Genomic DNA, 55474 nt, shown 5'->3' on the forward strand with positions numbered 1-55474 from the left:
GGCCGCCGTGGCCGGGGCGCTGGTGGCCGCCGCGCCGCCCGCGGCCGCCGTGGTGCTGCTCGACCGGGGCACCCTGCGGCCCGGGCCTGGTCCCGGGAGGCGGGCGCGGAGCCGCGGCCGTGACCGGCCGGCGCGGGCCGGCGCCTGGGCGATACTGGGTCGCCGAACGAGGGAGGACGAGCATGCGGGTGCTGCAGCTGACCGGGTCGAGCGCGGGCGGGGTGGCCCGCCACGCGCGGGAGATCAGCGCCCTGCTGGCCGCCGACGGCGACGACGTCGTCCTCGCCGGGCCCGCCGACGTCGTGCACGCCGCCGCGCCGGCCGGCTACCGCCCGGTCGTCGTCGACATCGCCGACCGCCCCCGCCCCGCCGACGTCGCCGCGGCACGGGCCGTCCGGCGCCTCGCCGCGGGCGCCGACGTCGTCCACGCCCATGGGCTGCGCGCCGGGGCGATCGCCGTGCTCGCGGTGCGCACCCTGGCGCGCCGGCCGCGCCTGGTGGTCACGGTGCACAACCTGCCCGTGGGCGGGGGGAGGGTGCGCGGCGTGGCCGCGGTGCTCGAGACGCTCGTGGCCCGCGGCGCCGACGCGGTCCTGGCCGTCAGCGGCGACCTCGTCGCCCGCATGCGCGGCCGGGGGGCCCGCGCCGTCGCCCGTGCCCTCGTCCCGGCCCCCGAGCGGCCCGCCGCGACCGTCCCGCCCGCCCGGGTGCGCGCCGACCTGGGGCTCGCCCCCGACGAGCGGCTGCTGCTGACGGTCGCGCGGCTGGCCCCGCAGAAGGGCCTGGACGTGCTCGCCGATGCCGCCGCCCGGCTCGCCGGCGCCGGGTCGGCGGCCGCGGCCGGGCCCTGGCGCTGGGTCGTCGTCGGCGACGGGCCGCTGCGGGCCACGCTGGCCGGGCGCACCGCCGGCCTGCCGGTGCTGGTGGCCGGCCGCCGCGACGACGTGCCCGACCTGCTCGCCGCCGCGGACGTCGTGGTCTCCACCGCCGCCTGGGAGGGCCAGCCCATCGCCGTCCAGGAGGCGCTGCGCGCCGGGGCCGCGCTGGTTGCCACCGACGTCGGCGGCACCCGGGAGGTCACCGGGGAGGCCGCGGTGCTCGTCCCCGGCGGGGACGCGGGCGCCGTCGCCGACGCCGTGGCCGGCCTGCTCGCCGACCCCGCCCGGCGCGACGCCCTGCGCGAAGCCGCCCGGGCCCGGGCCGCCGAGCTGCCCGGCCCGGCGGACGTCCTGGCGCAGCTGCGCGGGGCGTACGCGCGCCGGTAGGGCGGTGCCCGGGGCGGCGGCGACGGTGGGTGACGGCACACCGCGACCTCCGCGGCGGCCCTGGGCGAGTCGCGAGGAGCGATGCTAGGGTCGAAGTCCGTGGTCAACCAACCGAGCCGGCTTCCCGGCAACCAGGCCAGCATCCCTCGCCAGATCTTCGTCACCGGCGGGGTCGTCAGCTCCCTGGGGAAGGGGTTGACAGCGTCCAGCCTCGGCCACCTCCTCCGCGCCCGCGGGCTGCGGGTGGTGATGCAGAAGCTCGACCCGTACATCAACGTCGATCCCGGCACGATGAACCCGTTCCAGCACGGCGAGGTGTTCGTCACCGACGACGGCACCGAGACCGACCTGGACATCGGCCACTACGAGCGCTTCCTCGACGTCGAGCTGTCCGGCAAGGCCAACGCCACCACCGGGCAGGTCTACTCCACGGTCATCGCCAAGGAGCGCCGCGGGGAGTACCTCGGCGACACCGTCCAGGTGATCCCGCACATCACCGACGAGATCAAGGCGCGCATGCGCGCCCAGGCCGAGCCGGTCGACGGCGAGGAGCCGCCGGACGTCATCATCACCGAGATCGGTGGCACGGTCGGCGACATCGAGTCCCTGCCGTTCCTCGAGGCGGCCCGCCAGGTGCGCCAGGACCTCGGTCGCGACAACGTCTTCTTCCTGCACGTCTCGCTGGTGCCCTACATCGCGGCCAGCGGCGAGCTGAAGACCAAGCCCACGCAGCACTCCGTCGCCGAGCTGCGCTCCATCGGCATCCAGCCCGACGCCATCGTGTGCCGCTCCGAGCGCGAGCTGCCCGAGAGCGTCAAGGCCAAGATCGCCTCCATGTGCGACGTCGACCGCGAGGCCGTCGTCATGTGCCAGGACGCGCCGAGCATCTACGAGATCCCGGCCGTGCTGCACGCCGAGGGCCTGGACGCCTACGTGGTGCGCCGCCTGTCCCTGAGCTTCCGCGACGTCGACTGGACGGTGTGGGACCGGCTCCTGGAGCGGGTGCGCCACCCCAAGGACTTCGTCGAGGTCGCCATGGTGGGCAAGTACATCGACCTGCCCGACGCCTACCTCTCGGTCACCGAGGCGCTGCGCGCCGGCGGCTTCCACCACCGCGCCCGGGTGAAGATCCGGTGGGTGGCCTCCGACACCTGCCAGACCGCCGAGGGGGCCCGCAAGGCGCTCGAGGGCGTCGACGCCGTCCTCGTGCCCGGCGGCTTCGGCGTGCGCGGCATCGAGGGCAAGCTCGGCGCGCTGCGCCACGCCCGCGAGAACCAGATCCCCACGCTGGGCATCTGCCTGGGCCTGCAGTGCATGGTCATCGAGGCCGCCCGGAACCTGCTCGGCCTGGACAAGGCCAGCTCCACCGAGTTCGACCCCGGCACCCCCGACCCCGTGGTGGCCACCATGGAGGAGCAGCTCGCCATCGTCGGCGGCGAGGGCGACCTGGGCGGCACCATGCGCCTGGGCCGCTACGAGGCCGTCCTCGAGCCCGGCTCTCTGGCGGCGGAGGTCTACGGCACCGAGCGGGTCACCGAGCGGCACAGGCACCGCTACGAGGTCAACAACGCCTACCGCGACGCCCTGGACAAGGTGGGGCTGAAGATCTCCGGCCGTTCCCCGGACTCCTCCCTGGTGGAGTTCGTCGAGCTCGACCGGGCCGTGCACCCGTACTACATCGCCACCCAGGCCCACCCGGAGTTCAAGTCCCGGCCCACCCGGGCCCACCCGCTCTTCGCCGGCCTCATCGGCGCCGCGCTGCAGCGCCAGCGCGACAGCCGGCTGCTGGAGATCGAGGAGCCGGAGACCGTCGGCCTCGAGCACGAGGCCCCGGTGCCCGCGGCCGCCGGCGAGGGCGAGAAGGCGTGAGCCCGGCCAGAGAGCTGGCGGACGCCAAGGACACCGGCCGGGAGGTCGTCGCGCACCGGACCATCCACGCCGGGCGGGTCTTCGACCTTGTCGGCGACGAGGTCCGGCTGCAGCCCGACGACGAGAAGGCGGTGGTCCGCGAGTACCTGGACCACCCCGGCGCCGTCGCCGTCGTCGCCCTGCGCGAGGGTGAGGCGGGGGAGGAGGTGCTGCTCATCCGGCAGTACCGCCACCCCGTGCGCGCCCAGCTGTGGGAGGTGCCCGCGGGCCTGCTCGACGTCGAGGGCGAGGACTACCGCGCCGCCGCCGAGCGGGAGCTCTACGAGGAGGCCGACCTGCGCGCGGCCCGCTGGGACGTGCTGGTGGACTACTTCACCAGCCCCGGCGGGTCCGACGAGTCCCTGCGCGTCTACCTCGCCCGCGACGTCACCGAGGTCGACGGCGACGAGCGCCACGAGCGCGAGGACGAGGAGCGGGACATGGCCACCGTGTGGGTGCCGCTGGACGAGGCGGTCGCCGCCGTCCACGCCGGGCGGATCCACAACCCCAGCGCCGTCGTCGGCGTCCTCGCGGCCGCCTCGGCGCGGGCCCAGGGCTGGGCGCCGCTGCGCCCGGCGGACGCGGAGTGGATGCGCTGAGCCGCCGCCCGCCCGCCCGCGAGACGTCAAGTAGTGCGTGAGACGTCACATAGCGCGTGAGAGGTCAAGTTGTGCACGGGGACTGCCGTGCACAACTTGACCTCTCGTGACCGAGTTGACGTCTCGTGACCGCGTTGACGTCTCGCGACCGAGTTGACGTCTCGCCGGGAACGGGGGAGGGGCGTCAGTCGCGGCGCGTGTAGAACGCGCTGCAGGCGAACGTCACGGCCGCCGTGAGCAGCCCGGCGCCGAGCATGTGCAGGCCGACGAGGACCTCGGGCAGCCCGAGGAAGTGCTGGGTGTAGCCGATGACGCCCTCGACCACGAGGACGCCGAGCAGCCACGGCCACACCCGCCGCGCCCGGTCCAGGCGGGCGTCGTCGCGTCGGCGGCGCAGCAGCACCGCGCCGGTGACGGTCGCGATGACGAACAGCCACACCGAGCCCGAGTGCATCCGGGTGATGGTCAGCGGGTCGAGGGCGTAGCGGGAGGCCGCCTCCAGGTCACCGGAGTGCGGCCCGGAGCCGGTGACCACCGTGCCGAGCGCGACGACGAGCGCGGCGAGGGCCGCCAGCACCCACGGCAGCGCGCGCAGGCGCCCGTCGGCCAGGCGGACGACGGGTCCGTCGCCCTGGCGCAGGCGCACCAGCAGGTAGGACGAGACGGCCACGAGGGTCAGCGAGATGAGCATGTGCGAGCCGACGATGGCCGGGTGCAGGTCCACCAGGACCGTCACGCCGCCCACGACGGCCTGCAGGGCGATGCCGGCCAGGGGCAGCCAGGCCAGGCGCTTGAGCACCGGCGGCCGCGAGGCGGTGGGCTGGCGGCGGTAGACGGCCCACAGCAGCGCCACCGCGATGACGCTGAGCACGCCGGTGAGGGTGCGGTTGCCGAACTCGATGTACGGGTGGATCGAGGTGGCCTCGTGGAAGACGGGCGTGAAGTTGCCCGGCTCGCACATCGGCCAGGTCGAGCAGCCCAGTCCCGAGCCGGTCAGCCGCACGGCGCCGCCGGTGACGATGATCCCGATCTGCGCGACGAGGTTCGCCACGGCCAGCGCCCAGGTCAGGCGGTCGACCCGGCTTGCGGCGGGGGTGCGGGTGGCCCCGGCGGCGTCGTCGGGCCGGCGGGGACGGATCGCGGTGCTCACCGCACCAGGGTACGTGGGCCGCGGCGGGCGTCAGGGCCCCGAAGGGCCGCCCGGGCGGGGTTCCGGCGTGGGGCTGCTCACGCTGCTCGCGCCCCGGTGCCTCCCCGTGACAGCCGGGGCCGGGCGTGCCGAGGCGCGGGCGGCGCGCGGGCTCAGTCCCAGCGGAAGTAGCGGGCGGCGAGCCAGGAGCCGGCCGCCGTCCACACCGCGAGCACGGCGAGGGCCGCGAGGTCGAGCCGGCCGGTCGTGGCCAGCAGGCGCAGCCCCTCGCCGAGCGCCCCGGAGGGCAGCAGGACGACCACCTGGGCGAGGGGGCCAGGCAGGGTGTCGGCGGGCAGGAGCAGCCCGCCAGCGCCGGCCATGAGCACCCACAGCAGGTTCGCGACGGCGAGCACCGCCTCGGGCCGCAGCGTCCCGCCGATCAGCAGCGCCAGGGAGACGAACGCGGCGGCCCCGAGCAGCACGAACAGCGCCCCGCCGAGCAGGGCGACGACGCCGAGGCCCTCCCCGCGCCAGCCCAGGCCGGCGGCCACGAGCATGAGCACCACGGCCTGGACGGCCAGCACGCACACCACCGCGCCGAGCTTGCCGGCGAGCAGGCCGCGGCGGCCCAGCGGCGTCGTCGCCAGCATGCGCAGCACCCCCCAGCGCCGGTCGAACGCCACGGCGATGGCCTGGGAGGTGAACGCCGTGGAGGCCACCGCCAGGGCGAGGACCCCGGCCAGCGCGGCCGGCGTGCGGGTCGCGCCGGGCAGGGCCACGAGGTCGGTGCGCACCAGCACCACCAGCGCGATGACCGGGAGGATGAAGGTCAGCAGCAGCTGCTCGCCGTTGCGCAGCACCGCGGCGGTCTCGAAACGGGTCTGGGCGAGCACCCGCCGGGCGCGGGTCCCCGCGTCGGCGCCGGCGGCCGGGAGGGTCTGGGTGGTCATGTCCTGCTCCTTCACGCGCTCGTCCCCTCCCGCAGCGCCCGCCCGGTGAGGTCGAGGAAGGTGTCCTCGAGGGTGCGGCGGTGGACGGCGACGTGCGCGCCGGGGTGACCGGCCTCCGCCACCGCGGTGGACACCGCGGCCAGGGTGCCGGCGTCGATCTGGCCGTCGGGGGCGACCTCCACGCCCTCGGCGACCGCGTGGACCTCCAGGTCCGCCCGGCCGGCGCGGGCCAGGGCGGCGCGCAGCGCGGCCGCGAGCCCGGCGACCTCCGCGGCGGGGGCGCGGTCGAGGCCGATGCGCACCCGGGCGCCGCCGGTGAGCTGGGCCGGGGTGCCCTCGGCGATGACCTGGCCGCCGTCGATGATGACCACGTGGTCGGCCAGCTCCTCGGCCTCGGTCATGAGGTGGGTGGTCAGCACGAGGGAGGTCCCGCCGGCGCGCAGCTCGCGCAGCAGGTCCCACACCGCCAGCCGCGACTGCGGGTCCAGCCCGGCGGAGGGCTCGTCGAGGAAGACCAGCTCGGGGCGCCCGACGATGGCCCCGGCCAGCGCCAGGCGCTGGCGCTGCCCGCCGGACAGGCGGCGCACGGAGGTGCGGGCGACCTCGGCCAGCCCGAGCCGCTCGAGCAGGGCGGCGGGGTCCAGCGGCCGGGCGTGCAGCCGGGCGAGATGGGCGAGCACCGCGCCGGCCTTCGGCGCCATCGGCAGCCCGCAGTCCTGCAGCATCACCCCGACGCGCTCGCGCAGCGCCGCGTCGGACCCCCTCGCGGCGCGGTCGCGGCCGAGCACCTCGATGGCGCCGGCGTCGGGCCGGCGCAGCCCCTCGCAGCACTCGATGGTCGTCGTCTTGCCGGCGCCGTTGGGGCCCAGCACCGCCGTCAGCCGGCCCCGCTCGGCGGTGAGGGACAGGCCCCGGACCACCTCGCGGCCCCCGTAGGACTTGCGCAGCCCGCGCACCGCGAGGGCGGGGGTGGCCGGGGCGGGCGAGGAGCCGGGGGACGCCGACGGCGGCCCGGAGAGGTCGGGGCGGGAAGGCGCACGCACCCGCACAGCGTAGGCACGCGCGCGGCGACCCCGGACATCGGCCCGGGGGAGGGGGCCCCGGCGCGCCGTCGCCGGTGCCAGGTCTCACAGCCCGGTGAGGCTGACCTTCCTTGCGGGGAAGGATTTTGGGAACAACAATGTTTTCTAATCGTGCCGGGCGGAGGCTGCCCGGCGGAGGCGGGCCCGGCCCGCACGGACGGCCTGCAGGGGAAGGACGAGGGGAGGCGCACGCTGTGACCACGCCCAGCCAGCCCGCGACGCCCCGGCGCGGCGTCCCGGCCGACGAGGCCGGCACCCGGGAGCGCGTGCTCGAGCTCATCGTCGAGCGCGGCCCGGTCTCGGCGGCGACCCTGGCACGGGTCCTCGACCTCACCCCGGCCGCGGTGCGCCGGCACACCACCCACCTCGAGGACCTCGGCCAGATCCGCGTCCACGAGCCCACCGGCACCGGCCAGCGCGGCCGCGGCCGCCCGGCCCGCCACTACGTGGCCACCGACGCCGGCCGGTCGGTGCTCACCGACGCCTACTCGGACCTGGCCACCCAGGCCCTGCAGTTCCTGCGCGACGCCGCCGGCGAGGGCGCCCTCGACGCCTTCGCCGAGGCCCGCGTCTCGGAGCTGGAGCGGCGCTACGCCCCGCTGCTCGAGCAGGCCGGCCCGGTGCCGGCGGCCCGCGCCAACGCCCTCGCCGCCGCCCTGACGGCGGACGGGTACGCGGCCACCACCCGCGCCGTCGGCCCCAAGGGCTTCGCCCTGCAGCTGTGCCAGGGCCACTGCCCCGTGCAGGACGTGGCGGAGGTCTTCCCCCAGCTGTGCGAGGCTGAGACCCAGGCGTTCTCGCGCCTGCTCGGCGTGCACGTGCAGCGCCTCGCCACCCTCGCCGGCGGCGGGCACGTGTGCACCACCCATGTGCCCCTCTCCGCGGTCCCCACCCCGCTCACCACGCGTGACGCCGGGGCCGCCCGTTCCCGGACCAAGTCGCCCAGCGGCGTCACGGAAGGAAACTGATGACAAGTCCCACCCAGCAGGAGGTCACGGCGCCCGACGCGCCGATGACCGAGGACGAGAAGATCATTGCCTCGATCGGCAGCTACGCCTACGGCTGGTCCGACGCCGACGACGCGGGCGCCAACGCCCGGCGTGGTCTGGACGAGGACGTCGTGCGCAACATCTCGGCGCTGAAGAACGAGCCGGAGTGGATGCTCAAGCGCCGGCTCAAGGCGCTGAAGCTCTTCGACAAGAAGCCCATGCCGCACTGGGGCGCCGACCTGTCGGACATCGACTTCGACAACATCAAGTACTTCGTGCGGTCCACGGAGAAGCAGGCCACCAGCTGGGAGGACCTGCCCGAGGACATCAAGAACACCTACGACCGCCTGGGCATCCCGGAGGCCGAGAAGCAGCGCCTCGTCGCCGGCGTCGCCGCCCAGTACGAGTCCGAGGTGGTCTACCACCAGATCCGTGAGGACCTCGAGGCCCAGGGCGTCATCTTCCTCGACACCGACACGGGCCTGAAGGAGCACCCGGAGATCTTCGAGGAGTACTTCGGCTCGGTCATCCCGGCCGGGGACAACAAGTTCGCCTCGCTCAACACCGCGGTGTGGTCCGGCGGGTCGTTCGTCTACGTCCCCAAGGGCGTCCACGTCGAGATCCCGCTGCAGGCCTACTTCCGCATCAACACCGAGAACATGGGCCAGTTCGAGCGGACGCTGATCATCGCCGACGAGGGCTCCTACGTGCACTACGTCGAGGGCTGCACCGCCCCGATCTACCAGTCCGACTCGCTGCACTCGGCGGTCGTGGAGATCATCGTCAAGAAGGACGCCCGCGTCCGGTACACGACGATCCAGAACTGGTCGAACAACGTGTACAACCTGGTGACCAAGCGCGCCACGGTCGAGACCGGCGGCACCATGGAGTGGATCGACGGCAACATCGGCTCCAAGGTCACCATGAAGTACCCGGCCGTGTACCTCATGGGCGAGCACGCCCGCGGCGAGACCCTGTCGATCGCCTTTGCCGGCGAGGGGCAGCACCAGGACACCGGCTCGAAGATGGTGCACCTGGCCCCGCACACGTCCTCCTCGATCGTGTCGAAGTCCGTGGCCCGCTCCGGCGGCCGCGCCTCCTACCGCGGGCTGGTGCAGGTGCTCGAGGGCGCCGCGCACTCCAAGTCCAACGTGCTGTGCGACGCGCTGCTGGTGGACCAGATCTCCCGGTCCGACACCTACCCCTACGTCGACGTGCGCGTCGACGACGTCGAGATGGGGCACGAGGCCACCGTCTCGAAGGTGAGCGAGGACCAGCTGTTCTACCTCATGTCCCGCGGGATGCCCGAGACCGAGGCCATGGCGATGATCGTCCGCGGCTTCGTCGAGCCCATCGCGCGCGAGCTGCCGATGGAGTACGCCCTCGAGCTCAACCGCCTGATCGAGCTGCAGATGGAAGGATCCGTCGGCTGATGACCGCCACCACCAACATGTCCACCGACCACTCCCGCGCCACCGCGGACGCCGCCCACACCCACGGCGGCGGCACGGTGCCCGAGGCCTCCCGCGCCGACCGCGCGACGTCCTTCGAGCTCTCCGCCTTCCCGGTCCCCACGGGCCGGGAGGAGGACTGGCGCTTCTCCCCGGTGGACCGGCTCCAGCGGCTCTTCGCCGGCGACCTCACCGGCACCGGCCCGGTGGTGACCGTCGAGTCCGACGACGACGTGCGCGTCGAGCGGGTCGGCCGCGACGACGCCCGCCTCGGGAAGGTCGGCGCCCCCGGCGACCGGGTCGCGGCCGCCGCGTGGCAGTCCTTCGGCGAGGCCCTGGTGGTCACGCTGCCGAAGAACCACGTCGACACCCGCCACACGATGGTCGCCATCAACGGCGACGCCGAGACCGCCGCCGCCCCGGCCGCCGAGCACGTGCTCGTCCTGGCCGAGGAGCTCTCCGAGTCCCTCGTCGTCCTCGACCACCGCGGCAGCGCCGAGCTCGCCCAGACGGTCGAGATCGACGTGCGCGACGGCGCCCACCTCACCGTCGTGTCCATCCAGGACTGGGACGAGGACGCCATCCACGTGGGCAACCACCGGGTGCGCCTGGGCCGCGACGCGCGCCTGAAGCACATCGTCGTCACCCTCGGCGGCGGCATCGTCCGCCTCACCCCGGACGTGTCCTTCACCGCCCCCGGCGGCGACGTCGAGCTGCTCGGCCTGTACTTCACCGACGCCGGCCAGCACCAGGAGCACCGCCTCTTCGTCGACCACGCCGTGCCCAGCTGCAAGTCGCGGGCCACCTACAAGGGCGCCCTGCAGGGCGAGGGCGCGCACTCGGTGTGGGTCGGGGACGTGCTCATCCGCCACGAGGCCGAGGGCACCGACACCTACGAGCTCAACCGCAACCTCGTCCTCACCGAGGGCGCGCGGGCGGACTCGGTGCCGAACCTCGAGATCGAGACCGGCGAGATCGAGGGCGCGGGCCACGCCAGCGCCACCGGCCGGTTCGACGACGAGCAGCTGTTCTACCTGCGCTCGCGCGGCATCCCCGAGGAGGAGGCCCGCCGCCTGGTGGTCCGCGGCTTCTTCGCCGAGCTCATCAACCAGATCGGCATCCCGATGGTGCAGGAGCGCCTGATGGCGGCCATCGAGGAGGAGCTCTCCCGGACCATGGGGGCCGCGGCCCGATGACCGCCCAGCACGCGTGCGACACCGCGGACCTCGAGCCGGGCGAGGCCATGCGCCTGGACCTCGAGGCCGCGGACGGAACGCCCCTGCCCGTCGCGCTGGTGCGCGACGAGGACGGGGAGTTCCACGCCATCTCGGACATCTGCTCCCACGGGCAGGTGAACCTCTCCGACGGCGAGGTCGACGGCTGCACCATCGAGTGCTGGCTGCACGGGTCGACCTTCGACCTGCGCACCGGCAAGCCGCTGAGCCTCCCCGCCACCCAGCCCGTCCCCGTCTACCCCGTGACCGTGGAGGGGGAGCGCGTCCTGGTCGACGTCGACACCACCGCCGACGTCGCGCGCTGACGCCCCCCGCCGCCCCCAGCTGAGAAAGAAGACGAATGTCCACCCTTGAGATCAAGAACCTCCACGTCAGCGTCGAGACGAACGACGGCCCCAAGCCGATCCTGCGCGGCGTGGACCTGACCATCCGCTCCGGCGAGGTCCACGCGATCATGGGCCCCAACGGCTCGGGCAAGTCGACCCTGGCCTACTCCATCGCCGGCCACCCCAAGTACACCGTGACCGAGGGCGAGGTCCTCCTCGACGGCGAGAACGTCCTGGAGATGAGCGTGGACGAGCGCGCCCGCGCCGGGCTGTTCCTCGCCATGCAGTACCCCGTCGAGGTGCCCGGCGTGACGGTGTCGAACTTCCTGCGCACCGCCAAGACCGCCATCACCGGCGAGGCCCCGGCCCTGCGCAAGTGGGTCGGCGACGTCAAGGACGCCATGCACAAGCTGCGCATGGACCCCGAGTTCGCCCAGCGCGACGTCAACCACGGCTTCTCCGGCGGCGAGAAGAAGCGCCACGAGATCCTCCAGATGGAGCTGCTCCAGCCGAAGTTCGCCGTCCTGGACGAGACCGACTCCGGCCTCGACGTCGACGCGCTGCGCGTCGTCTCCGAGGGCGTCAACCGGGTGCACGAGGCCACCGGCCTGGGCGTCATGCTCATCACCCACTACACGCGGATCCTGCAGTACATCAAGCCCGACTTCGTCCACGTCTTCGTCGACGGCCGCGTCGCCGACCAGGGCGGCCCCGAGCTCGCCGACCGGCTCGAGGACGAGGGCTACGACCGCTACCTCACCGCCACCGTCTGAGGAAGAGGACGCGCATGACTGCTGCCGGGACCTCGGTGACCGGCGCCGCCGCGGCGGCCGCCGGCCCCGCCCGCTCCCTGAGCGCGGCGGAGCTGGCGGCCGTGCGCGCGGACTTCCCGCTGCTTACCCGCACCGTGCGCGGGGACCGCCCGCTGGTCTACCTCGACACGGCCGCCACGTCGCAGAAGCCCCGGTGCGTCATCGACGCCGAGAGCGAGTTCTACGAGCGCACCAACTCCGCGGTGCACCGCGGCGCCCACGCGCTGGCCGAGGAGGCCACCGAGGCCTACGAGGCCGCCCGCGCCGCCGTCGCCCGCTTCGTCGGGGCCGGCGAGGACGAGATCGTCTGGACCAAGAACGCCACCGAGGCGATCAACCTCGTCACGTACGCGATGTCCAACGCGGCGCTGGGCCGCGGCGGGGACCGGGCGCGCGAGCTGTTCGGGGTGGGCCCGGGCGACGAGATCGTCGTCACCGAGGCCGAGCACCACGCCAACATCGTGCCTTGGCAGGAGCTGTGCGCGCGCACCGGCGCCACCCTGCGCTGGATCGGCGTGACCGACGAGGGCCGGCTGGACCCGGCCACCTTCGACGTCATCACCGACCGCACCCGGGTCGTGGCCCTGGCCCACGCCTCCAACGTCACCGGCGCCGTCGCCCCGCTCGGCGACGTCGTCGCCCGGGCCCGGGCGGCCGGCGCGCTGGTCGTGCTCGACGCGTGCCAGTCCGTCCCGCACCTGCCGGTCGACGTCAAGGCGCTGGACGTGGACTTCGCCGCCTTCTCGGGCCACAAGATGCTCGGCCCCACCGGCATCGGCGTGCTCTACGGCAGGGCCGAGCTGCTCGAGGCCATGCCGCCGTTCCTCACCGGCGGGTCGATGGTGCAGGTGGTGACCATGGAGTCCACCACCTACGCCGCGCCGCCGAGCCGGTTCGAGGCCGGCACGCAGATGGTCGCCCAGGCCGTGGGCCTGCACGCGGCGGTGGACTACCTCGCCGAGCTGGGCATGGACGCCGTCGCCGAGCACGAGGCGGAGCTGACCCGGCTGCTGCTCGACGGCGTCGCCTCGGTGCCCGGTGTGCGCGTCCTCGGCCCCGCCGACCCGGCGGACCGGCTCGCCGTCGTCGCCTTCGACGTGGCGGGGGTCCACCCGCACGACGTGGGCCAGGTCCTCGACAGCCACGGCATCGCCGTGCGGGTGGGCCACCACTGCGCCCAGCCGATCCACCGGCGCCTGGGCGTGCACGCCTCCGCGCGCGCCTCCGCCGGGGTGTACACGACCGCGGAGGAGATCGAGGCCTTCGTCGACAAGCTCGGCGAGGTCCGGCAGTTCTTCGGGGTGGACCATGGCTGACCCGCTGCAGCAGATGTACCAGCAGGTGATCCTCGACCACGCGCGGGCGAAGCACGGCGCGGGGGAGATCGACCCGTTCGACGGCGAGTCCTTCCAGGTCAACCCCACCTGCGGGGACCAGGTGACCCTGCGCGTGCGGGTCGACCACTCCACGGGCGCGCCGCGGGTGGCGGCGGTGGGCTGGCAGGGGGAGGGCTGCTCGATCTCGCAGGCCTCCCTGTCCGTGCTCACCGACCTGGTCACCGGCAAGGACATCCCCACCGTCGACCACCTCAACGAGACCTTCCGCGAGCTCATGCACGGCCGCGGCAAGGAGCTCGAGCCGGCGAAGTCCGACGAGCTCGAGGACGCCACCGCCTTCGTCGGCGTGGCCCAGTTCCCGGCCCGGATCAAGTGCGCGCTGCTCGGCTGGATGGCCCTGCGCGACGCCCTCGCGCACGCCCTGACGGGCGAGCCGACCCCCGACGCCCCCACCAAGGAGACCGCATGAGCGAGACCACGAACCCGTCGCCGACGACCGCGGCCGACGTCGAGGAGGCGATGCGCGACGTCATCGACCCCGAGCTCGGCATCAACGTCGTCGACCTCGGCCTCGTCTACGGCATCACCGTGGACCAGAACAACGAGGCCGTCATCGACATGACCCTCACCTCCGCGGCCTGCCCGCTGACCGACGTCATCGAGGACCAGTCCTCGATCGCGCTGGAGGGGCTCGTCAACGGCGTCCGGATCAACTGGGTCTGGATGCCGCCGTGGGGCCCGGAGAAGATCACCCCCGAGGGCCGCGAGCAGCTGCGGGCGCTCGGATTCAACGTGTAGCCAGCTCCTCGGCCGTCATCGGCCGTCGACCCTGCCAGAGGCCCGGAGCCGCGCAAACGCGCGGATCCGGGCCTCTGCGTGATGCCCACGGTGACCTCGGTGCTGCGATCCTGCTGGATGACGGCGGTGAGACCAGCCGGGGACACGCTCACCTGAACCATCCCAGGTAAAGTCATGCGGCATCGTCATGCCGAAGGAAGAAGTGCACGTCCTGATGCCGCACCGCACCGGATTCGATCGTGAACGCTATATCGCTCTGCAGTCGCGTCAGATCAAGGAGCGGCGCGCATCCATCGGCGGCAAGCTCTACCTGGAGATGGGCGGCAAGCTCTTCGATGACATGCACGCCTCGCGCGTCCTGCCCGGCTTCACCCCGGACAACAAGATCGCGATGCTCGAGAGCCTCAAGGACGAGCTGGAGATCCTCGTCTGCCTCAACGCCAAGGACCTGGAGCGCCAGAAGGTGCGCGCGGACCTCGGCATCCCGTACGAGGAGGACGCCCTCCGGCTGATCGACATCTTCCGCGAGCGCGGCTTCCTCGTGGAGCACGTCGTCCTCACCCAGTTCGAGGACAGCAACACCATGGCCCATGCCCTGAAGGACCGCATGGAGCGGCTGGGACTCAAGGTCGCCCGCCACCGCGTCATCCCGGGCTACCCCAGCAACACCGCACGGATCGTCTCCGACGAGGGCTTCGGCCGTAACGAGTATTCCGAGACGAGCCGTGACCTCATCGTGGTCACCGCCCCGGGCCCGGGCTCCGGCAAGCTCGCCACGTGCCTGTCGCAGGTGTACCACGACCACCAGCGTGGTCTGGTAGCCGGTTACGCCAAGTTCGAGACCTTTCCTATCTGGGACCTCTCGCTGGAGCACCCGGTGAACCTGGCCTATGAGGCTGCCACCGTCGACCTCGACGACATCAACGTCATCGACCCCTTCCATCTCGCCGCCTACGGCGAGCAGGCCACCAGCTACAACCGTGACGTCGAGGTCTTCCCGCTGCTGAAGACCATGCTGGAGAAGCTCGATGGCACCTCTCCCTACAGGTCCCCGACCGACATGGGCGTGAACATGGTCGGCTCCTGCATCAGTGACGACGAGGTCTGCCGGGAGGCTGCCTACCAGGAGATCATCCGCCGTTACTACAAGGCCCTGGTGGCGGAGCGTCGCGACGAGCTCGACGACACCCTCTCGCAGCGGGTGGCCATGGTGATGAGCAAGGCCGGCACGTCCATCGCGCAACGCCGCGTGGTCGCCGCCGCCCTGGAGGTCGAGGCGGAGACCGGGGCCCCGGCCTCCGCCCTGGAGCTCGCCGACGGCACCATCATCACCGGCAAGACGTCGGAGCTGCTGGGCTGCTCCGCCGCGATGCTGCTCAACGCCCTCAAGCACCTGGCGGGCATCGACCGGGAGATCGACCTGCTCTCGCCGTCCTCGATCGAGCCGATCCAGACCCTGAAGACCGAGCACCTGGGTTCCCGCAACCCGCGGCTGCACACCGACGAGGTGCTCATCGCCCTGTCGGTCTCCGGCGCCTCCAGCCAGGACGCCCGCACGGCGCTACGGGAGCTGAAGAACCTGCGGCGCTGCGACGCCCACACCACCACGATCCTCGGCTCGGTGGACGAGGGCATCTTCCGCAACCTCGGCATCCTGGTGACCTCGGAGCCGAAGTACCAGCGCAAGGCGCTCTACCGGAAGCGCTGAGCTCCCGGGTTGCCGACGAGCCGCAGGTCGGCAAGATCGCTTCTCCCGCGGCCTCGTCCCTATCCGGAGAGCACCCGGTGCACCGAGGCGACGGCACTCGACCCCTCACCGACGGCGGCGGCGACCCGCTTCATCGACCCGCGCCGCACGTCGCCGGCGGCGAAGACCCGCGGGACCGACGTCTCGAACGGCAACGGCTCCCGGCCGAGACGCTGCCACCTCTCGAGCGCCAGGGCGACGTCGGTCCCGGTGCGGATGAACCCCGACTCGTCGCGATCGATGCCGTCGAGCCAGGACGTCGCCGGCTCCGCGCCGATGAAGCAGAACAGGGCCCGCGCCTCGACGTCGCCCGCGGTGTCGATGCGCACGGCCTCGAGATCGTGGTCGCCCGCGAGCGCGGTGACGTTCGACCCGGCGTGCAGATGGATGCGGGGCTCCTCGAAGATGCGGTCGACCAGGTAGGAGGACATGCGAGCGCGCAGGTCTGTCCCTCGCACGACCAGGTGCACGGGGCAGCCGCTCGCCGAGAGGAACAGCGCTGCCTGGCCTGCCGAGTTCGCGCCCCCGACCACGACGACCGGGGACCCGCGCACCTGCTTCAGCTCGAGCGGGGTGGCGGCGTAGTAGATGCCGGTGCGTTCGAAGTCGTCCCACCGCTCGAGGCCGAGGCGACGGTAGGCGGCACCGGACGTCACCATCGCCGACCGGGCGCGGATCGAGCGGCCGTCAGAGAGCCTGACCTCGATCTCGGTCTCCTCGGCCGTCAGGCTCACCGCCTCGCACGGGGCGTACACCCGCACGCCGAACTTGATGGCCTGCAGGACGGCTTGCCCGATCAGGTCACCGCCGCTGACCCCGAAGGGGAACCCGAGGAAATTCTCGATCCGTGACGTCGCCGCGGCCTGACCGCCGGGTGCCACGGCTTCCAGCAAGACGGTGCTCAGCCCTTCGGAGGCCCCGTAGATCGCCGCCGCGAGGCCTGCCGGCCCGCCGCCGACCACCACGAGGTCGACGAACCCCTCGTCGCCTGGCTCGTAGCTCAGTCCCAGGCGCTCGGCGACGGCCCCGGGCGTGGCGCGGAGGATGGGCTCGCCCTGGATGAAGGCGATGGGCAGATCCGAGACGGCGTAGTCGTGCGCACGGGACAGCGACTGACCCGGCTCGAGCGGCAGCGCGGTGTGCACGAGGTCGAAACGCTCGGCGAAGCGGCGCAGCGCGAGGAACTCCCGAGAGCTCCCCGCCCCCACGAACTTCAGGGTGAGGGCCGCCGGTCCACGTCGCATCCACTCGCGCCGTGCCCACAGCGCGTGCAGGACGAGATCACCGAGCTCGTCGTCCTCGGCGAGGATGCGCCGCAGGTCGGCTCGTGAGAGGACCCGGACCCGGCTCGGCACCGTCGCGCGCGCCGACAGGAAGGCGCGCTGACCGTTGAGCAGACCGAGGTCGCCGGTGAAGGAGCGCGGGCCGAACGTCACGACGACCTGTTCGCCCATCCAGTACATGGCGTCACGGACGAGCTCGACCTCGCCCTCCTCCACGAGCGCCATCGGGTAGAGGTCACCGGCGCGGACCAGGTACTCCCCGGCGGGGATCTCCCGAGGCTCGGCACGGGAGGTCAGCCGCTCCCACTGCGCATCGGTCAGAGAGGGGGCGATCGCGCCGCCGTCGTCCTGCACCGGTGTCTCCCTCCTGCTGCCGCGATTCTGGGCAGGTGGGTGGGTGATTCTCGGCAAGGCGGCCGCCGGTGGGTCCGGGCGAGCACCTGAGCCGTCCGACGGCGCCGACACTACTCCGCGCGCGCATGGCGGCTGAAGGCCCCACCGGCATGGCCTGCCGGTCGGACATCGCTGCCTACAGCCGCTGCGCGGCGAACGTGTCGCAGGCGGCGAGGGTGCCCTGCTCGTAACCCGTGGTGAACCACCGCACCCGCTGCTCCGACGACCCGTGCGTCCACGACTCCGGGTTGACCTGCTGGCCCGCCCCGGCCTGGATCCGGTCGTCGCCGACGGCGGCCGCGGCGTCGAGGGCGTCGCCGATCTGCTCCTGCGTCGGCGGCTTGAGGAAGGTCTGGCCGGAGTCGGGGTCGACGACGCTCGCGGCATGGCCCACCCACAGCCCGGCGTAGCAGTCGGCCTGGAGCTCCAGGCGCACGCCGTCGGACTCCGGACCCGTGGACCGCTGGTCGATGGTCGCCATGGTGCCCAGCTGGTTCTGGATGTGGTGGCCCCACTCGTGGGCCACGATGTACTCCTGCGCCAGCGGCGCGTTCTCCGCCCCCAGCTGGGTCTCGAGCTGGTCGAAGAAGCCCAGGTCGAGGTAGACGCTCTGGTCCGGCGGGCAGTAGAAGGGCCCGACGGCGGAGGTCGCGTTGCCGCACCCGGTCGCCACCTCCCCCTCGAAGAGGTTGAAGCCAGGCTGGCGGTACTGGACCCCGCCCTGCTCCGGCAGCGCGGTCTCCCAGTACACGTCGAGCGCGTCGGCCGTGTAGACCATGCGGCAGTCCGTGTACTTGTTGGCGTCAGCCCCAGTCACGCAGTGCGCGAAGTCCTCGCTCGAGCCGGTCGTCGGCTGCTGCTCGCCGCCCAGGATGTTGGTGCCTGTGAACAGGTACACGAGCAGCGCGACCAGCCCGATCCCGCCGCCGCCCACTGCGATGCCGCGGCCACCGCCGCCCCGGCGCACCCGGCTGGTGTCCGCGCGGACGTCGTTGTTGAAGGTCATGGACCGACGGTAATCGGGACGGACCTGGCCCGCCCCGCGGGAAGCCCGGGAACGCCGGCGGCGGAGAGGAGCGGCGGGGCCGGTAGCGAGCGCGAGACCGCCAGCGGGGGGAGGGGAGCGCCGGGGGCCGCGCGGGAGTCCGCGCCGACGGCGACGTGAGATGCTGCCGCTCGCGCTTCGCCGGGAGCGTCACGGTCCAGGGAGGAGCGCCAGCGTGGCCGACAAGCCCGCCGCCGAGGTCGCCGTCGACGCCGGCCTGGTGCGCCGCCTGCTCGCGGCGCAGCACCCCGACCTCGCCGACCTGCCGCTCCGCCTGGTCGCCAGCGGCTGGGACAACGTCATCTACCGGCTCGGCGACGACATTGCCGTCCGGCTGCCGCGCCGCGCGGCCGCCGCCGGTCTCATCGAGCACGAGCAGCGCTGGCTCCCGGTGCTCGCCCCGCGCCTGCCGGTCGCCGTCCCGGCCCCCGTCCGCCGCGGCGTGCCCGGCCACGGCTACCCGTGGGCGTGGACGGTGACCCGGTGGATGGCCGGGACGACGGCGGCCGAGGCGCCGCCGGGGGAGCGGCGGGCGCTGGCCGAGCCGCTGGCCGCGTTCGTCACCGCGCTGCACCGGCCCGCCCCCGCCGACGCGCCGCTCAACCCGGTCCGCGGGGTGCCGCTGCCCACGCGCCACGATGCCGTCGTCGGTCGGCTCACGGGCGGGCTCGTCCCGCAGGCGGAGCGCGCCGCCGCGCTGTGGGCCGAGCTCAGCGCCACGCCCGCGTGGGCCGGGCCGGCGCTGTGGCTCCACGGCGACCTGCACCCGGCGAACCTCGTGGTGGCGGACGGCGCCCTGGCGGCGGTCCTCGACTTCGGCGACCTCACCGCCGGCGACCCGGCCACCGACCTCGCCGCCGCCTGGCTGACCTTCGACGCCGCCGGGCGCGAACGATTCGTGCGGGCGCTGGGCGACGCCTACGACGCCGCCACGTGGCGCCGCGCCCGCGGCTGGGCCCTGGCCCTCGCCACGGCCCTGATCGCCCACTCCGACGACGCGCCCGTGCTGCGCGCGGTGGGCGACCACGCCCTGCGCGAGGTCCTGGCCGGCTGAGCCGATCGACGGCACCCGACCGCCGCCGTCGGACGTGGCGAAATTGGCAGGAACGCGCGAAGCGGACCGCCGTACACTGGAACGGCGCCCGCTGCGGCTTCACCCTTCCCCCATGACATGTCTTGAGGTCTGCCTGTGATCACCGCCCATGACGTCTCCGTACGCATCGGCGCCCGTGAGCTCTTGCACGAGGCGTCGTTCCGCGTCGACGCGGGCATGCGCATCGGGCTCGTGGGCCGCAACGGCGCCGGCAAGACCACCCTGACCAAGCTGCTCTCCGGCCAGGAGGAGACCGCCTCCGTCATCGAGCACACCGGCCAGATCGTCCGCACCGGGGAGATCGGCTACCTGCCGCAGGACCCGCGCACCGGCGACCTGCACGTCCTGGCCCGCGACCGGGTGCTCTCCGCCCGCGGCATCGACGCCATCCTGCGCCGCATCCGCAAGGCCGAGCAGACCATGGCCACCGCCACCGGCGACGCCCAGGTCAAGGCGATGGAGCGCTACGCCCGCCTCGACGCCGAGTTCACCGCCCAGGGCGGCTTCGCCGCGGAGGCCGAGGCCGCGCGCATCACCTCCAACCTCGGCCTGCCCCAGCGGGTGCTCGAGCAGCCGCTGGAGACCCTCTCCGGCGGCCAGCGCCGCCGGGTGGAGCTCGCGCGCATCCTCTTCTCCGGCGTCGACACCCTGCTCCTGGACGAGCCGACCAACCACCTCGACCACGACTCGATCGTCTGGCTGCGCGACTACCTCAAGACCTACAACGGCGGGTTCATCGTCATCAGCCACGACGTCGAGCTGCTGCGCGAGACGGTCAACCACGTCTTCTTCCTCGACGCCAACCGCGGCGTCCTCGACGTGTACAACATGGGCTGGGACGCCTACGTCAAGCAGCGCGAGGCCGACGAGCGGCGCCGGCGCCGCGAGCGGGCCAACGCCGAGAAGAAGGCCGGCGCCCTCATGGCCCAGGCCGACAAGATGCGCGCCAAGGCGACCAAGACCGTCGCCGCGCAGAACATGGCCCGGCGCGCCGAGCGGCTCATGTCCGGGCTGGAGGAGACCCGCCGGGCGGACAAGGTCGCGCACCTGCGCTTCCCCGACCCCGCCCCCTGCGGCAAGACGCCCCTGACGGCCGAGGGGCTGAGCAAGTCCTACGGCTCCCTCGAGGTCTTCACCGACGTCAACCTCGCCATCGACCGCGGCTCCAAGGTCGTCATCCTCGGCATGAACGGCGCCGGCAAGACGACGCTGCTGCGGATCCTCGGCGGGGTGGAGGAGCCCGACACCGGCGAGGTCATCCCCGGGCACGGCCTCAAGGTCGGCTACTACGCCCAGGAGCACGAGACGCTCGACGTCGAGCGCACCGTGGTGGAAAACCTCCGCTCGGCGGCCCCGGACCTGGACGAGACCGGCGTGCGCAGCGTGCTCGGCTCCTTCCTCTTCTCGGGGGAGGACGCCGACAAGCCGGCCAAGGTGCTCTCCGGCGGGGAGAAGACCCGGCTCGCGCTCGCGGTCCTCGTCGTCTCCTCCGCCAACGTGCTGCTGCTCGACGAGCCGACGAACAACCTCGACCCGGCCAGCCGGGAGGAGATCCTCGCCGCGCTGCGGACCTTCACCGGCGCCGTCGTGCTCGTCACCCACGACGAGGGCGCCGTCGAGGCCCTCCAGCCCGAGCGGGTCCTCCTGCTGCCCGACGCCGACGAGGACCTCTGGAACGACAGCTACCTCGACCTGGTCACGCTCGCCTGACCTGCGTCAGCGCTGCTCGTCCGCGTCGTCCGCCGACGGCAGCTCGGCCGGCGTGGGCATGACGAGGAGCTCCGGGCGCCCGCCGCCGGCGCCCCCGCGCGGCGGCGCCGCGGGCAGGCCCCGCGCGGCCGCGCGCAGCTGCTCGGAGACCTCCAGGTCCTCCTCGAGCTCGGCCCGGGTGACCCGCCGCACCGGGCCCCGGCCGGCGCGCTCGGCGGCCTCCCGCCGGGCGAGGACGACGACCGCGCCCAGCGCCGCCACCCCGAACAGCCCCCACTGGATGGTGTAGGAGAGGTTCAGGCCCCAGTTGTAGCTCGGCCGGGAGTACGTGCCGAGCGCGACGTCCGCCGGCGGCTGCTCCGCCGCCCCCAGGACGTAGCCGTCCATCAGGGGCAGCCCGGCCACGTCCGACACGTCCGTGACCTCCGCGGCGGAGGCGAGGACCTCCGGCGGGGTGATCGTGTAGATCTGCCCGTGGGGCCGCTGCCGGTCCACCGGCGCCTCGGGCGCGCGGAGCCGACCGGTCACCGTCACCTCGCCGCCGGGCGGCTGGGGCAGGGCGCTGCCGGTCTCCTCCACCTGGCCGGCGGGCAGCCAGCCGCGGTCCACGACGACGACGACCTCCCGCCCGTCGCCGAGCCCGGCGACGAACGGTGTCACGAGGTGCCCGGCCGCCTGCCCGTCGGCGGGGCGGTTCCGCAGCACCACCGTGCCGCCGGGGACGTAGTGGCCGGTCATCGTCACCGGCCGCCACTGGTCGCCGGGCGGCACGCCGGTCCCGGTGAGGACGTCGGCGAGGGGGACGGGCGCCGCGTCGTAGACGGCGCCGACCTGGAGGGACTCGGCGTGGCGGGACTCGTAGCGGTGCCACTGCCACCGGCCGAGGAACACGCAGGCGACGGCGAAGGCGACCATCACGGCGATGAGGCCGAGCCAGCGGGGGGTCCTGAGAAAGTCGTAGCGCCGGGCCGGGGGCGTCGGCGCGCTCACCCGTGCGACTCGTCGAGCTCGTCGACGCCGACGACGTCGCGGAGGAAGGAGCGCGCGGCGAGGAACTGGGAGAGGTGCTCGCGGTGCGCGTCGCAGGCCAGCCAGACCTTGCGCCGTCCGGTGGTGTGCAGGCGCGGGTTGTTCCACAGCAGCGCGTGCACGGCCGGCTCCCCGCAGCCCTTGGCGCTGCAGACCAGCTGCCCGACATCCTCGACGTAGGGCAGCGCGGCGTCGGGGCTCATGCGAGGTACTCCGTGTCGGGGTCGTAGGGCAGGCGGGGCAGCTGCTTCGGCTCGTCGGGCGGGGGCAGCAGCGCCTCGGGCTCCTGGGGGCGCTCGCGCCCGGCGTTGGCGAAGAGGACGGCGAGCATGGGCAGGAAGATCGCGCCCGCGCCGCACACCCACTTCCACCACCCGGGCACGACCAGCAGCAGGATCATGCAGGAGGTGCGGATGCCCATCGACGTGAGGTACCGCACGGTGCGGGCGTGCACGTCCTCGGCCAGGGCGCGCGGGGCCGAGGTGATCGCGTACACCGGCGGCCGGTCGTGGCCCTTTCGTCCCCTCACCCCTCCAGGCTACGCCGCGGGCGGCCGGTCGGCGGAGCCGGGTCGTCGTCACCTGTCACCGGCCCGCCGGTGCGGCCCGCAGGCGGCCGGACGCCGTCGCCGACCCGGCCGGAACCACCGGTCGCGGGCCGTCCGCGCGGGGACGGCTTCGCCCGGGCCGCTCGCCGTCGGCTACGGTTTCCCCGCAGCGACAGCCAGACGAACGGGAGACGACGGGTGAGCGAGCAGGGCGGGCGCAGTGTGCTGGTGACCGGGGCGAACCGGGGCATCGGCCGCGCCATCGCGGAGCGGTTCGTGGCCGCCGGGGACAAGGTGGCGACGATCTACCGGTCCGGGGAGCTGCCCGAGGGCGTGCTCGGCGTCGTCGGTGACGTGCGCGACACCGCCTCCATCGACGCCGCCTTCACCGAGGTCGAGGCGCAGCACGGCCCGGTCGAGGTGGTCGTCGCCAACGCCGGGGTCACCCGCGACCAGCTCCTCATGCGCATGAGCGACGAGGACTTCGACACCGTGCTCGACACCAACCTCGCCGGCGCCTTCCGGGTGGCCCGCCGCGCCAGCAAGGGCATGATCCGCCTGCGTCGCGGGCGGGTGGTGCTGATCTCCTCCGTCGTCGCCATGTACGGCGGGCCGGGCCAGGTCAACTACTCCGCGTCCAAGGCGGGGCTGATCGGCATGGCCCGCTCGATCACCCGCGAGCTGGGCGGGCGCGGCATCACCGCCAACGTCGTCGCCCCCGGCTTCATCGACACCGCGATGACGCAGGCGCTGCCCGAGAAGCAGCAGCAGGCCTACCTCGCCGCCATCCCGGCCGGCCGCTTCGGCGCGGTCGACGACGTCGCCGCCGCCGTGCACTTCCTCGCCAGCGACGCCGCGGCCTACATCTCCGGCGCCGTCATCCCCGTGGACGGCGGCCTGGGCATGGGCCACTGACCCACCCCGCACCTCACCGACAACCACCCGCGGCACCCCGGCGTGCCGAGAAGAAGGAGACAACGCACATGGGCCTGCTCGAGGGCAAGACGATCCTGGTCACCGGGGTCCTGAAGGACAACTCCATCGCCTTCCACGTGGCGCGCCTCGCCCAGGAGCAGGGCGCCGACGTGATCCTGTCCTCCTTCGGCCGCCAGTTCCGCCTCACCGAGATCACCGCCCGCCGCCTGCCGCAGCCCGCGCCGGTGGTCCAGCTGGACGTCCAGAGCGAGGAGGACCTCGCCAACCTCGCCGACGCCGTCCGTGAGCACGCCGACCACCTCGACGCCGTGGTGCACTCCATCGGGTTCGCGCCCCAGTCGGTCATGGGCGGCAACTTCCTCGCCGCCGAGTGGAAGGACGTCGCCACCGCCGTGGAGATCTCCGCCTTCTCGCTCAAGTCCCTGGCCGCGGCGGCCAAGCCGCTGATGGGCCCGGGCTCCGCCGTCGTCGGCCTGACCTTCGACGCCTCCTTCGCCTGGCCGGTCTACGACTGGATGGGCGTGGCCAAGGCCGCGTTCGAGGCCACCTCCCGCTACCTCGCCCGGGACCTGGGCAAGGAGGGCATCCGGGTCAACCTCGTCTCCGCCGGCCCCATCCGCACGACGGCGGCGACCTCCATCCCCGGCTTCGACCAGGTCGAGGGCGGCTGGGGCGACCGCGCCCCGCTGGGCTGGGACGTCACCGACGCCGAGCCGACGGCCCGCACCGTCGTGGCGCTGTGCTCGGACTGGCTGCCCGCCACCACCGGGGAGATCGTGCACGCCGACGGCGGCGTGCACGCGATGGGGATCTGATGGCGCACACCCTGGTGCTCCTCCGGCACGCCAAGGCGGAGCCGGAGGGGGATCTCGGTGACGTGATGCGGCCGCTGGCCGCCACCGGCCGGCGGCAGGCCACCGCGCTGGGGCCGCAGCTGGCCGAGGCGGCCGGGGCCGTCGACCTCGCGCTCGTCTCCTCGGCGCTGCGCACCACCGAGACGCTCAAGCTGGTGGCCGCCGGGGTCACCGTGCGCGAGCAGAGCGTGGTCGAGGACCTCTACCAGGGCGGCCCGCGCACCGTGCTGGGCCTGCTGCAGGAGGTCGCCGAGGCGGCCCGCACGGTGCTCGTCGTCGGGCACGAGCCGACCATCTCGGGACTGGCCTACCTCCTGCACGACACCCGCGACGACCTGGCCCGGCAGGTCAGCCTCGGGGTGCCCACCGCCACCGCCTGCGTGCTGAGCGTGCCGGGCCCCTGGCGCGAGCTCGACCGGAGCACCGCCCACCTCGACCGGCTGGTCCGCTCGCCGCACTGACGGCCCTGAGGTGGCGACCGCACTGACGGCCCTGAGGCCGCCGGCGCCACGGCTTCCTGACCGGCGCCCGTTTCCGTGCCCCCACCCCTGGTCGTGCGTCCGCACCGGAGGGACAATCGTGGGGTCGGAGGGAGGAGCCGATATGTGTTACGGAAGCTACCGCGAGTACTACCGGGCAGAGCAGGAGCGCCGCCGCCGCCAGGAGGAGACGACGACCCCGAAGGCCGAGCCGGAGAAGGAGACCGTCGCCCCGGTCGAGGCCGAGGTGCCCACCGAGTTCGTCGCTGAAGAGCTCGAACCCACCCTGCGCTGACTCAGCGCCCCACCAGGCCGAGGACGGCGTCCAGCCGCGGGAACCCCACGGCGGCGTCGGCCTCGGTCTTCACGATGGGCTTGGCGCAGAACGCCACGCCGAGCCCGGCCGCCGCGAGCATGCTCAGGTCGTTGGCGCCGTCGCCGACCGCCACCACCCGCTCCAGCGGGACCCCGTCCGCCCGGGCCCAGGCGCGCAGGTGCGCCGCCTTCGCGGCGCGGTCGATGACCGGGCCGACCGTGCGGCCGGTGAGCCGGCCGCCGTCGACCTCCAGGCGGTTGGCCACGACGTGGTCGATGCCGAGGGACCGGGCCAGCGGGTCCACGATCTCGGCGAAGCCGCCCGAGACCAGGCCCACCCGGCCGCCGCCGGCGTGGACGGCCTCGACGAGCTCGCGCGCCCCCGGCGTCAGCGTCACGGCCGCCCGCACCTCCTCCAGCACGGCGGCGTCGAGGCCGGCGAGGGTGGCCACCCGCTCGCGCAGGCTGGCGGCGAAGTCGAGCTCGCCGCGCATGGCCCGCTCGGTCACCTCCGCGACCTGCTCGCGGGTGCCCGCGTGCTCGGCGATCAGCTCGATGACCTCGGCGGTGATGAAGGTCGAGTCGACGTCCGTGACGAGCAGGCCCACGCCGTCGGCCGCCAGGGGCCCGGTGGTCAGCGCCGCGTCCACGCCGAGCGCGATGGCCGGGGTGCGCAGCTCCGCCCGCGCCTCCTCCACCGCGGCGCCCGGGCGCAGCCGGCCGGTGACGGCGACGCCGAACCAGCCGCCGCGGGAGGTGTCGGTGACCGTCACGCCGTCGCCGACCCGCTCCACCAGCGCCACGGCGTGGCGCACCAGCGTCGCCGGGATCGGCCGCGGGGCGACCAGCCCGGCGCGCACGGGGGACGACGGGACGGCGGCGGTGGGCGCGGGGCTCGCGGCGGGATCGAGGCTCACCCGATCAGGGTAGGTGGGCCCGAGGACGCCGCGGCGGGCCTGCCCATCAGGCAGGCGCCCTGCCGGGCGCGGGCCCTCAGCGGCGGACGACCCCGCCCTTGGGGACCACGGTGATCCCACTCTCGGTGACGGTGAAGCCGCGCTCGAGGTCGCGCTCGCGGTCGAGCCCCAGCTGGGCGCCGGGCTCGACGACGACGTTCTTGTCCAGGATGGCCCGGTTGACGGTGGCGTTGCGGCCGATGCTGACGCCGTCGAAGAGGACGGAGTCGCGCACCGAGGACCACGAGTTCACCCGGGTGCCGGGCGAGAGCACCGAGCCGACCACCTCGCCGCCGGAGATGATGACGCCGGGGGAGATCAGCGAGTCCAGCGCGTGGCCCAGCCGCTCGCGGTGGCCGTAGACGAACTTCGCCGGCGGCAGCCCGGTGTACCCCGTGAACAGCGGCCACTGGTCGTTGTAGAGGTTGAACACCGGGAAGACCGAGATGAGGTCCTGGTTGGCCTCGTAGAAGGCCTCCACCGTCCCCACGTCGCGCCAGTAGTTGCGGTCCCGGTCGGTCGAGCCCGGCACGTCGTTGAAGGTGAAGTCGTACAGGCCCGCGGCGCCGTCCTTGACGAAGGCGGGCACGATCGACCCGCCCATGTCGTGCTTCGAGCTGTCGTCGCGGGCGTCGGCGGTGACCGCCTCGACCAGGGCGTCGGCGTCCATGACGTAGTTGCCCATGGAAGCGAGGATCTCGGTGGGGGAGTCCGCCAGGCCGCGCGCCTCGGTCGGCTTCTCGAGGAACTCGCCGATCTTGTGCGGGTTGTCCTCGTCGGCCTGGATGACGCCGAACTGGTCGGCCAGCGACAGCGGCTGCCGGATGCCCGCCACCGTGAGCGGGAAACCGGAGTCGATGTGCTGCTCGACCATCTGGGAGAAGTCCATGCGGTAGATGTTGTCCGCGCCGACGATGACGACGATGTCCGGCCGCTCGTCGTCGATGAGGTTGAGCGACTGGTAGATCGCGTCCGCGCTGCCGAGGTACCAGTGCTTGCCCACCCGCTGCTGCGCCGGGACGGGCGCGACGTAGTTGCCCAGCAGCGTCGACATCCGCCACGTCTTGGCGACGTGGCGGTCCAGGCTGTGCGACTTGTACTGCGTCAGCACGACGATGCGCAGGTAGCCGGAGTTGACGAGGTTGGACAGGGCGAAGTCGATGAGCCGGTAGATGCCACCGAAGGGCACCGCGGGCTTGGCCCGGTCCGCCGTGAGCGGCATCAGCCGCTTGCCCTCGCCGCCCGCCAGGACGATGGCCAGTACGCGTGGAGATGCCGCCATGGCACAGACGATATGGCCGCACCCGAGGATCGGCAGAAGAACGACAACAAATTGCCTCGTGTTGTCCGCATCACGTCCGGTGTGGGCATCCTTAGGTGCCGCCGCAAGGCCGCGACGGCCGGGGGACGAGGGAAGGAACTGGCATGAGGGTCGACATGCTCACCCGGGAGTACCCGCCGCACGTGTACGGCGGCGCCGGCGTGCACGTGACCGAGCTCGCCCGGGTGCTGGCCAAGAGCATCGACGTGCGCGTGCACGCCTTCGACGGGCCGCGCCTCAACGGCGACACCCACCACGACGCCGAGGTCCCGGTCACCGGCTACGACGAGCTGCCCGAGCTGGAGCAGGCCAACGCGGCCCTGCGGACGTTCGGCGTCGATCTCCAGATCGCCGGCAACCTCGCCGGGACGGACCTCGTCCACTCCCACACCTGGTACGCCAACCTCGCCGGCACGCTCGGCTCGCTGCTCAACGACGTCCCGCACGTGCTCTCCGCCCACTCCCTGGAGCCGCTGCGGCCGTGGAAGGCCGAGCAGCTCGGCGGCGGGTACGCCCTGTCGAGCTGGGCCGAGCGCACCGCCTACGAGCAGGCGGCGGGCGTCATCGCCGTCTCCGGCGGCATGCGCGAGGACATCCTGCGCGCCTACCCCCAGGTCGACCCGGCCAAGGTGCACGTCGTCCACAACGGCATCGACCTGTCCGGCTGGCACCGTCCGGAGGGCGACGGCGAGCTGGAGGCGGCCCGGGCCACCCTGGCCCGGCTCGGCGTCGAGCCCGACCGGCCCACGGTCGTCTTCGTCGGGCGCATCACCCGGCAGAAGGGCCTGCCGTACCTGCTGCGCGCCGTCGAGCAGCTGCCGGCGGAGGTCCAGCTCGTGCTTTGCGCCGGCGCCCCGGACACCAAGGAGATCGCCGCGGAGGTCACCGGGCTGGTCGAGGACCTCCAGGACCGCCGCGCCGGGGTGGTCTGGATCGAGGAGATGCTGCCCCGCCCCGAGCTCACCGCCGTCCTGGCCGCCAGCACGGTGTTCGTCTGCCCGTCGATCTACGAGCCCCTCGGCATCGTCAACCTCGAGGCGATGGCCGTCGGGCTGCCGGTGGTCGGCACCGCGACCGGCGGGATCCCCGAGGTCATCGACGACGGCGTCACGGGCACCCTGGTGCCGATCGAGCAGGCGACCGACGGCACCGGCACGCCGCTGGACCCCGAGAAGTTCCAGCACGACCTGGCCGCGGCGCTGACGGACATGGTCAGCGACCGGGAGCGGGCGGCCCAGATGGGCGTCGCGGCCCGGCGGCGGGTCGAGGAGCACTTCTCCTGGGACGCGATCGCCCAGCGCACCATCGAGGTCTACGAGGCGGTCCTGGCCGGGTACCGGCGCCGCTCCGCCTGAGCGCGTCGGGGCGCCGCCGGCGTCAGAGGCGCCGGGCCGGCCGGGTCGCGCTCGCCGCGCACAGCGCGTGCCGGGCGGCCCGCTCGACCGACGCCAGCGCCGCGGCCCGCTGGGAGATCTGCGCCGCCGTCACCGCGCCACCGTCGTCGTCCAGGGCGAGGTCGACGATGGCGAGCAGCCGCGCGGCCCGCTCGAGCACGTCGAGCTGGCGCGGGTCCAGCCCCGGGGGCAGCAGGCGGTCGGGGATGGTGGCGAGGGAGAGGTCGAGCAGGTGCTCGGCCAGGTCCGGGCGGTCCCGGGCGACGTCGAGGTCCTCGAGCGCCTCGACGGCCTCGGTCAGCGCGAGCTGGATCTCCCGCCGCGCCTGGGAGATGGAGTCCACCCCGGCGAGCAGGAGGCTGGGGGCGGGCAGGAGGTCGGTGATGTCCTGCTCGACGGTCCACGTCACCAGCTCGCCGCGCTCGAAGACGCTGCCGTAGGTGCTGCGCACCGGGACGACGACGCTGCACACCTCGGCGGCGCCGTCCGCCCGGCGCAGCAGGAGCCCCTCGCCGGCGTCGAGCAGGTCGGCCGACCGCGCGGCCGGCGCGCCCATCGGGTCGCCGGCCCGGGGCAGCAGCGCCGCGACCTCGATCACCGGGGTCAGGCCGGTGAACAGCTCGTGCAGGGCGGCCAGCCAGGCGGACGCCGTCACGTCGGGCCGGCGCCGGGCGACCGGGGAGGGGATCGGGTCGGCGGCGGCCCGCGGGCGCACGTGGACCTCGTGGTGCTCGCCGGAGCGGGCGACGGCCCGCGCGGCCCGGAAGGCGGAGTCGCGGTCGGTGACGGTGGGGAGCCACAGCGCGAGCGTGACCGAGGCGGGAAGCTCGAGGATCGCCGGGCCGGACATGGGTACCACGATACGAACCTGCGCCAGCCCCGGGTGGTCCCACCGCCCCGACCCGCCGGGCCACGTCCGGAACTGCCCGGCGGTGCGATGCGTCTCGCGCGGCGTGCGCGCGCGGGGTGGTGGCTTCGAGTGTTCTAGGGTCGAGGCATGGGTGATGTGCTCGAGCTGGCCGGGGTCTCCGTGCGCCGCGGGACGAAGACGATCCTCGATCGCGTCGACTGGTCGGTGAACGAGGGCGAGCGCTGGGTGGTGCTCGGCCCCAACGGCGCCGGCAAGACGACGGTCATCCAGATGGTCGCGGGCCGGCTGCACCCGACGTCGGGCACCGTGACGATCATCGGCGAGCAGCTCGGCAAGGTGGACGTCAACGAGCTGCGCCCGCTGGTCGGGCTCGCCTCGGCGGCGCTGGACCAGCGCCTGCCCATGGGGGAGCGGGTGCTCGACGTCGTCGTCACCGCCTCCTACGGCATCACCGGCCGCTGGCGCGAGCAGTACGAGAGCCTCGACACCGACCGCGCCCAGGCGCTCCTCGACGTCTTCGGCGTCGGGCACCTGGCCGAGCGCGCCTACGGCACCCTCAGCTCCGGCGAGCGCAAGCGCGTCCAGATCGCCCGGGCCCTCATGCCCGACCCGGAGGTGCTCCTCCTCGACGAGCCGGCCGCCGGCCTCGACCTGGGCGGGCGCGAGGAGCTGATGGCCGCCCTCGCCGAGCTCGCCGGCGACAACCGGGCGCCGGTCATCGTGATGGTCACCCACCACGTCGAGGAGATCCCGCCGGGCTTCACCCACGCCCTGCTGCTGCGCGAGGGCGTGGTGGAGGCCGCCGGCCCGATCGACGACGTCCTCACCCCGCAGAACCTCTCCCGCGCCTTCGGGCTCGAGCTCGAGGTCGAGCGCCACCGCGACCGGTTCAGCGCCCGGGCCGCGGGCGCCGGCGCGCGGGCCGGGGCGCACGTCTCCTGACGCCGCCCCGCACCACCCGCGCCAGAAACCACGCCTCTCCGTCCGCAAACTCGGCGGTTCTCGTCCGGCCTCTCGCGGTGCCGGGTAGGATCTGAATCACACAGATGTGCGATCGCGCACGTCAGGACGGGTGAGGGGAGCGCACATGGCCTGGCTCTGGTGGCTCGGGGCCGCGCTGGTCCTCGGCGTCGTGGAGCTGGTCACGGTCGACCTCATCTTCCTCATGTTCGCCGGCGGCGCGCTCGCGGGCGCCCTCGCCGCCCTGCTCGGCGCCCCGCTGTGGGGGCAGGTGCTCGTCTTCGCCGTCGTCTCGGTCGTCCTGCTCTTCGGCGTGCGGCCGTGGGCCAAGCGGCTGCTGGCGCGCTCGACGCCCGACACCCTGACCAACGTCGCCGCCCACGTCGGTCGCGAGGCCACCGTCCTCATCGACGTCACCGAGCGGGCCGGGCGCATCAAGCTCATGGGCGAGGTCTGGACGGCGCGGGCCGCGCGGTCCGGCACCGTCCTCCCCGCCGGCACCACGGTGCGCGTGGTGCGCATCGACGGCGCGATCGCGGTCGTCGAGGCGACCGCCGACACCACGCTGCACCCCTGACCCCCACCAAGGAGCGCCATGACCGAGAGCCTGGGCAGCCTCTTCCTGACCGCCATCCTCGTCCTGCTCGCGATCGTGGTGATCGTCGCGATCTGGCGGGCCGTCCGCATCGTGCCGCAGGCCGTGGCGCTGATCGTCGAGCGGCTGGGCAAGTACCAGACGACGATGCACGCGGGGCTGCACTTCCTCATCCCCTTCGTCGACCGCGTCCGCTCCACCGTGGACCTGCGCGAGCAGGTCGTCTCCTTCCCGCCGCAGCCGGTGATCACCTCCGACAACCTCGTGGTCAGCATCGACACGGTCATCTACTTCCAGGTCACCGACCCGAAGTCGGCCACCTACGAGATCGCCAACTTCATCACCGGCATCGAGCAGCTGACCGTCACCACGCTGCGCAACGTCATCGGCTCGATGGACCTCGAGCAGACCCTGACCAGCCGCGACCAGATCAACGGCCAGCTGCGCGGGGTGCTGGACGAGGCCACCAGCCGGTGGGGCATCCGCGTCAACCGCGTCGAGCTCAAGGCGATCGACCCGCCCGCCTCGGTCCAGGGCGCGATGGAGCAGCAGATGCGCGCCGAGCGGGACCGGCGCGCCACCATCCTCACCGCCGAGGGCGTCAAGCAGTCCCAGATCCTCACGGCCGAGGGCGAGAAGCAGTCGGCGATCCTGCGGGCCGAGGGCCAGGCCCAGTCCGCGATCCTCAAGGCCCAGGGCGAGTCCCGGGCGATCCTGCAGGTCTTCGACGCCATCCACCGCGGCAACGCCGACCCCAAGCTGCTGGCCTACCAGTACCTGCAGACCCTGCCCAAGATCGCGGAGGGCAGCTCCTCGAAGATGTGGGTCATCCCCACCGAGTTCACCGCCGCGCTGAGCTCGATCACCGGTGCCTTCGGCGGCAACGGCCAGGTCGGTGGTGGTGGCGACGGCGGGGAGCAGGTCCCGCCGGTCGACTTCGGCCCTCAGGGCGGCGCGCTGGCCGGGGACCTGCAGGAGACCAGCCTGCAGGACCCCAACGAGGCCCTCGCCGAGGCGCGCAGCTCCGCCGAGCGGGCCACGACGGAGGCGACGACGGCGGGCACGGCCTCGGGCATGCCGTTCTCCTCCAGCGCCGAGCGCGGGCAGCGCCCGGCCGAGGACACCCCCGGCCGCGCGGAGCGCCGCCGCGCCGAGGAGCTCAGCGGCGACGACGCCCGCTTCGCCCCGCCGCCGCAGGAGCTCGACGACGACGGCGCCCAGCCGCCGCGCCCCTGATCCTCGGCGCGGTCCCGGCCCCGCCGCGGCCGGGACCGCGCGCGGCGACTCCGGGGCGCGCCGAGCACAGGAGGCGGCATGGCCGTGCTGGCCCTCGCGGGTGACACGATGCTCGGCCGGCGCGTCGCCGACGTCCTGCTCGAGGACCCGCGGGCGCCGCTCGTGGGGCCGCGGCTGCGCGCCGAGCTGGCCGCGGCCGACGCCGTCGTCCTCAACCTCGAGTGCTGCATCTCCGCCCGCGGTGAGCGGTGGCCGGCGCCGGGCAAGCCGTTCTTCTTCCGGGCCCCGCCCCTCGCCGCCCACCGCCTCGCCGAGCTGGGCGTGCGGGCGGTGACGCTGGCCAACAACCACGCTCTCGACTACGGCCCCGACGCGCTGCTCGACACCCTCGCCCACCTCGCCGCCGCCGGGGTCGCGGCGGTCGGCGCCGGGCCCGACGAGGCCGCCGCCCGCCGTCCCGCCGCCCTCGAGGTGGCCGGGGAGCCGCTGGTGCTGCTGGGCCTGACCGACCACCCGGCCGACTTCGCCGCGGCACCCGACCGGCCCGGCGTCGCCTTCGCCGACCTGCGCTCCGGCGTGCCGGGCTGGGTCACCGCGGCGATCGGCGCGGCCCGCGCGCCGGTGCTGGCCAGCCCGCACTGGGGGCCGAACATGGCGACCGAGCCGCTGCCGTACGTCCGCCGCGCCGCCGACGAGCTGGTCCGCGCCGGCGCCGCGCTGGTGGCCGGGCACTCGGCGCACGTCCTCCAAGGGGTGGCCGGGCGGGTGCTGTTCGACCTCGGGGACTTCCTCGACGACTACGCGGTGCACCCGACGCTGCGCAACGACCTCGGCGCCCTGTGGCTCGTGCACCTGACGGGCGGGGCCGTGCGCGCGGTGGAGGCGGTGCCGGTGCGGCTGCGCCTGGCGCTGAGCGAGCTCGCCGACGGCGACGACGCGGCCTGGGTGCGCCGGCGCCTGCAAGCGGCCTGCGCCGCGCTCGGCACCGACACCCGCGAGGACGGCGACCGGGTCCGTATCGCCGTCGGGTGACGCGGGGACGGCCGGCTCCGGTTTCGCCCTGCGCGGAGAAGGCCCGCCGCCGGCGCCGGCGCGCGGCAGGCTGTCGGTGCCATCACTTACTGTGGGCTCGCCGCGGCCTCGCGGTACCGCACCCGAAGGGGTCCGATGCTCGTCCGAGTCCTCGGGCGCTTCCTGCGCCCCTACCGCCGCGACGTCGCGCTGGTGGTCGTGCTCCAGCTCGTGCAGACGCTGGCGGCGCTGTCCCTGCCCACCCTCAACGCCGACATCATCGACGACGGCGTCGTCCGCGGCGACACCGGCTACATCCTGCGCACCGGCGCCGTCATGCTCGGCATCACCGCCGTGCAGGTGACGTGCGCGATCCTCGCCGTCTACGTCGGCGCCCGCACCGCCATGGCGGTCGGGCGGGACCTGCGCTCGGCCGTCTTCGACCGGGTGCAGCGCTTCTCGCTGGCCGAGATGGGCCGGTTCGGGGCGCCGTCGCTGATCACCCGCACGACCAACGACGTCCAGCAGGTGCAGATGGTGACGCTGCTGACGTTCACCATCATGGTGATGGCCCCGATCATGATGGTGGGCGGCGTGTTCATGGCGCTGCACCAGGACGTGGGTCTCTCGGCGCTGCTCCTGGTCGTCGTGCCGCTGCTCGTGACGGTCATGGGCCTGGCGATCTGGCGGATGGGGCCGCTGTTCCGGCAGATGCAGAAGCGGCTGGACCGGATCAACCTGGTGCTGCGCGAGCAGATCGCCGGCGTCCGGGTCGTCCGGTCGTTCAACCGCCAGCCCACCGAGCGCGAACGCTTCGAGGGCGCCAGCACGGAGCTGTTCCGGACGGCGCTCGGGGTCGGCCGGCTCATGGCGCTCGTCTTCCCCGCGGTCATGCTCATCATGAACGCCTCGTCGGCGGCGGTGATCTGGTTCGGCGCGGGGCGGATCGAGGACGGCGCCATGCCGGTCGGCTCCCTCGTGGCCTTCCTCAACTACCTCATGCAGATCCTCATGTCCGTCCTCATGGCGGTCATGATGTTCATGATGGTGCCGCGTGCCCAGGTCTCCGCCGAGCGCATCGGCGCGGTGCTGGCCACCGAGCCGGAGATCGTCGCCCCCGCCGAGCCGGTGCGCCTGGCCACGGTAGGCGCGGTGCCCGCCGGCGGCGCCGGTGCGCCCGGCGACGGGTGGCGCGGCGGCAACGGCTTCCACGGCGGCGACGGGGCTGACGTGAGCCGGCTGCGCGCCGGGGACGGCGCGCTCGGCCGGCATGACGGGGCCGGCGGGCGCGCCGGGCGCCTCGCCGTCGAGCTCGACGGCGCCACCTTCGGCTACGCCGGCGCCCAGGCCCCCGTGCTCCGCGACGTCACCCTGCGCCTGGAGCCCGGGCGCACCACCGCCGTCATCGGCTCCACCGGCGCGGGCAAGACCACCCTGGTCAACCTCGTCCCGCGCCTCATCGACGTCACCGCCGGCGCGGTGCGGCTGGGCGGGGTGGACGTGCGCGACCTGGACCCGCACGACCTGCGCGAGCACGTCGCGCTCGTGCCCCAGAAGGCGTACCTCTTCTCGGGCACGGTCGCCTCCACGCTGCGCCACGGCCGGCCCGACGCCACCGACGCCGAGCTGTGGGAGGCCCTCGAGGTCGCCCAGGCCCGCGACTTCGTCGAGGCGCTGCCCGGGGGCCTCGACGCCCCGGTCGAGCAGGGCGGCACGAACTTCTCCGGCGGGCAGCGCCAACGCCTGGCCATCGCCCGGGCGCTGGTGCGCCGGGCGGACATCTACCTGTTCGACGACTCCTTCTCCGCCCTCGACTACGCCACCGACGCCCGGCTGCGCGCCGCGCTGCCGCGGGCCACGCGCGGGGCGGCCGTGCTCGTGGTCGCCCAGCGCGTGGCGACCATCCGCGACGCGGAGACCATCGTCGTGCTCGACGCCGGCCAGGTGGTCGGCACGGGCACCCACCACGAGCTCATGGACACCAACGCGACCTACCAGGAGATCGTCCTGTCGCAGCTCAGCGCGGAGGAGGCGGCATGAGCGGGCACGGACCTGGTGGGGGCATGGGTGGGCGCCCCGGCGTGGCGCCCGGGCAGAAGTCCCTGCACTTCCGTGCCTCGCTGCGCCGGCTCGTGGGCACCCTGCGCCCCGAGCGCCCGCGGCTCGTCGCCGTCGGCGTCCTGGGGTCGGTGTCGGTCGCGCTGGCGGTGCTCGGGCCGAAGATCCTCGGTGACGCCACCAACATCGTGTTCAACGGTGTCGTCGGGCGCATGCTGCCCGCCGGCGTCACCCAGCAGCAGGCGGTCGAGGGGCTGCGGGCCACCGGCCACGGCCAGGTCGCCGACATGGTCGCCGGCATGGACAACCTCGTGCCCGGGCAGGGCATCGACTTCGACGCGCTGGGCCGCACCATCCTCCTGGTGCTCGGCATCTACGTGCTCTCCGCGGTGTTCCTGTGGCTGCAGGGGCGCATCCTCGCCGGGGTCGTCCAGCGCACCGGCTACCGGCTGCGCGAGGACGTCCAGGCCAAGATCGACCGGCTGTCCCTGGCCCACCTCGACGCCCAGCCCCGCGGCGACGTCCTGTCGCGGGTGACCAACGACATCGACAACGTCACCCAGAGCCTGCAGCAGACCCTCTCGCAGCTCGTCACCAGCGTGCTGACCGTCATCGGCGTGCTGGTCATGATGTTCTACCTGTCCTGGCAGCTCGCCCTCATCGCCCTGGTCACCGTGCCGCTCTCCGCGCTGCTCACCGTCGCGATCGCCAAGCGGGCCCAGGGCCACTTCGTCGCGCAGTGGAAGTCCACCGGCGACCTCGGCGGCCGGGTGGAGGAGGCCTTCACCGGGCACGAGCTCGTCACCGCGTTCAACGCCCAGGACGCCTTCACGACGAGCTTCGAGGCCGAGAACGACCGGCTGTACCGCGCGAGCTTCAGGGCCCAGTTCATCTCCGGGACGATCATGCCGGTGATGAGCTTCGTCTCGAACCTCAACTACGTCCTGGTCGCGGTGGTCGGCGGGCTGCGCGTCGCGTCCGGCGCGCTGACCCTGGGCGAGGTGCAGGCGTTCATCCAGTACTCCCGCCAGTTCAGCCAGCCGCTGGCCCAGATCGCCTCCATGTCCAACCTCGTCCAGTCCGGGGTCGCCTCGGCCGAGCGGATCTTCGAGCTCCTGGACGCCGAGGAGGAGTCCCCCGACCCGGTGCCGTCCGAGCGGCCCGAGCAGGTCCGCGGCCGGGTGGAGTTCGCCCACGTCAGCTTCCGGTACAAGCCGGACACCCCGCTCATCGAGGACCTCGACCTCGTCGTCGAGCCCGGCCAGACCATCGCCGTCGTCGGCCCCACCGGCGCGGGCAAGACCACCCTGGTCAACCTCATCATGCGGTTCTACGAGATCGACGCCGGCACCATCAGCCTCGACGGCGTCGACACCCGCCGCATGAGCCGCCAGGACCTGCGCGACCAGGTCGGGATGGTGCTCCAGGACACGTGGCTGTTCAAGGGCACGATCGCCGAGAACATCGCCTTCGGCCGCGCCGGGGCCAGCCCCGAGGAGGTCCTCGCGGCCGCCCGGGCCACCAGCGTGGACCGCTTCGTCCACGCGCTGCCCGACGGGTACGAGACGGTCATCGACGAGGAGGGCGGCGGCGTCTCCGCCGGGGAGAAGCAGCTGATCACCATCGCGCGCGCGTTCCTGGCCGACCCGCAGATCCTCATCCTCGACGAGGCGACGAGCTCGGTGGACACCCGCACCGAGGTCCTCGTGCAGCAGGCCATGGCCGAGCTGCGCCGCGGGCGCACGAGCTTCGTCATCGCGCACCGGCTCTCCACCATCCGCGACGCCGACCTCATCCTCGTCATGGAGCACGGCCGCATCGTCGAGCAGGGCACCCATGCCGGCCTGCTGGAGACCGGCGGCGCGTACGCCCGGCTCTACCAGTCCCAGTTCGCCGCCCCGGTCGCCGAGCAGGCCTGAGCCCCGGGCGGCGCCCACGCGGCGCCGTCCGGAGCCCGGCCGGCGCCGGGGGAGAATGCTCCGGTGCTGATCCGCATCACCGACCCCGCCGACGACCGCCTCGGCGACTACACCCACCTCACCGACGTCGCGCTCCGTTCCAAGCACGAGCCCGCCAAGGGCCTGTACATCGCCGAGAGCTCCAACGTCATCCGTCGCGCGCTGGAGGCCGGGCACCGGCCCCGCTCCTTCCTCATGGCGGAGAAGTGGCTGGAGTCCATGGAGCCCGTCATCGCGGCGGCTCCCGGCTGCGAGGGCGCGGCCGACGGCGGCGAGCAGGTTCCCGTCTTCGTCGCCGAGGAGCCGGTGCTGCGCGCCATCACCGGGTTCCACCTGCACCGCGGGGCGCTCGCGGCGATGCACCGCCCGCCGCTGGCCGGCGTGCGGGAGCTGCTCGAGGGGGCCCGCGGGGGCACCGGCGCCCGCCGGGTCGCGATCCTCGAGGACATCGTCGACCACACCAACGTCGGGGCCATGTTCCGCAGCGCCGCCGGGCTCGGGGTCGACGCGGTGCTGGTCACGCCCCGCTGCGCGGACCCGCTCTACCGCCGCTCGGTCCGGGTGAGCATGGGCACCGTCTTCCAGGTGCCCTGGACCCGGCTGACCACCTGGCCCGGCGCCATCGACCGGCTCCACGACGCCGGCTACACCGTGGCCGCGCTCGCCCTGAGCGAGGACTCGGTCAGCCTCGATGACTTCGCCGTCTCCCCGGCCGTCACGGGCGCCGGGGCGAAGGTCGCCCTGGTCCTGGGCACCGAGGGGGACGGCCTCGCCCGCTCCACCGTCGAGGCGGCCGACGTCGTCGTACGCATCCCGATGGCGGGCGGGGTCGACTCGCTCAACGTCGCGGCCGCCTCGGCGGTGGCGTTCTGGGCGACCCGGCCGGCGTCCTGACGGCCCGCCGGGACGGCGGCGGGCGCGGGCCGGCCGTCGCCCCCGCTGAGGGGGGTGGAGAAGCTCTGGGCGGAGGCGCAGACTGGTCGGGCGTGACCGCTCAGCAGGCAATGGTGCTAGTCGAGGGGGAGTGTCATGAACGGGCGGATCGTCGAGTCGCTGGCCATGGTGGCGATCGGGGACGGCGTGCTCAGCGTCCTGTTCCCGGTCGAGCACACCGCCCGATGGGAGATGGGGCCGTGGGCCCCGATGCTCGAGTGGTTCCGTGACCGTCCCGGCCTGGTCAGGGCGCTCGGGGCGGCCGAGGTCGCCGGCGCCGTCGCCGTGGCCGCCGGCCTGGGGAAGTCCTCGGGAAGCGCCGGGAAGTAGACCTCGGACGGCCCGCCGCACGAGCTCAGGGGCCGTCGCCCCTCGCGCCGCTCATCGCGCCACGAGGGGAATCACGGTGCGGTACTTGCCGCCGGCGCTCTGCTCCGGTGGATCCGGGTCGGGCTCGACGGTGACGTGGCTCAGCCCGAGATCCGTGAGCACGGCGCGGATCCCGGCCAGCGCCGCGGCACGAACCGCGTCGGGGTCGGCGCCGCCGGCCTGGTGCAGCCGCAGCCGCAGGCTGGTCGGCGTGGCCTGGACGATCTGGAACAGCTCCACCCCGGGGGTGCCGTCGAGGACGGCGCCGAGCGCCAACGGGGAGACCGTCACCGACGCCCCCGTCGCACCGGCGGCCGGGAAGGTCAGGACGTCCGCGGATCGTCCGTGCACACGGAGGGCCGGGGCCGGATCGCCGCAGGCGCACGGGTCCGGCCGCACGAGTACGCGGTCGCCGACGTCGTAGCGCAGGATCGGCTGCACCCGAGTGGCCAGGTTCGTCATCAGCACCGTGTGCGAGACCACCCCCGGCGGCACGGGACGGTGGTCCGCGTCGACGGGCTCGACGATCACCCAGTCGTCGAGCAGGTGCAACCAGCCCTCGGCGCAGCTGTAGGCGACGTAGCCGGACTCGGTGCACCCGTAGACCTCCCGGACCTTCGCCCCGAACGCCCGCTGCAGGCGCGTGTGCTCGGCCGGAGGCAGGTCCTCCGCGGTGCTGAGCACCAGCATGGGGCGCAGGTGCAGCCGCCCGGCGGCCTGCTCGGTCGCCAGCAGGCGGAGCACGCTGGCGTAACCCCCGAGCAGGATCGGGTCGAAACCGTTGAGCTGCCTCACGAGCCGCGGCACCGGCGTGTGGACCGGGAACACCCGCAGGCTGCGGTGCCGCCGTGGCTTCTCCCGCTTCTCGCGGGTGGCCGCAGAGATGGACAGGAAGTGCCCACCGGTGGCGACCACCCCGGCCACGTGCCGCCGTCGGCCCAACATCCGGACCAGGTCCCGCCAGGACAGCCAGCGCGGGGCCAGCACGCCCATGAGGCCCGACATCACGGACCAGTAGCGGTCGTCGAGCACGAAGATGCCGCGGTGCCCGGTGGTGCCGGCGGTGGTGGCCACCAGGTACCTCCCGGCGAAGCGCTCGCCGATCCTGTCCGGGTCTTCCACGAAGGCCTGGACGGACTCGCGCGTCACCGCCGGATCGGTGACCACCTCGTCGAAGCGGGCCATCAGGTCCCGCTTGTTCGTCACCGGCAACGAGGTGACGTCGTCGACGCGCTCGGGCAGGTCCTGGTAGCGCTCGCGGTAGTAGGCCGAGTGCCGGCGGGCATAGCGCACCAGCTCCGCCAGGCGTGCCCGCTGTCGCTCCTGGACCGCCTCCCGGCCCTGCCGGTGGGCCCGGCGCGCGTCCCACCACACCCGTGCCGGGTCGTCCCGGCGGCCGCGGAGGACGGCTGCCCGCCGGACGCGCATGCCGCGACCGCCGGCCGCGACGTCGAGCACGAGCGAGTCCGGCGTCCGCGTCAGCCCGAGGATCTGGCGCACCACCGGCGGGGCCCAGGTCCGCCCCGGGTCGTGCACCAGGCGCGGGTTCGTCAGCTCCACCCACCGGCCGCGGGTCCGCACCCGGCACCCGCCGGCGGCGAGCACGTTGCGCACCCAGTCGGTGCGGCGGCCGTAGGTCAGGGCGATCCGGTATCCGGCGTCGTGACGGAAGATGTTGACCGGCACCGCGTACTCCCGCCCGGACCGGCGGCCGCGGTGGACCAGGAGCGCGAAGCCGGGCAGGTGCGGGGCCGCGAACCGCATGACCCGGTTCAGCGCCCGCTTGTTCAGCCGGCCCACCCACAGCGGGATCGGGCTCATCCGTCCTCCTCCGACCGGTGCCGCCGACCCGCCCCGCGCGCGAGCGGCTGCCCGTAGTCTGGCGCCACGGCCGGGCGGGAGGGCGGCGATGGGGCACCCGATCATGTTCGACGACGACGATCCGTACCTGGAGCGCCTGCGCGCGATCGCGCTCGCCTTCCCCGCGGCCGAGGAGGTGATCTCGCACGGGCGGCCCCACTTCCGGGTCAAGAAGGTCTTCGCGGTCTACGGGTCGGGCACCAAGGGCCCGGCCGAGACCCGGCTGCGCTACGACCACGGCCTCGTCGTGCTGCCCGAGGATGGCGAGCGGCTCGCGCTGGAGCAGGACCCCCGCTTCTTCCTCCCGGCCTACCTCGGGCCCAGCGGCTGGGTGGGCATCGACCTGGCGGCCGGCGGACGGGCCGGGCCCGAGCGGGTGGACTGGGCCGAGGTGGCCGAGCTGCTCGACGGGTCCTACCGGCAGGTCGCGGGCGCCCGGCTGGTGGCCCGCCTGGACGTCGAGGGCAGCCCCGCGGCCCGCGCGAGGACGTGAGCGACGCGCCCTCCTGACCCACCGGCCGGGAGCAGGGGGGCGGCGACCGCGCCCAGGGCCGTCCACCCCCGCGTCCCCGCGCCACCTCGTCCACAGCCGTCCCGCGCGCGCCCGCGTGCCGACCCGCCGGCCGGGCACGCTGCCTCAATGCGACGCGACCGCCGTCGCCGAGGGGAGGGCGTCGTGGAACCGACGGGCGAGGGCGGCACGCTGGCCGAGCGAGAGCTGTACGGGCCGCGCGGATGGAGCGTGCGCGCGGGCGTGTGGGAGGTGCTCGCGCCCTTCACCATGCCCCGGTACGTGCCCTGGACGGCCTGGGAGGACGGTGCGGGGCAGCCCGACGGCGACGACCGGGCGGCGGCCGCGGTGGTGGCGGGGGCGCCTGCCCGCGACCACGTCTCCTTCGCCGGCCTCGACGGCGCGGCGGCCGCCGACCTCCGCGGCCGGCTGCCGCCCGGGCAGCTCCGCGACCGGCAGAACGACGCCCCGGAGCTCGCGGCGATGCTGGCCGCCGCGGCCGCGCACCCCGGCCTGGTGGAGGTCCACGGCTACGGCATCGGCCCGCAGCGGTGCGATGAGCGCGTCACCGCCGAGGGGCTGGTGGTCTACGCCTTCACGGAGTTCTCGGTCAGCCCGCACCACGGGCCGGGCTGCCGGTGCGGGCAGCTGTGGGAGCTGATCGCCGACGTCCTGGATCTCGAGGGCGAGCTGCCCGACGAGCTGCACCGCATCCGCCCGCCCTGGGCGCCGGACCGCGAGGGCTGGTGGCTGTGGTGGGACTGAGCCTGCGGCTGCGCCGCCCACGCGCCCGCGCGCCGGCTCTCCGCTGGGGCGGTCAGCGGGCCGCCACGGCGGCACAGTCCGGCACCGACCGGCCGTGGAGCTCGTGCCGCACGTGCTGGCGCGCGTGCGCGACGGCGGCGGGCAGGTCGTGGAAGTAGTGCGCGTCGCCGATGGCGCCGAGCGCGCCCACCGCCCCGGCCACCCGCAGCTGGTCCGGGTCCAGCCCCTTGAGCAGGACGGTCATGCCGCGGCGCTGCAGGCTGGTGATGATCTCGGTGAGCGCGTTGGCGCCGGAGGCGTCCATCATCCGCACGTCGGTGAGCACGAGGACGATGACGTGGACGTCCTTGACGGCGGTGAGCTCGTCGAGGAACTGCTTGGTGCCGCCGAAGAAGAGCGCGCCGTGGAAGCGGTAGACGGCGATGTGCTCGTGCAGCAGCGCGTCCTCCTCGGCGGCGTCGATCTCGGGCACTGCCACCCGCCGCAGCCCGGACACCCGGGACATGGCACGCAGCGCGAGGAAGGCGGCCACCGCCACCCCCGCCTGCACCGCGACGACCAGGTCGAAGACCACCGTGACGGCCACCGTGACGAGGTAGACCAACGCGTCGGCGCGGCTCGAGCGCAGGATCGAGCGCGCCGTGCCCAGGTCGATCATCCGCAGGGCGGTGACGATGAGCACCCCCGCGAGGGCCGAGGTGGGCACCAACGCGACCACCGGGGCGGCCGCCAGGACCACCACCACGAGCACGACGGCGTGGCTGGCGGCCGCGACCCGGGTGCGGGCGCCGGCGCGCACGTTGACCGCCGTGCGCGCGATGGCCCCGGTGGCGGGCATGCCGCCGAACACCCCGCTGGCCATGTTCGCCAGTCCCTGGCCGACCAGCTCGCGGTCCGCGTCGGTGTTGGGCACCTCCTCGACCATCCCGTCGGCCACGCGGGCGGAGAGCAGGCTCTCCAGCGCCGCCAGGGCCGCGATGGCCAGGGCCGCGGGGAACATCGCGGCGAGCGCCTCGGCGTTCCAGGACGGGAAGGCGGGAGCCGGCAGCGAGGACGGCAGCGCCCCGATGCGGGCCAGCGGCAGGTGTGCCGCCTCGGCCACGACGGTGGCCAGCACGACCGCGATGAGCGAGGCCGGCAGGGACCGGCGGACCCTGCCGAGCACGAGCATGAGGACGATGACCCCCAGGGTCACCGCCAGCGGCGCCGCGGCCCGGGTCGGCTCGGCGGCCCCGAGCGTGGCCAGCGCCACCAGCCCGGCGTTCTCGCCCGCCGCCCGGGGGGTGTCCAGGGCGAGGGGCACCTGCTGGAGGAAGATGATCACCCCGATGCCCAGGGTGAATCCCTCGACCACCGGCCAGGGGATGACCGAGACCAGGCGCCCCATGCCGACCAGGCCCATGACGACGACGAGCAGGCCGGCGAGGATGGACAGGGCGAAGACCGCCTCGGGGCCGTAGCGGGCGACGACCGGGACGAGCACCACGGTCATCGCGCCCGTGGGGCCGGACACCTGCAGGTGGGAGCCGCCGAGGACGGCGGCCACCAGGCCGGCGACGATCGCGGTGATCAGGCCGGCCGTCGCACCCACGCCGGAGGCCACGCCGAAGCCCAGCGCGAGGGGCAGCGCGACGATGCCGACGGTCAGCCCCGCCACGAGGTCCCGGCGCCACGAGCGGGACAGGCCGGCGTAGTCGGTGCGCCGGGGGAGGATCAGGCCGGCCGCGCGGCGGCCGAGGGCGGCCCCGGTCCAGCGTGGCTGCAGCGTCTCGAGCCCGCTCATAGCTCCGCCAGGGCGCCACGGGCCTGGTCGAGGCGGTGGAGCAGGAAGGTGCGGGCGGCGGCCAGCATCTGCGCCACCGAGGGGTCGGCCAGCGTGTAGGTCACCACGTTGCCGCGCCGCGACTTCGTCACCACCCCCGCCCGCCGCAGCACGCCCAGGTGCTGAGACAGGTGCGAGGCCTCGATGCCGATGTCTGTCAGCAGCGCGCTGACGGGCCGGTCGGCCTCGGCGAGGAGCTCGAGGGTGCGGATGCGCACCGGGTGGCCGAGCGCCTTGAACAGCTCGGCCTTGATCTCGTAGATGGGGGTCGCGATGGCGGCGCGGTCGGGCACGGGCAGGTCCGATCGGTGGGGGAGTGGGCGACGGGAGAGCGGTGGCTCCATGGCTGGGTGACTTGATGAATATATCAAGTCACCCATTGGGTCGGGCGGGGATCGGGCTCCGGCGGCGGGCTCCGCCCTGCTCGGGCGCGGGCCGCCCGCGGTGCCGCGCCCGCGTTCGCGGGCGAGAATCGAAGACGGCGCGGGTGCGACCGGCACCCGCTCGCCGGGAGAAGGGAGTTCCATGACCGAGGTCGAGGACGTCGAGCTGCTGGTGATCGGCGGGGGCAAGGCCGGCAAGTCGCTGGCGATGGACCGGGCCAAGGCCGGCTGGAAGGTAGCCATGGTGGAGCGGGACAAGATCGGCGGCACGTGCATCAACGTCGCCTGCATCCCGACGAAGTCGCTGGTGGCGTCGGCGCGCACGCTGGCCACCGCCCGCCGCGCGGGCGAGCTCGGCATCGAGGTCGACGGGGCGCCCGTGGCCACCCTGGAGGGGCTGCGCGCCCACAAGGAGGGCGTCGTCGGCGGCATGGTCGCCGCCCACGCGAAGATGTTCGCCGACTCGGGCATGGACTTCCTCATGGGCACCGCCCGCTTCGTCGGCGAGCGCACCGTGGAGGTCACCCTGAACGACGGCGGCACCCGGGTGCTGCGCGGGCGCGACGTCGTCATCAACACCGGCACCACGCCGGCGCACCCGGACATCCCCGGGCTGGCCGACGTCGACCCGTGGGACTCCGAGGCGATCCTGCGCATGGAGCGGATGCCGGAGTCCATCGTCATCCTCGGCGGCGGGTACGTCGGGTGCGAGTTCGCCTCCATGCTGGCCATCACCGGCGTGGCCGTCACGCTCGTCCAGGGGCGCGAGCAGCTGCTGCCCCGCGAGGACCGCGACGTCGCCGAGGCCGTCGCGGAGGTGCTGCGCGGCCAGGGCGTCGACGTGCGCCTGGGCGTGCGCGCCAGTGCCGTGCGGCGCGACGGCGCGGGCGCCGTCGTCGCGCTCTCCGACGGCACCGAGGTCACCGGCGCCGAGCTGCTCGTGGCCACCGGCCGGACGCCGGTGACCGCGGACCTCGATCTCGCGGCGACCGGCGTGGAGGTCACCGACCGCGGCTTCGTCGTCGTCGACGACCACCTGCGCACCACCGCCGACCACGTCTGGGCGGCCGGGGACGTCGCGGGCAGCCCGCAGTTCACCCACGCCTCCTGGAACGACTTCCGCATCCTCAAGGCGCTGCTCACCGGCGGCGAGGCGTCCACCGCGGGGCGGCTGGTGCCCTACACCGTGTTCACGACGCCGGAGCTCGCCCGGGTGGGCATGACCGAGGCGGAGGCGCGCGCCGCCGGCCGCGACGTCAAGGTGGCCCGGCTCGACGTCGCGGCGATCCCGCGCGCCAAGACCCTCCGCCTGGGCCAGGGCGTGTGGAAGGCGGTCGTCGACGGCGCCACGGACGAGATCCTCGGCGTCGCCCTGCTGGGGCACTCGGCCGGTGAGGTGGTCGCCGCGGTGCAGATGGCCATGCTGGGTCACCTCACCTATCAGCAGGTGCGCGACGCGGTGATCACCCACCCCACCATGGCCGAGGGGCTCAACCTGCTCTTCGACACCATCGCGGCCGAGGTCCCGGCCTGACCGGCGCCCCGCCGTCGGGCTGGCCCGACGCACCGCCGTCCGACTGGCCCGCCGCCCGCTGGCCCGCGCCTACTCGTCCAGCGGCGAGGCCCCGGGCGGCGGGGCCGGCGGCATCGTCGGCGGCGGGCTGGCCGGCGTCGTCGGCGGCGCGGCGGGCTGGGCCGGCGCGGCGGCCGGGGCACCGCTCTGGCGGTCCGCCGGATCGTGCTCGCGGCGTGAGAGCGCCAGGAAGGGCAGGCCGAGCAGCGAGATCGCGGCGCCGACGACGAAGGAGGGGCCGTAGCCCCACACGTCGGCCGCCCGGCCCAGCACCGGCTGGGCCCACACCCCGCCCGCGGAGCTGTTGAGGGAGTCGAAGGACAGGATGGTCGCCCGCTGCGCCGAGGGGATCATGCCGTTGAGGTAGGCCTGCCGGATGGGCAGCGCGGCGGCGTAGAGCAGCCCCCACACGACGATCACGGCAAGCACCGCCCAGAAGTTGGTGATGGTGCCCACCAGGACGAGGGTGGCGGCGCTGACGGCCGCCGCGATGAGCAGGGCGGAGGTGCGCCGGTGGAACCGGCGCCGCAGCCGCGGGGCGGAGAGCCCGCCGAGCATCTGCGACCCGGCGACGATGGCGGCGACCAGGCCGGCGATCGAGTAGGCCCGCGGGTCGCCCCACAGCTGCAGCAGGTACGGCTGGAGGGCGTAGAAGACGTAGATGCCCACGCCGCCGGTGAACAGCGCCTCGAGCATGAGCCAGCGCACCGGGGGCCGTCGCCACCCGTACCGGATGGACGCGGAGAGGACCCGGCGCACCTCGGCGGTGGCGGACTGCCCGCGCCGCGGCGTGAAGCCCAGGTCCCGCATGAGGCGGTAGGCCACCACGAACATCGCGACCAGCACCGCCCCGCGCAGCACGTAGGGCACCCCGAGGTTGGACGCCTGGGCGATGATGCCGCCGGCCACCGAGCCGACGAGCATCGCCGCCCCGGAGACGATCTGGCCGCGGCCGAAGACGGCCTCCATGTCGCCGGTGTAGCCGGTGGCCCCCAGCGCGTCGACCAGCCAGGCCTCCACCGCCCCGGAGAAGAACGTGAAGCCCAGCCCGATGAGCATCGAGACGACGGCCCACAGCCAGAACGCGGCCCCGAGGTACCACAGCAGCACGTACAGCAGCGTGGTCAGGGCCAGGGTGATCGTGCCGAGCAGGTAGGAGTAGCGCCGGCCGGCGGTGTCGGCGACGACGCCGGTGGGCACCTCGAAGACCACCATGCCGGCGGTGAAGAACGCGTTGGCGGTGAAGGCCTCGAGGTTCGACAGCCCGGCGTCGAGCAGGAAGATCGTGTTGATCCCCCAGATGAGCGACGCCGCGAGGGTGTTGCCCACCATGAGCACGAGGTAGATGCGCACGATCGACCGCGACGTCGCCATGGTGGGAACGTACGCCGCCGCCGGGGTCGGCGCTCAGACCCCTCCGGGGTACCCGTGCTGGCGCCAGGCCTCGTAGACGGCGATGGCCGCGGAGTTGGACAGGTTGAGCGAGCGGATGCCGGGGACCATGGGGATGCGCAGCCGGTCGGTCATCCGGGCGTCGGCCAGGACGTCGGCCGGCAGGCCGGTGGGCTCGGGCCCGAAGAGCAGGGCGTCGCCGGGCCGGTACGTGACGTCGGCGAAGCTGCGGGTGGCGTGCCCGGTGAAGGCGAAGACCCGGCCCGGCGCGACGGCGGCCAGGGCGGCGTCGAGGCCGGGGTGGACGACGACGTTGGCCAGGTCGTGGTAGTCCAGGCCGGCGCGACGCAGGTGCGCGTCGGACAGGTCGAAGCCGAGCGGTTCCACGAGGTGCAGGGTGGCGCCGGTGCAGGCGACCATCCGGATCGCGTTGCCGGTGTTCGGGGGGATGCGGGGCTCGTAGAAGATCACGTGGAACACGAGGGCCCATGCTCCCACGCGGCGCCGGCGGCGTTGACGACCAAGATCGCGTGAAGGCTGGCCCCGGCCCTGGTGCTCCCGCCATAGCCGACCTACCGTGGATATACCCGTAGGGGTATGCGTTGGTGGGGAGGTCGGACGGTGATGGGGAACTGGGCCTGGATGGGCGCGGGCTGGGCGTGGGGCTGGCTGTTCCTGCTCCTGCTGCTGGTGGGCCTCGCCCTGCTCATCGTGCTCGTGGTCCGGCTCGCCGGGGGCGGGGCGGGCCGGGGCGGCCCGGGCGGGCCGGACCCGGAGGAGGGGCGACGGCGCGCCCGCGCGATCCTCGACGAGCGGTACGCCCGCGGCGAGATCGACAGCGCGGAGTACGACGAGCGGCTGCGCCGCATCCAGGAGCGGTAGTGGAGCCGATCACCCGGCGTCAGGCGCTGCGGCTCGGGGTCCTCGGCGCGTTCGGGGTGGTCGTCGGCGGGGCGGGGCTGAGCCGGACCGGCCTGCCGTGGGCCCCGCGCGGCGGCACCGCAGCCCTGGGCGGGGCCGGCGGCCGCGGCCGGCTGGGCGAGCCGGAGGTGCTGCGCAGCGAGAACGGGGTGCTGCGCGTCGAGCTGGTCGCGGCTCAGCAGGAGCTCGAGGTCGCCGGGCGCCGCGCCCAGGTCCTGGCCTACGGCGCTCGGCTGCCGGGGCGCACCTGGCGGGTCTGGCCGGGCGACCGCATCGAGGTGCATCTGGTCAACCGTCTGTCGGAGCCGACCAACCTCCACACCCACGGCCTGCACGTCTCCCCGACGGGCAACGGGGACAACGCCCTGCTGAGCATCGCGCCGGGGGAGGCCTTCGACTACCGCTTCGACCTGCCCGCGGACCACCCGACCGGGGTGTTCTGGTACCACCCCCACCACCACGGTCACGTCGCCGACCAGGTGTTCGGCGGGCTGTACGGGACGATCCTGGTCGAGGGCGACGACGTCCCGGTCTCCCGTGACCGCGTGCTGGTCATCTCGGACATCTCCCTCGCCCCCGACGGGTCGGTCCGGCAGGTGGGGCCGGCGGCCCGGATGAGGGGCCGCGAGGGGGATCTCGTGCTCGTGAACGGCCAGCACCGCCCTGAGATCGCCGCGCGCCCCGGGGAGCGGGAGCGGTGGCGGGTGGTCAACGCCTGCACCTCGCGCTACCTGCGCCTGGCGGTGCCGGGCCAGCAGGTGCAGCTGATCGGCCTGGACGCCGGGCACGAGCCCGCCCCGCGCGACGTCGACGACGTCCTCCTCGCCCCCGGCAACCGCGCCGACCTGCTCGTCAGCATGCGCGCCGGCCGGACCGAGCTGCGCACCCTGGGCTACGACCGTGGCGCGGCGGCGATGGGCATGATGGCCGGCGCGCCCGGCCTGTCCGGGCCGCTCGCACTGGCCGGTGTCCGGGTCGAGGGGGACCCAGCAGTTGCTGCGGTGGCGGTGCCGCCGCGCCCGCCCGACGCCGACCTGCGCGGCCGGGCACCGGACGTCCGCCGGGAGATCGCCTTCACCATGGGCATGGGCGGCGGCATGGGCTTCGGTGGCGGCGGTGGGGGGCCCGACGGCGGCACCGGACCCGACGGCGGCGGCCCCGACGGCGGCACCGGACTCGACGGCGGCACCCAACCTGACGGTGTCGGCCCCGCCGGCAGGCTGGCCTTCGGCTTCGACGGGCGAGGCTTCGACCCCGAGCGCGTCGACCAGCAGGTGCGCCCCGGCGCGGTGGAGGAGTGGACGATCCGGAACCCCACCCCGATGGACCACCCCTTCCACCTGCACGTCTATCCCATGCAGCTCGTGGAGGAGAGCGGCGCGGCGCTCACGGCACCGGTGTGGCGGGACGTCGTCAACGTCCCGGCCCAGGGCCAGGTCGTGGTCCGGGTCGACTTCACCGCATTCACCGGCCGCACCGTCTACCACTGCCACATCCTCGACCACGAGGACGCCGGGATGATGGGCGTCGTCGACGTCCGGCCGGGCTAGCGGACCGGCACGGACGCCTCGCCGTCGGCGCCCCGGGGGCGGGCGGGCGTGGCAGCTGCGGGTGCGTGCCCGGCTGACCTTCCCTAGCGTCGACGGGGCATCCACCCGCCGCACCGGCACCGGCGCGGCGGTTCGACGTCTGAGGGAGGAGAACGATGAAGACCGCCGAGATGATGACGGCCTACCCCGCGGAGATCAATCTCGACCGCGAGCTGCTCGCCCGCGCCGTCGACGCCCTGGTCGCGTGCGCCCAGGCCTGTACCGCCTGCGCGGACGCCTGCCTGAGCGAGGAGATGGTCGCCGAGCTGCGCAAGTGCATCAGGACCGACCTCGACTGCGCCGACATCTGCGACACCACCGCCCGGGTGCTCTCGCGCCACACCGGCTACGACGCCAACATCACCCGCGCGCAGCTGCAGGCCTGCATCCAGGCGTGCGGGTCCTGCCGCCAGGAGTGCGCGGCCCACGCCCAGATGCACGAGCACTGCCGGGTCTGCGCGGAGGCGTGCCGCGCCTGCGAGCAGGCCTGCACCGAGCTCCTCGCCGCGATCGACTAAGCGGGCCTGTGCCTAGGCGAGCTGCAGGGTGGTCATGCAGGTAGCGCCGTCCTCGGTGGTGACGACGTCGGCCTCGCCGCTCAGCTCGCCGTAGGTGACCTCGACGGTGCCCTCGATCTCGCGAGGCAGCCAGAAGCCGACGAACCCGTTGTCGAAGGTGGTGGCCTGCTCGTCGACCAGCACCTCGCCCGTCGCGTCGTCGACGATGCGCACCTGCACATCCTCGCCGCCGAGCTCACCCAGGCAGGTCGTCAGGCTGTGGTAGAAGCAGTCGTGCGTCTGGTCGACGTACGGGGCGACCGACAGGTAGAAGCGATCCTCGGGGAGCGGGAGGGTGACCTCCCGCTGGTCGTCGGAGAGCACCAGCTCGCTGGGCCGGACGGAGGCCATGAGGTCTGTGGGCCGCTCCGCGACGTCCAGCTCGTCCAGGTGGTCGATGATGTCCGGGGCGTCCATGCCCGCGAGGTCGTGCGCGGCGAGGAAGTCCGCGTCCGTCGCCTCCGCCGTGGTCGCGGGGCTCGGTTCCGCCGCGGAGCAGCCGGCGAGGGCCAGGGTGAGGGCCGCGGCCGCGGCCACGAGGGGCAGTCGCTTCACGGGTCTTGTTCCTCTCATGACGGCGCCCGCGGCCGTGCGCGGACGGTCGTCCGCATGCGAGGGGCCGGGCAGGCATGTCCCCGCATCGTAAGCACGCCCACTCGTCCGGATCTGGGTCCTTTGTCTCGGTAGGGAGTGTCGCTCGTCGCGGCCCGCGCGGGACCCTAGTGCGGCAGCTTCTTGCGCAGTGCGCGCCGCTGCCGGCGCAACCGCCGACGTCCCGTACTCAGTGCGTCCGTGCCGCGCGCCGACACCTTCCCGACCTGCTTCCGCGCGCGAGCGCCCGACTTCGTCAGCGCGGCCGTCCCCTCCTGGACCGGGTGCCGCACGCTCCGCGGCAGCATGAGCCGGGCGCCGAGGGCCAAGAGTCGGCGCGCGAGGTGGAACAGCGGGATACCCAGCGGGAGGAGGATCACCGTCAGGCACAGCAGGACCGCGACGGCGGCCAGCAGCGACCCGACGATCCAGACGACGCCACCTGCGATTCTGCGCATCATCACCATCCCGTTACGCGGAGGCCGCGGCATTCTGCGCGGCCGCGCGAGCACGCTTCGTTGCGTTGAGGACCCGACAGGTCAGGAGCGTAGCCACTGGCAGCTCTCCGATGGTGGGCACGGGATCGGCGTACGCTGCCAGATGTCGGCGTCGGGTCCCGGCGCCGAGGACAAGGGAGTTCCAAGATGATCCTGGCGACGACGAAGTTCGAGGACCTGGACCGCTTCCTGAAGGTGTTCTCGACCAAGGGCGCTGCGAAGCGGCGGGAGCACGGATCCAAGGGCGCGACCGTCTTCCGCGATCCCATCGATGAGGACAGGGTCTGGGTGGTCTTCGACTGGGATGCGGAGGGCTGGCAGGACTTCGTCTCCGACCCGGACGTCCCGGGGATCTTCCAAGAGGCGGGGCATGTGGTCAAGCCCCAGCCGGCCCCGCTGGTCGGTCAGTACGACGCCTGACCCACCTGCCACCCGGGATCCCCGGACGGTCCGTGCCGGGAGGGTGACGGTGGTGGAACGCGCTGCCCGCCGGTCTCGGGGGCCTAGCGGTCGGCCACGAGACGAAATACCGGGAACTGCCCGGCGATCCGCTCGAACTGCTGCACGGGCGCGTGCCGGTCGACGGGGATGTGAGCCCGGGCCCCCGGGCGCGAGCGCCAGGTAACGCTTGAGAATTGGCGCGCGCAGTGCCGGGTCGACCTCCTCCAGGACGACGTCCTCCCGCCCGCCGTGGCGCAGCACCGCCCGGCCACCGGCGGTGCGCACGTTGCGCACCCAGTTCGTCTCGGCGCCGAGCATCGAGACGAGGTAGCGCTCTCCCTCGTACCGGGTGAGCACGAGCGGGAACGCCACCGGTTGGCCGCTGCGCCGCCCGCGCACCTCCAGGGTCACGCCGCGCCCGAAGGTCAGCACCCCCGCCGCGTACTGCGCCGCGGTGAGCCGGTTGAGCAGCTTGGCGAGCGGGCGCGGCCGGCCGCCGCTGTACAACCACCGGTCCAGCCTGTGCGACCAGGGCGTCCGCGGGCTGGTGCCGGACCGGCCGGACACCACCGCGTTACACCGCCCCGCCGGCCGCGGCGGGCGCGCCGGGGGAGACGCCGTGGTCGCCCACCTGCTCGCGGGCGACGTAGTTCTCCAGGTCGAAGAGGTTCGAGCCGGCCCGCTCGGCCACGGTGAGCAGCGTCGTCGCCGCGGCCACCTCCTCGACCTGCTCCTGGAGGAACCAGAGCATGAACTGCTCGCCCAGGGCGTCGTTCTCGGTCCGCGCCGCCCGGAAGATCGCCTCGATCTGCGCGGTGACCTGCTTCTCCTGCCGCAGCGCCAGGCGCAGCGGCTCGGTGACGTCGTCGAAGTCGGTGACCACCGGGGAGCCGGCCGGGATCTTGACCTCCAGGCTCCGGTCGATTATGTACTGCACGATCATCATCGCGTGGTTCCGCTCCTCCAGGGACTGGCGGTAGTAGTGGCGGGCCAGCTGGGGCAGGTCGTGGCTGTCGAACCACACGGCGATGGCGATGTACTGCTGGTGGGCGTCGAACTCGTGGCCCACCTGGTCGTGGAGCAGCCGCAGGAACTCGGACGTCGTCGTCTCGGTCATGCCGGCCACGCTAGCGGCGCCGGTCGGCGCGGTCGATGCCTCCCGGGGGAGCGGGCCACCGGACAGCTTGCGGCCAGCCTTCTGTCAGCCGGAGGCTCTTTCATGGTGGCTCCGAGGGAGGCGCGCATGCGGCTGGTCGTGGACATGACGAGGTGCCAGAGCTATGCCCAGTGCTGCTTCCTCGCGCCGGGCACCTTCCGGCTGCGCGGCCGGGAGGCCCTGGTGTACGACGGCGGGCCCGCCGACGCCGAGCGCGAGAAGGTGCTGCAGGCCGCCGAGGCCTGCCCGGTGCAGGCGATCCTCGTCGAGCGCACCGACGACGCCCACTACGGCGAGGCGACGCAGGGAAAGACGGCCCCGCACACCGCCCCCACCACCGGCGGCGGCGCGCCCGGCCCGGACCGCCCCGGCGGCCGCATCGTCATCGTCGGCGCCTCCCTGGCCGGGCTGCGGGCGGCCGAGGCGGTGCGGGCGGAGGGCTTCACCGGCCGGCTCACCCTCATCGGCGACGAGGCGGCCGAGCCCTACGACCGGCCACCCCTGTCCAAGGAGGTGCTGGAGGGGATGCCGGTCGAGCACACCGCCCTGCCGCGCCTGCGCGAGCTGGACGCGGAGTGGAAGCTCGGCACGCCCGCCACCGGCCTGGACCTCGCCGGCAAGCGGGTGCGCCTGGCGGGCGGTGAGGAGGTGGGCTTCGACCGGGTGCTCATCGCCACCGGCACCCGCGCACGCCCCTGGCCGGACCCGGCGGAGGCGGCCCTGGCCGGGGTGCTCACCCTGCGCACCCGCGAGGACGCCGCACTGCTGCGCGAGCGCCTCGCCGCCCGCCCCGGGCGGGTGCTCGTCATCGGCGGTGGGTTCACCGGCTCCGAGGTCGCCTCCGCCTGCCGCGAGCTCGGCCTGCCGGTGACGCTCGTGCAGCGCGGGCCGGTGCCCCTCTACGCCGCCCTCGGCGCGGCGATCGGGGCCGTCATGGGCGAGATCCAGCGCGACCACGGCGTCGACCTGCGCACCGGCGTCACGGTGGCCGCGCTGGAGGGGGAGGACGGGTGCCTGCGCCGGGCCCGGCTCTCCGACGGCAGCGTCGTCGAGGCCGACGTCGCCGTGGTGGCGCTCGGCGCCGTCCGGAACGTGGAGTGGCTGCACGGCTCGGGGCTGGCCGCCGGCGCCTGGGGCGTGGCCTGCGACGCCGGCTGCCGGGCCTTCGACCTCAACGGGCTGGTGACCGACGACGTCTTCGTCGCCGGCGACGTCGCGCGCTTCCCCCACCCGATGTTCGGCTTCGAGTTCCTCGCGCTCGAGCACTGGGGCAACGCCGTCGCCCAGGCCCAGATCGCCGGGCACAACATGGTGGCCGGGCAGGCCCGCCGCTGGCCGCACCTGTCGGTGCCGCTGTTCTGGTCCACCCAGTTCGGCCATGCCGTCCGCTCCGCCGGGGTGGCCACCATCGCCGACGAGGTCGTCATCACCCAGGGCTCGGTGGAGGACCGGGCGTTCGTCGCGGCCTACGGCCGCCGCGGCCGCCTCGTCGCCGCGGTCACGGTGGACCAGTCGAAGTGGCTCGACCACTACCAGCGCCTCATCGCCGACGGCGCCCCCTTCCCGCCGCGCGACGCCGCCGACCAGCCCGACGGCCTGCGCCCGGTCCCGGCCCGGATGCCCCCGCCGGTCGTGCCCTGGCGGGCCACCGAGGACGCCACGCTCGCCGTGACCGGGCACGAGCCCAGCCAGTGGCAGGCGGTGTGGCGCCCGCGCACCCCGGCGACACCGCCGCCGATCGAGGCACAGGAGCCCGCGCCATGACCGACCTCATGCAGCGGATGGTCGACTACGCCAACCGTCCCAACCCGTACCCGCTCTACGAGGAGCTGCGCCGCACCCCCGTCGTCCGCCAGGAGGACGGCACCTACCTCGTGGGCACCTACCGCGAGATCGTCCAGCTGCTGCACGACCCGCGGCTGAGCTCGGACGTGCGCAACCGCGCCGACGCCCCGCCCGCCTCCGAGGAGGGCGACGGCATGCCGCTGAGCTTCATCCTGCTCGACCCGCCGGAGCACGACCTGCTCCGCCGGCTCGCGACCCGCCACTTCGGGCCGCCCCACCGGCCCGCCTTCCTCGACGGCATGCGCGCGGACATGGCGCGCATCGTCCGCGAGCGGATCGAAACCTTCGCCGGCCGGGAGGAGGTCGACGTCGTCGACGACCTTGCCTACCCGTTCCCGGTGACGGTCATCTGCGACGTGCTGGGCGTTCCGCACGAGGACGAGCCGCTCTTCCACGAGTGGGCGGAGGGCATCATCCAGCCGGGCGAGGCGACCGGCCCGGAGGACCTCGAGGCGCGGCGGGGGCGGGCCGAGCAGGCGATCGCCGACGCGCGGGAGTACTTCGCCGGGCTGGCCGAGGAGCGCGCCCGGGCGCCGCGCGACGACATGCTCTCCGGGCTGGTGACCGACGACGGCCCCGAGGGGCGGATGTCGC

At 74.0% G+C, this 55474-nt stretch carries 55 protein-coding genes (1 of these 55 cut by a window edge); 36 read left to right on the forward strand and 19 right to left on the reverse strand.

All coding sequences use genetic code 11. The features are described from left to right. Positions 1-182: 182 nt before the first annotated feature. The 3 genes from GD970_RS11965 (at position 183) to GD970_RS11975 (ending at position 3772) form a co-directional block, all read left to right on the forward strand. A complete protein-coding gene (locus GD970_RS11965) occupies positions 183-1265 on the forward strand; it encodes a glycosyltransferase family 4 protein (protein ID WP_152203130.1) in 1083 nt (360 codons plus the stop codon). Between the two features lie 81 nt (positions 1266-1346). After that, positions 1347-3134, forward strand: a complete 1788-nt coding sequence (locus GD970_RS11970) for a CTP synthase (protein ID WP_152203131.1) — start codon at positions 1347-1349, stop codon at positions 3132-3134. Beyond that, complete coding sequence (locus GD970_RS11975) at positions 3131-3772, forward strand: NUDIX domain-containing protein (protein WP_152203132.1); 642 nt, start codon at positions 3131-3133, stop codon at positions 3770-3772. Before GD970_RS11970 ends, GD970_RS11975 begins: the two co-directional genes overlap by 4 nt. A 184-nt stretch (positions 3773-3956) precedes the next feature. Here GD970_RS11975 and GD970_RS11980 read toward each other — a convergent pair whose 3' ends face one another. From GD970_RS11980 to GD970_RS11990, 3 genes are all read right to left on the reverse strand, one after another. After that, positions 3957-4922, reverse strand: coding sequence for a COX15/CtaA family protein (locus GD970_RS11980; protein WP_226925309.1), 966 nt, complete (start codon positions 4920-4922; stop codon positions 3957-3959). A 152-nt stretch (positions 4923-5074) separates the two neighbouring features. Beyond that, entirely contained in the window at positions 5075-5854 is a 780-nt protein-coding gene (locus GD970_RS11985; protein ID WP_152203133.1) for an ABC transporter permease, read from the reverse strand. A gap of 11 nt (positions 5855-5865) precedes the next feature. Beyond that, positions 5866-6897 carry an ABC transporter ATP-binding protein gene (locus tag GD970_RS11990; protein ID WP_152203134.1) on the reverse strand — a complete coding sequence of 344 codons (1032 nt, stop codon included), beginning with the start codon at positions 6895-6897 and terminating at the stop codon, positions 5866-5868. Positions 6898-7130: 233 nt separating this feature from the next. Between GD970_RS11990 and GD970_RS11995 the strand changes: the two genes are divergently transcribed. From GD970_RS11995 to GD970_RS12035, 9 genes are all read left to right on the forward strand, one after another. After that, positions 7131-7904, forward strand: a complete 774-nt coding sequence (locus tag GD970_RS11995; protein WP_226925310.1) for a helix-turn-helix transcriptional regulator — start codon at positions 7131-7133, stop codon at positions 7902-7904. Beyond that, entirely contained in the window at positions 7904-9358 is a 1455-nt protein-coding gene (sufB, locus tag GD970_RS12000; RefSeq protein WP_282958506.1) for a Fe-S cluster assembly protein SufB, read from the forward strand. The genes GD970_RS11995 and sufB overlap by 1 nt, the downstream gene beginning before the upstream one ends. Next, positions 9358-10572: a Fe-S cluster assembly protein SufD gene (gene sufD / locus GD970_RS12005; protein ID WP_152203136.1), complete on the forward strand. Its 1215-nt coding sequence runs from the start codon at positions 9358-9360 to the stop codon at positions 10570-10572. The genes sufB and sufD overlap by 1 nt, the downstream gene beginning before the upstream one ends. After that, complete coding sequence (locus GD970_RS12010) at positions 10569-10916, forward strand: non-heme iron oxygenase ferredoxin subunit (RefSeq protein ID WP_152203137.1); 348 nt, start codon at positions 10569-10571, stop codon at positions 10914-10916. The genes sufD and GD970_RS12010 overlap by 4 nt, the downstream gene beginning before the upstream one ends. A 35-nt stretch (positions 10917-10951) precedes the next feature. Beyond that, positions 10952-11710, forward strand: a complete 759-nt coding sequence (sufC, locus tag GD970_RS12015) for a Fe-S cluster assembly ATPase SufC (protein WP_152203138.1) — start codon at positions 10952-10954, stop codon at positions 11708-11710. 14 nt (positions 11711-11724) lie between these two features. Continuing rightward, the gene (locus tag GD970_RS12020; protein WP_152203139.1) at positions 11725-13065 is read left to right on the forward strand and encodes a SufS family cysteine desulfurase; all 1341 of its coding nucleotides are present in this window, start codon (positions 11725-11727) and stop codon (positions 13063-13065) included. Continuing rightward, positions 13058-13555: a Fe-S cluster assembly sulfur transfer protein SufU gene (gene sufU / locus GD970_RS12025; RefSeq protein WP_152203140.1), complete on the forward strand. Its 498-nt coding sequence runs from the start codon at positions 13058-13060 to the stop codon at positions 13553-13555. Before GD970_RS12020 ends, sufU begins: the two co-directional genes overlap by 8 nt. Further along, the gene (locus GD970_RS12030) at positions 13552-13884 is read left to right on the forward strand and encodes a metal-sulfur cluster assembly factor (RefSeq protein WP_152203141.1); all 333 of its coding nucleotides are present in this window, start codon (positions 13552-13554) and stop codon (positions 13882-13884) included. The genes sufU and GD970_RS12030 overlap by 4 nt, the downstream gene beginning before the upstream one ends. A 214-nt stretch (positions 13885-14098) precedes the next feature. Continuing rightward, positions 14099-15592: a DUF1846 domain-containing protein gene (locus GD970_RS12035; RefSeq protein ID WP_152203191.1), complete on the forward strand. Its 1494-nt coding sequence runs from the start codon at positions 14099-14101 to the stop codon at positions 15590-15592. Between the two features lie 59 nt (positions 15593-15651). Here GD970_RS12035 and GD970_RS12040 read toward each other — a convergent pair whose 3' ends face one another. Together GD970_RS12040 and ypfJ are read right to left on the reverse strand one after the other, a co-directional pair. Continuing rightward, a complete protein-coding gene (locus GD970_RS12040) occupies positions 15652-17268 on the reverse strand; it encodes an FAD-dependent oxidoreductase (protein ID WP_193314925.1) in 1617 nt (538 codons plus the stop codon). A gap of 175 nt (positions 17269-17443) precedes the next feature. Continuing rightward, complete coding sequence (ypfJ, locus tag GD970_RS12045) at positions 17444-18313, reverse strand: KPN_02809 family neutral zinc metallopeptidase (protein WP_152203142.1); 870 nt, start codon at positions 18311-18313, stop codon at positions 17444-17446. Positions 18314-18527: 214 nt separating this feature from the next. Between ypfJ and GD970_RS12050 the strand changes: the two genes are divergently transcribed. Both GD970_RS12050 and abc-f read left to right on the forward strand, forming a co-directional pair. Then, positions 18528-19406, forward strand: a complete 879-nt coding sequence (locus tag GD970_RS12050; RefSeq protein WP_226925311.1) for an aminoglycoside phosphotransferase family protein — start codon at positions 18528-18530, stop codon at positions 19404-19406. Between the two features lie 135 nt (positions 19407-19541). Continuing rightward, a complete protein-coding gene (gene abc-f / locus GD970_RS12055; RefSeq protein ID WP_152203144.1) occupies positions 19542-21155 on the forward strand; it encodes a ribosomal protection-like ABC-F family protein in 1614 nt (537 codons plus the stop codon). Between the two features lie 6 nt (positions 21156-21161). Here abc-f and GD970_RS12060 read toward each other — a convergent pair whose 3' ends face one another. Genes GD970_RS12060 through GD970_RS12070 form a run of 3 tightly spaced genes read right to left on the reverse strand, consistent with a single transcriptional unit; the run spans position 21162 to position 22713 of the window. Further along, complete coding sequence (locus GD970_RS12060; RefSeq protein ID WP_152203145.1) at positions 21162-22145, reverse strand: SURF1 family cytochrome oxidase biogenesis protein; 984 nt, start codon at positions 22143-22145, stop codon at positions 21162-21164. Further along, positions 22142-22387, reverse strand: coding sequence for a hypothetical protein (locus tag GD970_RS12065; RefSeq protein ID WP_152203146.1), 246 nt, complete (start codon positions 22385-22387; stop codon positions 22142-22144). Before GD970_RS12065 ends, GD970_RS12060 begins: the two co-directional genes overlap by 4 nt. After that, complete coding sequence (locus tag GD970_RS12070) at positions 22384-22713, reverse strand: DUF3099 domain-containing protein (protein WP_152203147.1); 330 nt, start codon at positions 22711-22713, stop codon at positions 22384-22386. Before GD970_RS12070 ends, GD970_RS12065 begins: the two co-directional genes overlap by 4 nt. Before the next feature lie 216 nt (positions 22714-22929). On the opposite strand from GD970_RS12070, the gene fabG reads away from it, so the two are divergent. The 4 genes from fabG to GD970_RS21665 all read left to right on the forward strand — a co-directional run bounded on the left by fabG (position 22930) and on the right by GD970_RS21665 (position 25295). Beyond that, positions 22930-23646 carry a 3-oxoacyl-ACP reductase FabG gene (fabG, locus tag GD970_RS12075; protein WP_152203148.1) on the forward strand — a complete coding sequence of 239 codons (717 nt, stop codon included), beginning with the start codon at positions 22930-22932 and terminating at the stop codon, positions 23644-23646. A 68-nt stretch (positions 23647-23714) separates the two neighbouring features. Beyond that, positions 23715-24482, forward strand: coding sequence for an enoyl-ACP reductase FabI (gene fabI / locus GD970_RS12080; protein ID WP_152203149.1), 768 nt, complete (start codon positions 23715-23717; stop codon positions 24480-24482). After that, the gene (locus GD970_RS12085; protein ID WP_152203150.1) at positions 24482-24982 is read left to right on the forward strand and encodes a SixA phosphatase family protein; all 501 of its coding nucleotides are present in this window, start codon (positions 24482-24484) and stop codon (positions 24980-24982) included. The genes fabI and GD970_RS12085 overlap by 1 nt, the downstream gene beginning before the upstream one ends. A gap of 142 nt (positions 24983-25124) precedes the next feature. Then, positions 25125-25295 (forward strand): hypothetical protein, encoded by a 171-nt coding sequence (locus GD970_RS21665; protein WP_155524122.1) that lies wholly within the window; start codon positions 25125-25127, stop codon positions 25293-25295. 1 nt (position 25296) lies between these two features. Here GD970_RS21665 and serB read toward each other — a convergent pair whose 3' ends face one another. Then, complete coding sequence (gene serB / locus GD970_RS12090) at positions 25297-25977, reverse strand: phosphoserine phosphatase SerB (RefSeq protein WP_452179465.1); 681 nt, start codon at positions 25975-25977, stop codon at positions 25297-25299. Positions 25978-26308: 331 nt separating this feature from the next. Further along, positions 26309-27553, reverse strand: a complete 1245-nt coding sequence (locus GD970_RS12095) for a glucose-1-phosphate adenylyltransferase (protein ID WP_152203151.1) — start codon at positions 27551-27553, stop codon at positions 26309-26311. Between the two features lie 143 nt (positions 27554-27696). Here GD970_RS12095 and glgA point away from each other — a divergent pair, with 143 nt between their 5' ends. Continuing rightward, positions 27697-28947, forward strand: a complete 1251-nt coding sequence (gene glgA / locus GD970_RS12100) for a glycogen synthase (protein WP_152203152.1) — start codon at positions 27697-27699, stop codon at positions 28945-28947. 22 nt (positions 28948-28969) lie between these two features. Here glgA and GD970_RS12105 read toward each other — a convergent pair whose 3' ends face one another. Beyond that, positions 28970-29836 carry a hypothetical protein gene (locus GD970_RS12105; protein ID WP_152203153.1) on the reverse strand — a complete coding sequence of 289 codons (867 nt, stop codon included), beginning with the start codon at positions 29834-29836 and terminating at the stop codon, positions 28970-28972. Positions 29837-29983: 147 nt separating this feature from the next. On the opposite strand from GD970_RS12105, the gene GD970_RS12110 reads away from it, so the two are divergent. From GD970_RS12110 to GD970_RS12145, 8 genes are all read left to right on the forward strand, one after another. Next, positions 29984-30799, forward strand: coding sequence for an ABC transporter ATP-binding protein (locus tag GD970_RS12110; protein ID WP_152203154.1), 816 nt, complete (start codon positions 29984-29986; stop codon positions 30797-30799). A 145-nt stretch (positions 30800-30944) separates the two neighbouring features. Beyond that, complete coding sequence (locus GD970_RS12115) at positions 30945-31394, forward strand: NfeD family protein (protein WP_152203155.1); 450 nt, start codon at positions 30945-30947, stop codon at positions 31392-31394. Between the two features lie 18 nt (positions 31395-31412). Beyond that, positions 31413-32648 carry an SPFH domain-containing protein gene (locus GD970_RS12120; protein WP_152203156.1) on the forward strand — a complete coding sequence of 412 codons (1236 nt, stop codon included), beginning with the start codon at positions 31413-31415 and terminating at the stop codon, positions 32646-32648. A 78-nt stretch (positions 32649-32726) separates the two neighbouring features. Next, complete coding sequence (locus tag GD970_RS12125) at positions 32727-33680, forward strand: CapA family protein (RefSeq protein WP_152203157.1); 954 nt, start codon at positions 32727-32729, stop codon at positions 33678-33680. A gap of 135 nt (positions 33681-33815) precedes the next feature. After that, positions 33816-35699, forward strand: a complete 1884-nt coding sequence (locus GD970_RS22230) for an ABC transporter ATP-binding protein (protein WP_211489834.1) — start codon at positions 33816-33818, stop codon at positions 35697-35699. Then, the gene (locus GD970_RS12135) at positions 35696-37636 is read left to right on the forward strand and encodes an ABC transporter ATP-binding protein (protein WP_152203158.1); all 1941 of its coding nucleotides are present in this window, start codon (positions 35696-35698) and stop codon (positions 37634-37636) included. The genes GD970_RS22230 and GD970_RS12135 overlap by 4 nt, the downstream gene beginning before the upstream one ends. A gap of 63 nt (positions 37637-37699) precedes the next feature. Beyond that, positions 37700-38569, forward strand: coding sequence for a TrmH family RNA methyltransferase (locus GD970_RS12140; protein ID WP_152203159.1), 870 nt, complete (start codon positions 37700-37702; stop codon positions 38567-38569). A gap of 135 nt (positions 38570-38704) precedes the next feature. Beyond that, on the forward strand, positions 38705-38938 hold the full coding sequence (locus tag GD970_RS12145) for a hypothetical protein (protein ID WP_152203160.1): 234 nt from the start codon (positions 38705-38707) through the stop codon (positions 38936-38938). Between the two features lie 51 nt (positions 38939-38989). Here the strand turns inward: GD970_RS12145 and GD970_RS12150 are convergent, their stop codons facing one another. Then, positions 38990-40798 carry a nitroreductase family deazaflavin-dependent oxidoreductase gene (locus GD970_RS12150; RefSeq protein ID WP_193314926.1) on the reverse strand — a complete coding sequence of 603 codons (1809 nt, stop codon included), beginning with the start codon at positions 40796-40798 and terminating at the stop codon, positions 38990-38992. Positions 40799-40886: 88 nt separating this feature from the next. On the opposite strand from GD970_RS12150, the gene GD970_RS12155 reads away from it, so the two are divergent. Then, entirely contained in the window at positions 40887-41330 is a 444-nt protein-coding gene (locus tag GD970_RS12155) for an MmcQ/YjbR family DNA-binding protein (RefSeq protein WP_152203162.1), read from the forward strand. A gap of 183 nt (positions 41331-41513) precedes the next feature. Continuing rightward, positions 41514-42113 carry a hypothetical protein gene (locus GD970_RS12160; protein ID WP_152203163.1) on the forward strand — a complete coding sequence of 200 codons (600 nt, stop codon included), beginning with the start codon at positions 41514-41516 and terminating at the stop codon, positions 42111-42113. A gap of 52 nt (positions 42114-42165) precedes the next feature. Here the strand turns inward: GD970_RS12160 and GD970_RS12165 are convergent, their stop codons facing one another. Together GD970_RS12165 and GD970_RS12170 are read right to left on the reverse strand one after the other, a co-directional pair. Beyond that, on the reverse strand, positions 42166-43896 hold the full coding sequence (locus GD970_RS12165; RefSeq protein ID WP_152203164.1) for a SulP family inorganic anion transporter: 1731 nt from the start codon (positions 43894-43896) through the stop codon (positions 42166-42168). Then, entirely contained in the window at positions 43893-44228 is a 336-nt protein-coding gene (locus GD970_RS12170) for an ArsR/SmtB family transcription factor (protein ID WP_226925313.1), read from the reverse strand. Before GD970_RS12170 ends, GD970_RS12165 begins: the two co-directional genes overlap by 4 nt. Positions 44229-44460: 232 nt before the next feature. On the opposite strand from GD970_RS12170, the gene GD970_RS12175 reads away from it, so the two are divergent. Continuing rightward, complete coding sequence (locus GD970_RS12175) at positions 44461-45852, forward strand: dihydrolipoyl dehydrogenase family protein (protein ID WP_152203166.1); 1392 nt, start codon at positions 44461-44463, stop codon at positions 45850-45852. Between the two features lie 69 nt (positions 45853-45921). On the opposite strand, the gene GD970_RS12180 is transcribed toward GD970_RS12175, so the two are convergent. Together GD970_RS12180 and GD970_RS12185 are read right to left on the reverse strand one after the other, a co-directional pair. Beyond that, positions 45922-47265: an MFS transporter gene (locus GD970_RS12180; RefSeq protein WP_152203167.1), complete on the reverse strand. Its 1344-nt coding sequence runs from the start codon at positions 47263-47265 to the stop codon at positions 45922-45924. A gap of 33 nt (positions 47266-47298) precedes the next feature. Next, positions 47299-47763: a tRNA (cytidine(34)-2'-O)-methyltransferase gene (locus tag GD970_RS12185; RefSeq protein WP_152203168.1), complete on the reverse strand. Its 465-nt coding sequence runs from the start codon at positions 47761-47763 to the stop codon at positions 47299-47301. A 144-nt stretch (positions 47764-47907) separates the two neighbouring features. Between GD970_RS12185 and GD970_RS12190 the strand changes: the two genes are divergently transcribed. The 3 genes from GD970_RS12190 (at position 47908) to GD970_RS12200 (ending at position 50311) form a co-directional block, all read left to right on the forward strand. Next, positions 47908-48165, forward strand: coding sequence for an SHOCT domain-containing protein (locus tag GD970_RS12190; protein ID WP_226925318.1), 258 nt, complete (start codon positions 47908-47910; stop codon positions 48163-48165). Then, a complete protein-coding gene (locus GD970_RS12195; protein WP_152203169.1) occupies positions 48165-49754 on the forward strand; it encodes a multicopper oxidase family protein in 1590 nt (529 codons plus the stop codon). Before GD970_RS12190 ends, GD970_RS12195 begins: the two co-directional genes overlap by 1 nt. 155 nt (positions 49755-49909) lie before the next feature. After that, the gene (locus tag GD970_RS12200; RefSeq protein WP_152203170.1) at positions 49910-50311 is read left to right on the forward strand and encodes a four-helix bundle copper-binding protein; all 402 of its coding nucleotides are present in this window, start codon (positions 49910-49912) and stop codon (positions 50309-50311) included. Between the two features lie 12 nt (positions 50312-50323). Here the strand turns inward: GD970_RS12200 and GD970_RS12205 are convergent, their stop codons facing one another. Both GD970_RS12205 and GD970_RS12210 read right to left on the reverse strand, forming a co-directional pair. Continuing rightward, positions 50324-50905: a CueP family metal-binding protein gene (locus GD970_RS12205; RefSeq protein ID WP_152203171.1), complete on the reverse strand. Its 582-nt coding sequence runs from the start codon at positions 50903-50905 to the stop codon at positions 50324-50326. 164 nt (positions 50906-51069) lie between these two features. Next, a complete protein-coding gene (locus tag GD970_RS12210) occupies positions 51070-51399 on the reverse strand; it encodes a hypothetical protein (protein ID WP_170297283.1) in 330 nt (109 codons plus the stop codon). Positions 51400-51585: 186 nt separating this feature from the next. Here GD970_RS12210 and GD970_RS12215 point away from each other — a divergent pair, with 186 nt between their 5' ends. Further along, positions 51586-51858, forward strand: a complete 273-nt coding sequence (locus GD970_RS12215) for a hypothetical protein (protein WP_152203173.1) — start codon at positions 51586-51588, stop codon at positions 51856-51858. A gap of 595 nt (positions 51859-52453) precedes the next feature. Here the strand turns inward: GD970_RS12215 and GD970_RS12225 are convergent. Further along, the gene (locus GD970_RS12225; RefSeq protein WP_152203174.1) at positions 52454-52996 is read right to left on the reverse strand and encodes a ferritin; all 543 of its coding nucleotides are present in this window, start codon (positions 52994-52996) and stop codon (positions 52454-52456) included. Between the two features lie 126 nt (positions 52997-53122). On the opposite strand from GD970_RS12225, the gene GD970_RS12230 reads away from it, so the two are divergent. Together GD970_RS12230 and GD970_RS12235 are read left to right on the forward strand one after the other, a co-directional pair. After that, complete coding sequence (locus GD970_RS12230) at positions 53123-54799, forward strand: FAD-dependent oxidoreductase (protein WP_152203175.1); 1677 nt, start codon at positions 53123-53125, stop codon at positions 54797-54799. After that, positions 54796-55474: the 5' portion of a cytochrome P450 gene (locus GD970_RS12235; protein ID WP_152203176.1), read on the forward strand. It continues 539 nt past the right edge of the window; the window shows 679 of its 1218 coding nt (coding positions 1-679); its start codon is at positions 54796-54798; its stop codon lies beyond the right edge, outside the window. The genes GD970_RS12230 and GD970_RS12235 overlap by 4 nt, the downstream gene beginning before the upstream one ends.

Source organism: Georgenia thermotolerans (genome assembly GCF_009193185.1).
Classification (GTDB): domain Bacteria; phylum Actinomycetota; class Actinomycetes; order Actinomycetales; family Actinomycetaceae; genus Georgenia; species Georgenia thermotolerans.

Bases quoted from the DNA above. Each gene is read 5' to 3' on its own strand.
- GD970_RS12095 (WP_152203151.1), bottom strand. From the start codon at position 27,553: ATGGCGGCATCTCCACGCGTACTGGCCATCGTCCTGGCGGGCGGCGAG.
- GD970_RS12215 (WP_152203173.1), top strand. From the start codon at position 51,586: ATGATCCTGGCGACGACGAAGTTCGAGGACCTGGACCGCTTCCTGAAG.
- GD970_RS12145 (WP_152203160.1), top strand. From the start codon at position 38,705: ATGAACGGGCGGATCGTCGAGTCGCTGGCCATGGTGGCGATCGGGGAC.
- glgA (WP_152203152.1), top strand. From the start codon at position 27,697: ATGAGGGTCGACATGCTCACCCGGGAGTACCCGCCGCACGTGTACGGC.
- GD970_RS12105 (WP_152203153.1), bottom strand. From the start codon at position 29,836: ATGTCCGGCCCGGCGATCCTCGAGCTTCCCGCCTCGGTCACGCTCGCG.
- GD970_RS11965 (WP_152203130.1), top strand. From the start codon at position 183: ATGCGGGTGCTGCAGCTGACCGGGTCGAGCGCGGGCGGGGTGGCCCGC.
- GD970_RS12200 (WP_152203170.1), top strand. From the start codon at position 49,910: ATGAAGACCGCCGAGATGATGACGGCCTACCCCGCGGAGATCAATCTC.
- GD970_RS12155 (WP_152203162.1), top strand. From the start codon at position 40,887: ATGGGGCACCCGATCATGTTCGACGACGACGATCCGTACCTGGAGCGC.
- GD970_RS22230 (WP_211489834.1), top strand. From the start codon at position 33,816: ATGCTCGTCCGAGTCCTCGGGCGCTTCCTGCGCCCCTACCGCCGCGAC.
- GD970_RS11970 (WP_152203131.1), top strand. From the start codon at position 1,347: ATGCTAGGGTCGAAGTCCGTGGTCAACCAACCGAGCCGGCTTCCCGGC.
- GD970_RS21665 (WP_155524122.1), top strand. From the start codon at position 25,125: ATGTGTTACGGAAGCTACCGCGAGTACTACCGGGCAGAGCAGGAGCGC.
- GD970_RS12030 (WP_152203141.1), top strand. From the start codon at position 13,552: ATGAGCGAGACCACGAACCCGTCGCCGACGACCGCGGCCGACGTCGAG.
- GD970_RS12180 (WP_152203167.1), bottom strand. From the start codon at position 47,265: ATGGCGACGTCGCGGTCGATCGTGCGCATCTACCTCGTGCTCATGGTG.
- GD970_RS11985 (WP_152203133.1), bottom strand. From the start codon at position 5,854: ATGACCACCCAGACCCTCCCGGCCGCCGGCGCCGACGCGGGGACCCGC.
- fabI (WP_152203149.1), top strand. From the start codon at position 23,715: ATGGGCCTGCTCGAGGGCAAGACGATCCTGGTCACCGGGGTCCTGAAG.
- GD970_RS12085 (WP_152203150.1), top strand. From the start codon at position 24,482: ATGGCGCACACCCTGGTGCTCCTCCGGCACGCCAAGGCGGAGCCGGAG.
- sufC (WP_152203138.1), top strand. From the start codon at position 10,952: ATGTCCACCCTTGAGATCAAGAACCTCCACGTCAGCGTCGAGACGAAC.
- GD970_RS12225 (WP_152203174.1), bottom strand. From the start codon at position 52,996: ATGACCGAGACGACGACGTCCGAGTTCCTGCGGCTGCTCCACGACCAG.
- GD970_RS12115 (WP_152203155.1), top strand. From the start codon at position 30,945: ATGGCCTGGCTCTGGTGGCTCGGGGCCGCGCTGGTCCTCGGCGTCGTG.
- GD970_RS12120 (WP_152203156.1), top strand. From the start codon at position 31,413: ATGACCGAGAGCCTGGGCAGCCTCTTCCTGACCGCCATCCTCGTCCTG.
- GD970_RS12210 (WP_170297283.1), bottom strand. From the start codon at position 51,399: ATGCGCAGAATCGCAGGTGGCGTCGTCTGGATCGTCGGGTCGCTGCTG.
- GD970_RS12035 (WP_152203191.1), top strand. From the start codon at position 14,099: ATGCCGCACCGCACCGGATTCGATCGTGAACGCTATATCGCTCTGCAG.
- GD970_RS12150 (WP_193314926.1), bottom strand. From the start codon at position 40,798: ATGAGCCCGATCCCGCTGTGGGTGGGCCGGCTGAACAAGCGGGCGCTG.
- GD970_RS12065 (WP_152203146.1), bottom strand. From the start codon at position 22,387: ATGAGCCCCGACGCCGCGCTGCCCTACGTCGAGGATGTCGGGCAGCTG.
- GD970_RS12020 (WP_152203139.1), top strand. From the start codon at position 11,725: ATGACTGCTGCCGGGACCTCGGTGACCGGCGCCGCCGCGGCGGCCGCC.
- GD970_RS12110 (WP_152203154.1), top strand. From the start codon at position 29,984: ATGGGTGATGTGCTCGAGCTGGCCGGGGTCTCCGTGCGCCGCGGGACG.
- GD970_RS12165 (WP_152203164.1), bottom strand. From the start codon at position 43,896: ATGAGCGGGCTCGAGACGCTGCAGCCACGCTGGACCGGGGCCGCCCTC.
- GD970_RS12125 (WP_152203157.1), top strand. From the start codon at position 32,727: ATGGCCGTGCTGGCCCTCGCGGGTGACACGATGCTCGGCCGGCGCGTC.
- GD970_RS12175 (WP_152203166.1), top strand. From the start codon at position 44,461: ATGACCGAGGTCGAGGACGTCGAGCTGCTGGTGATCGGCGGGGGCAAG.
- GD970_RS12190 (WP_226925318.1), top strand. From the start codon at position 47,908: ATGGGGAACTGGGCCTGGATGGGCGCGGGCTGGGCGTGGGGCTGGCTG.
- sufD (WP_152203136.1), top strand. From the start codon at position 9,358: ATGACCGCCACCACCAACATGTCCACCGACCACTCCCGCGCCACCGCG.
- ypfJ (WP_152203142.1), bottom strand. From the start codon at position 18,313: ATGACCTTCAACAACGACGTCCGCGCGGACACCAGCCGGGTGCGCCGG.
- sufB (WP_282958506.1), top strand. From the start codon at position 7,904: ATGACAAGTCCCACCCAGCAGGAGGTCACGGCGCCCGACGCGCCGATG.
- GD970_RS12135 (WP_152203158.1), top strand. From the start codon at position 35,696: ATGAGCGGGCACGGACCTGGTGGGGGCATGGGTGGGCGCCCCGGCGTG.
- sufU (WP_152203140.1), top strand. From the start codon at position 13,058: ATGGCTGACCCGCTGCAGCAGATGTACCAGCAGGTGATCCTCGACCAC.
- GD970_RS12230 (WP_152203175.1), top strand. From the start codon at position 53,123: ATGCGGCTGGTCGTGGACATGACGAGGTGCCAGAGCTATGCCCAGTGC.
- GD970_RS12010 (WP_152203137.1), top strand. From the start codon at position 10,569: ATGACCGCCCAGCACGCGTGCGACACCGCGGACCTCGAGCCGGGCGAG.